Genomic DNA, 57,671 nt, shown 5'->3' on the forward strand with positions numbered 1-57,671 from the left:
AGCGCAAAGGTCAAATATGATTTTCCACAGCCAAAATCCACAATCGTCAACGGTCGGCCTGTTGGCAGATCGGCAAGCACGTCCTCTACCATCTCCAGAAAACGATTGATCTGCCGAAACTTATCATATCTTTTGGCCAGCACTTTACCTTCTTTATTCATGATTCCAAGCTCCACCAGAAATGGCACAGGCTCTCCATCCTCCAGCACATAACGTTTGCGACGGTTGTGAGCTAGATCCGGCTCTTCCTTTTTACTTGGAGACTTGGTTAGGATTGATACTTTGAATTTCTTACTAATAAGCACCTGATAATCGGCTTCTACTGTACACAACAAACCTTGCCGATACGTTTCTCTAAATAAAAGAGATATTTCTTCCGCCGCTAACTCAGCGGGTACGTTGCGATGTTCTACCTTTGTACCAATATAGGACGCAAACTGATAATGCAGCTTCCCCTTTAGTTCAACAGGTTTAACCTGCACTTTGGTACAATTTTCGCCTTTATAACGCACTTGACTTAGGGTAGCCGTAATCAAAGTACGGTCATTAATTAGTTGTTCAATTAGAGCTGTTAAAGATTCCACAACGCACATCTCACTTTCGGGATTAAAAATGGAGAATCTATGTCTCCTAACCAACATCGTTCATTATATCACGTGTTAACAAGGGGCGTTCCTTGTTCTAGCAGGGCTTAACATGCAGCTCTCCACTAACTATAGTTAATGCTCGCCCAGACATCTTAATCTCGTCTTTACTTACCTCTAACTGAAGCAAACCTCCACGTTTCGAAGCTTGATAAGCGGTCAACTGCGTACGATTGAGTCTATCCGCCCAAAAAGGTGCCAATGCAGTATGCGCTGAGCCTGTTACCGGATCCTCATTCACTCCTACCTTCGGCGCAAAAAAACGTGATATACAATCAATACCTTCGATAGAGCTTTCTGCGGTAACCGCGAAACCTCTCCCTTCAAGCCCGGATAAAGCTCCGAAGTCAGGGCTGAGTTCGCGAACCCGGGCTTCCTGATCCAGTCGTACAAGTACATTGTCAGCATATCGCATAGTTTCCACCACATTGGCTTCTGCAATACCAAGCGCTGCTGCGAGACCTGAAATTACCGGAGAGGGTTGAAGCTGATAAGGCGGGAAGTACAGTGAGATCAAATCTCCTGAACGAGAAGCTCTGAGCAACCCACTGCGTGTATAGAACCTTGCTTCCATGTCAGGCGCTAGCAATCCGCTCTCCCATAGTACATGCGCACTTGCTAGAGTCCCATGACCACATAGCTTGACCTCAACTTTAGGTGTAAACCATCGCAGGCGATATCCATCTTCCTCTGGCCAGAGAAAAGCTGTCTCTGACAAGTTCATTTCCGCTGCTGTCTTCTGCATATAACCTTCATCGACGGGATGCTCCAGTAAACATACCGCCGCAGGATTGCCTGAATAAGCCTGTTCTGCAAAAGCATCGATAATATATAAAGGGATATTCATCGTATTCATCAGGTTCCTGCTTCCTTTTGTATCGCTGTTATCCTGCCCCACTCTTTTAACCCCTGCTCTACTTCCTCCAGAGGAAGGGCACCTTGTTCCAATTCTGCAGATGATCTGAGCAGCAGCCGATTGTATAGCTTATCCCCTTCTATTACAACATCTTCTCCTTGCTCCCACAGCCGGTAGAGGCTGTCCTCCGCTTTACTATATCGTCCTACCGACTCCATATACTCTAACAGTAGCCGCTCCGTTTTAGACGGGAGACGATAGGCCTGCACATCCTGCAAGAGTTCATCAATTTCCTGAGTCATATGCAGCAGCTCCCGGTCTGCTCCGTGAAGATCCGCGTACAAATATAAATGTAAAGCTCTCATACTTCTAAATAATGCTGCATCCTTATCGCCATTTGCCGCATAAATGCTGCCTTCTTCCTTCAGCAGTTTGGCCAGACCTTGAAGCTTATCGGACTCAACCACACCGCCAAAACGAAACATATCTATGATATCTTCTACAGAGAGTGAATTTAAAAGACGTGAATTCAGCGGAAAATGCCGGTTCAACAGCTCATCGATTTCCCATAAAGCTTCTGTCGTCTTCCGTTCCTGCTTCAGAGAAAATACCTTGGCAACCATCGCCGTCATATCTTCGATCATCCGGACAATATAGTCTCTTCGAAACATGCAATTCCTCCTTTTCCGTACTGTGGTAGCAAAAAATTCAGGACTCAGACCACTTAAGTTATTCTATTGATTTATCTTAAACCATTGCCGAATTCTATGCCAGTTAAGGAGAATACCAGATCATTAGATAGTCCTTAAAAAAAGAGGCAGCACACGCCATAATGGCGCCGTGCTGCCTCTTTGTAGATGATTTTTTATACGCGGCTATTGTCTAAAACGGAAGCCTGAACAAAATCCTTTATGATCTCGGCTAATCGTTCAGGAGCTTCAAAAAGACTCATGTGGCCTGCACCCGATATCGTTGCTTGCGTTATATTCGGTTTATCCGCAGTAAAGGTTCGTTCAGCAGGAATCAATCCATCCTGCTCGCCAGCAACAAGCAATACCGGCAACGTAGTGGCCGTAATTACATCCCGTCGATCTGGACGCTCACGCATCGCCAGTGCAGCTCCTGCCGCTCCTTGTGGAGGCGTTTTGTAGCCGATTTCTTTAGCGCGCTCCAGCAGCTGTGGAGATGCAGAAGGGGTTGCTTCAGCAAACAATCCTGGTACGAAGCTGTCTACGAAAGGAGTAATCCCTTCATTTTGAATCGCGCTGACACTCTTCAGTCGTTTTTCCTTAGCTTCTTCACTATCTGGATAAGCAGTAGAATGAATTAATCCAAAGCCTTTCAATCGAGAAGCATAACGCTGAGCAAACGATAGCGTAATATATCCGCCAAGCGAATGACCAAGCATGATGCATTCAGCAATCTCCAGCGAATCTAACAGACCCAAAACATCATCTGCCATTTGTTCAATACTATAAGGTCCTAATGGAGCTTCCGAAGCTCCGTGACCACGTAAATCGGGAGCAATCACTCGGTAGCCGCTGCTTAAGACAGGAATGACTTGTTCCCAATATTCAGCGCTTCCACAAAAGCCATGCAGCAATACAATAACTTCGCCTTTCCCCTGATCACTGTAGCATATATTGCTTCCGTCACAACGAACTCTTTCCATGGCTGCTTCCCTCTTTCTAGAATACTAAGATAATGTGTCTAATATCTATTATTAAGCAAAACAGCCCGCCTTGAAACGGACAACTTATTTTTAAGTGCCCAATGGGTACTACTGGAGTCCGAATCCTTTTGCTGCCGCTATAGCGATATGTTCTGCCATAACCATCACTCTATGCAGTGGAGTGGTCTGCAACGTTCTATAGGGTTTCGGGCCATTCATATCTACAACGGCCGCCAAACTATAGTGACCTACGGCCGGAAGATTTGCCCCCACCGACTGTGCAGGCTGCAGTGGCTCACTCGAAACGAAGTAATATCCAAGCGCGATCGGAGGACCCAGACAAGCATCTACCGCAACTACAATATGCCCGGAGGGAATCTCAGCCACTCTGGCCACCAAATTATCTGCATCGCAAGGAAACGGCAACGTACCGATTACATGTCGGAAGCCATGTTCCACAAGTTTGCTGCCCGTCAACGGACCGAGTGCATCTCCTGTAGACCGATCTGTTCCAATGCACAGGAACGTGACTTCCTCGGCGGAATGCAGAGCAGCTATTTCCATGAAAAAGGACACTAATCCAGCATCGTCCATTTTAATGCGTTTTCCGCTTCCCTGTTCTCTGATTGCCAATACATTTCCTCCCTTCGATGATATTTTTGATCTCATGCCTTTAATTTAACATGATTTCAGGGAACCCGACAAAAAAATGGTGGTCAAGCTGCCAAACATGGTAAAATACATGAATCAGTATACAGAGAGGATGTTTTAACCTAATGGATTTAACAAAGCCTAGTCAGGAAAATGTTGAGTATATGATCGAGGCTATCAAAAACAAATTAAAAATGGCCAGTGCCGCGGCGATGCAAGCCTCCGCTTTTTCAGTAGATCATTATGAAGATATCTATGATGTATATGAGGTAGCCATGGGCAGCGACAGACTGAGTATTTCTCAGGTGGAAGCACTCGTCTCCGAACTCGGCCGTCTACGTCATAAATAATAGTTCTCCTTATTACAAGAAGAACCAATGTTGCCGTCCTTTAAAGATGACCACCGCTTCTCGTAGAAAAAAGCCCTTCGCTGCGTATCCAGAAGATGGATTCGTAGTCGAAGGGCTCTTTTTATATGATCCTACTTTATGAAATTAAGCTTGAACTCAGTATCCGCATGGCCTACTCGTGTACCCCCGTCATTGTAAATCACGCCTGAAAATGCATTGCGCAGCTTTTCCAAGGTATTTTTCTGACTATAACCAATTTGATTTAAAATTCCCTGTACAATAAGTCCCCACTCTTCTTCCGACCCATCCAGAATCTTGAAGGCAATCCCCAGTCGCTCACGGCGTAAGCCGAAGCAATACACACCCTTAAATCCACCCTTAGCAATAATATTATCATCTTCCAAAAGAATAGAATCAAGGCGACCAGATCCAGAAACCATCTCCGGATAAGCATTCATTGCCGTTGTAATAGTAGTAACCGCTTTGCGAGTAGCTTCATCTGCAATCAAATCCGGATTGGCTAATTTCAAATAGGCCGTCGCCAAGGCGGTCAGAGGCAGAGCAAATACCGGCAGCCCGCATCCGTCCGTACCTAAACCGATACTGTCTGGGGCCACACCAGCCATATAAGCAATGGTGTCGATAATCTCACGCTGCACCGTTTGCTCCGGCTGTGAGTATTCTTCAAGCGGCAAACCTTTGAGCTTACTGTAAGATAAGATACCCATGTGCTTGCCCGCACAGTTATGATAGAACTTTCTTTTGCCCGCACCACGAATGGCGTTCTCCCTACTGGAATAATCCAGCGGGTAACTCGTTGCACAGATCATTTGTTGCTCATCGATGCCAATCTTGGAGGATATGCTCTCTAGCGCAGCTACATGGTAGCTCTCTCCCCGATGAGAGGCGGTCATCAGGGCAACCTCTGCGGGTGTAAAGCCGTAATGCTCCACAATCCCCCCACGTACGCCTGGAATAGCCTGAAGGGGTTTAGCAGCTGAACGGGTGAACGATACAAATTCCGGATCACCTGCATACCCCTTTAAATTTCCGTTCTCTCCTGCGATGGCAATATGCCCACTATGGACACATTCCAGCAAATCCGCCCGATACTCTCGTACTAATACGGTTTCCATGATTTCTCTCCTCTTTTAACTAGATGCTCTATAACTCACAAGGACTTATTAGTATTCACATTTAATAATGCTAGAAAATAACCCCGTGCTCCGGGATTTTTGAGTACTCTACAAACTCCCTTAAGTGTTGGTTCCATGAGGAATTCTACTCCTATTTTCATTATTCTTCAATCCTGTCCCCACCAAGAAGATTTTAGAAACCGGATAAAATATAAAAAACCGCTTCCTTCTCAGAACCTTGATCTCTGAGTAGAAAGCGGTTTTTATGGAATTCAGCGTAGCCTCACAAGGGTAGCGCAGTTCGTCTTATCCTTTGCTTGCACCTGCGGTCAGGCCATCCACCAAGAAACGCTGTAGGAAAATGAACAGCAGCGTGACTGGGAGAGCGACCAATACCGCTCCGGCAGCGAACAACGTAAACTCGGTTGAGTTACTTTGGTTCACCATCCGGTAAAGCCCAACGGCGAGCGTTCTTGTATCCTCCGTGCGCAATACAAGGTCGGCGAATATAAAATCCACAAAGCAGCCGTTGAAAATCATAAGGCTGGCATAGGTGAGCATCGGCTTAGATAACGGGATCATGATAGAAAGAAATACTTTCATATGACTCGCCCCATCCATTCGCGCAGCATCTTCCAAGCTTTTAGGAATCGTATCAAAAAAACCTTTAGCCACAAAAACGTTCGTGATAATAGCACCGCTGCTGTACACGAGCACAAGTGCCCAATGAGAATTCAGTAGCCCAAGTGTGTTCAGCAGCACGTAAACTGCAATCATAGCCATAAATCCCGGAAACATCTGCAGAACTAGGAGCGTGGTTAGTGTAGTTTTTCTGCCCGTAAATCGATAACGAGAAATGGCGTACGAAGTCAGCAGCAGCAAAAAGGTGCCGAGCAGCGTAGACAACGCCGCAATCTTTAGCGTATTCATGAACCATAACAAATATTTAGTTTGCTCAAACAGTTCCTTGTAATGAACAAAGGTGAAATTCTTAGGAATCAATGAGTCACTGAACAAACTGTTTCCTGTTTTGAAAGAAGACATAATAATCCAGAAAGCTGGGAAAAGACTAATAAAACTGAGCACAATCAGCAATAAATGGCTTCCAAACGTTTTTAACGCTTCCGTCAGTCTTAGCTTCATGCAATCATATCCTCCTCTTTAAAGGATCGCGTCCGCCGGTAGCTCCAGATGGAGAATGTCGCGACCATCAGGAAGATGACAATCCCGATGACAGAAGCAAAGCTGTACTGTGACTGGTTCAGCGCCAGTTTATAAAGCCAAGTCACCAGCAGGTCAGTGTGGCCCGCGTACTGGTAGTTAGGATTAACCGGTTCTCCGTTAGTCATTAGATAAATGACATTAAAGCTGTTAATGTTGCCGGCAAACTGCATAATCAGGATAGGTGCGGTTGCGAACAATACCATGGGCAGCGTAATCATGCGGAATTTATAAAATGACCCAGCACCGTCTACTTCTGCCGCTTCATACATATCCTTCGGAATTGTTGTCAGCACCCCAAAGGCCAGAATCATGGTCACCGGAATGCCGATCCACATATTAGCCAGAATTACAGTGACCTTAGCCCAGAAAGGATTGGTTAGCCAGGCCACACCCTCCAGTCCCAAGGCTCTTAAATAACTATTGATCGGTCCGAATTGATTATTGAACATATTGCGCATGACGAGCAGAGAAATCATATTGGGAATAGCGAAAGGAACGATCAGAAGTGTGCGCCAAAGCTTTTTGCAGCGGACACGGGGCTGGTGAATAAGTACTGCAATAAGCACACCTCCAATGTAAGTCGTCGCAGTAGCAATAACCGCCCAGATCAAGGTCCAAGTCAGCACTCCACCAAAGGTGGAACTCCAGACATCCAGACTAAGCATTTTATTAAAATTACCGAAGCCCACCCAGTCTACCAGATGTGCTGGCGGTAAAATCGGGTCGGCATAGTTCGTAAACGCCAGTAGCACCGAAAAAACAAGTGGTAATATCGTCAGAAAAACCACGGCCACAAAGGGAATCGCGAGGACAAGATAGGCAAAATTCCTCCGCCCCATAGCTCTGAGCGATTCAGCGAATGAATGAATGGGCTCTTTCCGGTCCCGTGCAGCTCCAACTAGGAATGCATCTCTGATGTTCAGTAAATGAAAAGCTGTATAAAAGAGCAGAGCCAGCAATGCCATTAGACCATTGATCATCATAAAAATGGAGTGGTCGCCTTCCACCATCCGGGTTAATTTGCCTACCTTGACCATACGGCTTGGAAATTCACCAAGCGTAATTAAGCCATGCAAATGTCCCATCAGATCATGAGCAATATAGTAGATTCCAGCAGACCCCACCAGCAGGAATACCAATCCTTTCAGCCACTGCCGGTTGTAGAACTGGCCCAGTCCCGGAATAATAGCCGAGAGTAGCGCTGCGCCTGTTTTTTTCCTCATGGTTAAATCACCTGCCCTTTACTTCGACTCCAGATCGGCCTGAATCGTGGTTACAGTCTGATCCAGCGTCTGTTTAACATCAAGATTTGAGTCGTTCCACAGGGACACAAACGCTGCTTTTAGGGGTTCCCAGACCGATTTAATTTCTGAAACGGAAGGCATTGGAACGGAATTTTGGAATTGCTCGAAGAATCCGCCAATAATAGGGTCATCTTTGATTTCCGGCGCTTCTCCAGCCTCTATACTCGCAGGAATCGCTCCCGTCATCTCAAAGTTCTTAAGCTGATTCTCCTTGTTGCTTGCAAAATGTGCGAACAAACGGCCTGCGACCGGATAATCCGTATATGAGTTGACATAATACGATTTGACACCGGAGAAAGAAAGACTGTCTTGACCGTCAGGTCCCTTTGGAAGAGGCGCCACACCCAGGTTAACATTTTCCTTAAACGCCGCTATGGACCACGGCCCGTCGATATTCATCGCCAGCTTACCTTCTTGGAACAACTGTGTTTTCACGTCATAAGTGATATCTCCTGCATTCAAAGGCAGAATTTTTTTGAGGCTCTGCAGAAACGTAAATCCTTTGATAGTGCCTTCATTGTTCAATCCAATATCCTTGAAATTCGTATTGTTGTCTCCGTAAATATATCCGCCGAAGCTGCCAATAAACGGATAGCTGTAATATCCGACGAATTCCCACATGATTGCAAATTTGTTTTCCTTCGGATTGTTATACGTATCTGCAAAAGCAATCACATCATCCCACGTTTTAGGAGCGTCAGGAATCAGGTCCTTGTTGTAGAACAGCGCATAGGTTTCTACCGATTTAGGATAACCGTAAAGAATGCCATCATAAGACGATGCCTGAACGGCTGTTGCCACCATCGTTGATTTGGTTTCTTCCTCAAAAACATCATTTGGCAAAAGCAGCCCTGCTTTTACGGCTTGCCCGATCTGGTCATGGGGCAGAGTCAACACATCTGCAGCAAGTTTAGACGGACCATCCGTCGCCAGTCTTGCGCCTTGATCACCACCTGCCATTTCCTCAACTGTGACGGGAACATCATATTCTTTTTCGAAATCAGCAGCAATCTGCTTCATGTACTCAAGCTGCTCCTTGGCTTCCCAGACCATCAGTTTGGCCCCTGCTTCTGGTTTCATTTCCTCATCGGTGGTATTCTCTCCGGAAGTATTTGTCTCATTTGTGGTTCCCCCCGGCTCGTTCACTGCGGAATTCGGACTCGAATTCGGCTTTGATGCGGAGTTCCCATTGCCTGAACCGCATGCGGTGACCGTCAAAGTTAACAGCAGGCATAGGACTAAACTAAATGTTACCGCTTGCATTTTGGAACGTTTACTCTTCTTCATTTGCTCATCTCCCCTTCGTTCATGAGTGATTAAACCTAACCCGCATTGAAAAAAAGCATATAAAAAAGGTACAACCTCATTTGCACAAAGTGCCGAGGTTGTACCTTTCCAGGTAACAGTGCCTTTAATTTGAATGCGTGTTATGAAAAATCAAGTTCGTTCGCCCTCATTCTATAATATCCATAATTTTGATTGCAATCAGAGTATAAGTCCAAAAAAGACGGTTTAACAAAGTTTATCTTTTCTTTTCTTTTATTTTCTCTTTATCCCTACCACATACTAAAAATTCCATATTGTAAATTCTTGTGAAATAACCTCTTGCTTTGCTCTTGAGGGTTATGGTAAGATGCAGACAAATTTAAAGGCAATGAAACCGCCAAGGGTTCAACCTCTGAAAATCATGAGGTTGGCCCTTTTTTGCGTTTACATGCCCGAAGGGATGGAAAATGAGTATGATTCAACCGGAAGCCGTTTATCACCGTATGGGACAAAATTGGTCATATGCCTACGATGAGTCTACACTTCATATTCGCATAAGAACTAAGCGGGACAACGTATCACAGATCGATCTTTTCTGTGGAGATAAATTTGGCTGGGACAAAACGCATGAGGTCATTCCAATGCAGCGCCTCGCTTCTGACGGCTTGTTCGATTACTGGCAAGCCTCCGTCCGTCCTGTTTACCGCAGACTCGCGTATTACTTTGCGCTTTATGACAAAGACGAAGTTCTTTATTTTTTGGAAAAAGGTTTTTATCCAGAGCCACCTGCTGTTGTATATGAAGGCTTGTTCGACTTTCCATTTTTGAATCGTGAAGATGTCCACTCCCCTCCATCGTGGGTGAAAGATGCAGTATTTTATCAAATATTCCCGGAGCGTTTCGCGAATGGGGATGCCACCAACGATCCGACAGATGTATTGGAATGGGGCGGCACGCCGAGTCCTCGGAATTTCTTCGGAGGGGACTTACAGGGTGTACTAGATCATTTGGATTATCTCTGTGAATTGGGCATCAATGCTATATATTTTAATCCTTTATTTGCGGCAACCACCAATCATAAATACGATACAAAAGATTATTACTTGGTCGATCCTAATTTTGGCACTAATACATTGCTGAAAGAGCTTGTGGACTCCTGTCATTCCAAAGGCATCCGTGTCATCCTGGACGGTGTCTTTAATCATTGCGGTCATACCTTCCCGCCATTTGTTGATCTGCTCGCGAACGGGCAATCTTCACGTTATGCGGATTGGTTCCATGTACGCGAGTGGCCGCCACAGGTCATCGACGGAATTCCCACCTATGACACCTTTGCATTTGAGCCTATCATGCCTAAGTTCAACACTGAGAATCCTGAAGTCATAGAATATCTACTGAATGCAGGCCGCTATTGGATCGAGGAAATCGGTATAGACGGCTGGCGGCTTGATGTCGCAAATGAAGTCTCCCATTCGTTCTGGCGGCAATTCTGCAGTACGATCAAAAGCATTAATCCAGAAGCCTATCTCGTAGGAGAAATCATGCATGATTCCTTGCCGTGGCTGCTTGGCGATCAATTTGACGCCGTTATGAATTACCCGCTAACGAATATTCAAATTAATTTTTTCGCTCACGGACAGATCAATGCTGCACAATTCTCTCAGTCGGTTGCTACTATGCTAGCGAATTATCCGCAGCAAATTACGGAAGCCGCCTTTAATCTGCTAGACAGCCATGATACAGTTCGTTTCCTGACACTTTGTGGCGGTGACATCAGGAAGTTAAAGCTGGCCGTTTTGTTCCAGATGACCTTTCAAGGAGCACCCTGTGTTTATTATGGCGATGAAATCGGCATGGATGGCGGATACGATCCGGACAACCGAAAATGTATGGAGTGGGACTCCCAGAAACAGAATCAAGAATTGTTCGAATACTATCGCTGGACGATCAGCCTTCGTAAATCTCATCCCGCATTCCGGAGCAGTGGATTTAAAGCGCTGGAGATTCCGGGTTATCCAAAGTTGCTTGTATATGAGCGGTGGGACAAACAAAGCCGGTTCATAATCGCATTGAACAATGAAGATGTTATGGCCGAAGTCATCATTCCTGTAACCGGAGCAGACACGATATGGGTAAACCTAAAGACGCAGAAGCGGACTGAAACCTCCACATCCCAGCTGCATCTGAATCTGCCTGAATTCGGCTATGCGGTACTCCAAGCCGTTAATGATTAATCCGTAACATTATAAATTCAATCGTGGAAGGATGGAGACATATGCTGCATATCACAGCCTGTCTTCGCCTTCTTTTTGCGCATAAACAAATGTTGATAAAGCCTTAAAAACGCGGTTTATATGACCTAAAGCCCTCTAGGTTACCGTATCCTCCCTTAAACTCCCGTAATCTCTCCCTTGCTCTTCAACTGTTTCAGCCCATACGCCAAAGTTTATATACGAAGTAAGATAAATTATAAGGAGTGATTGGTGATGAGTAACGTAGAACATGAAGTAGAGAACGGAAGCAGCTTATTAAAAGGTATCTTTATTGGTAGCTTAATTGGTGCCGCAGCAGCCCTGCTATTTGCACCAAAGCCTGGTCGTGAAATGCGCAGTGATCTGTCAGATAAACTTTCTCAAGCTACAGACAAGACCAAAGAAGTTGCTGGTGCCGTAACTGACAAAACCAAAGCTATTGCGACAACCGTTGGCGAAAAAGCAACCGATTTGGCTAGTACGGTGTCAGATAAAGCTTCTGATATCTATACCACTGTCAGTGACAGCAAACAACAAATTGCCGCCACTCTTCAAGAGGCTGGAAGTAAAATTGGTGACACTGTAAGTGAAGCCTCAAGCAATGTAAGCTCGGATGTTAAAGACGCCTCTAAAGACGTAGCTGATGAAGCTAAAGCATCCTCTAAAGAGGTTGCCAATCAGGCTAAGGATGCGAAAGAGGATGTAAAATCCTCCTATAAATCCAATTACTAATCTGCGGCATCATACAGCTATCACTTTAACAAACAACAGCCAGCTGACCGCAGCTGGCTGTTGTTTAGTTACACCTTTATTCACATCAGCAGATACAACTAGACATTTAATTAATGCCCGTTCGGGCTATAGAAAGCAGGGATGGCGCATGGCAGATTCAAATAACCAAACAAAACCTTATGAAATTGATGAACATCCTTTCGAGTTGCGACATGAAGTAAAACGCTTAAACAGTCGTCTTGATAAGATCGCTCACTCACTGGAAAAATCAGAATTCAAAGACATTCTCGACAACTATTCAGATCCGAAAAAAAGAATCATCACAAACCTGATGGCCGGTATATCTCGGGGACTTGGACTATCTCTCGGAACATTTGTAGTCCTTGGTTTATTAGGCTACATTCTTAGTCTTTTTCTTAATGTTCCAGTAATCGGAGAGTATCTTGGCGAAATTAAAAAATACATTGATGCTAATAGCTAACCGCAAGACTATCAATCTATTCCCCAACTATCGACCGCTTCCCCCGCTTGTCCGTCTAATCCTCTAGGTTGGACGGACAAGCGGGGGAATAAGTCTACAACAGTATACAAATAAAGGACATGCGGGTCTCCAGTCAGCGGAGAGAGGCATGTCCTTATCGTCGAAAATGTATATTACCCATACAGGAACTCAATAGGAAGAGTTGGCCATAATCTGCTTTAACTTCTCAGTGGCCCGCTTCTGTATGCGTGAAACGCTCATCTGTGATACCCCCAGCTTCTGGGCGATCGCCCGCTGGGATTGTCCATCTTGGAACGCTAACAGCAGCACCTGCTGCTCCTGTTCCTTCAATTGACCTAGTGCTTGTTGCAAATCCATACGTTTCTCTACGGTCTCGTAATCATTTGCGTCAGAGCTGATCAGCTCGCCTAGTGTGGCTCCTGTCTCCTCTTGAGAAAGGGGCGAGTCTAGGGAGACGTAATGATAACATTCTCTGCCCGCCAGTACTTCTACAGTTTCTTCAACAGACAAATCAAGATAATGAGCAATCTCATCCACCGCAGGCGAACGTTCCAGCTTCACTGTTAGTTCGTCAATCGCGTGTTGAACAAGTGCTCCCTTTTCTTTAATCCGTCTAGGTACCTGTATGTACCAAGATTTATCACGTAGGAAATTCTTCATATGTCCAATCATGCTTTTCATCGCATAGGGCTCAAAAGGGATTCCAAGGCTAATATCATATTGCTGTAATAACCGGATGAGCGCCATTTGCCCGACCTGATATAAATCCTCATACAAGTCGGGGCGGTTGCGAGAAATTTTTCCAGCAGCCATTTTTACCATAGGCTCATATTTCTTAATCAGCACTGTTGCGCGTTCATTATCCTTAGTCTGCTGATATTCCCAAATTTGGGTGACTGCTTCATTCATGGACTCGGGGGGAGTCACCTTATCACTCATACCTTTTCCTCGCTAAAGTTAAGGTGCTTCTTCAAAGTTACTACCGTCCCTCTTCCGGCCTCACTTACGACGCTCACGTCATCCATCAACGCTTGCATTAAGTAGAACCCTAAACCGCCGACCTGAACGTCACTTAACTCTTTATCATGCAGTGTCATACGCTCACTGGACGAGTCTTCCAAACCGTCAAAGCTCTCCCCCTCGTCTTTGACTGTAATGGATAGGGCACTTTCACCCACCTCAAAGATTACATCAACCATTCCGTCTTGTTGTCCATAGGCGTACAATACTGAGTTGTTACACGCCTCTGATACAGCTACCTTCATATCTTCAATATCTTCGTAGGTGAAGCCCATTTTTGAAGCAATACCATATAAATTCAACCTAACAATATCCACATACTCTGCGCTAGCCGGCAGCTGAAGAATTACTTTTTGCACATCATCACTCATTCTTTGTTCTATCCTTTCCTAGTGGGAATTCTCTTGGGAGGCAAAAAACTTGGTAATACCAGTCATGTCAAACAGCTTCTGAATTTGGGGAGGAACATCCTCAACCATAAACTTAACGTCCATACCTTGTCTTGATTTCAGGATCGAAAGTAGAATACCAATACCCGTGCTATCGATGTATTTTAATTCTTTAAGATTTATTACTAAATCATGCTTCGTATCACCTACAAGCGGCTCCATTACCAAACGGAAATCGGAAGCCACGGATAGATCAAGTTCACCATTCAGGAAAACCGTACATACACTTTCTTTTGTCTCTGTCTTAGCGTGAAACTTATTACTTTTATGCGTGTTCATAGACGATCTCTCCTGATAAATATTTTCTATATTAATAACCTCATAGTCCTACCTTTGAAACAAATAACATTAAAATATAAACTAGTAAATCTTGGGTTACGCCTGAAAAATAGATGTATCTGTTTCAACCATCCGATTATCGCTGCTAGAATACCGAGAGATAATCTGCTTAATACTACTCATCTTAAGTGGCTTGCTGATATAGTCATCCATTCCTGAGGCTTTACAGCGATTCTGGATGCCATCCATGACATTCGCAGTCATTGCAATAATAATAGTCTTCTCAGCCGCCGGACCGCCTTCTCGACGGATTTGAGCGGTTGCCTCCAGGCCATCCATTACTGGCATTTGGAGATCCATAAAGATAAAATCATAGGGCTGCTTAAGCGCCATTTGCACAGCCTGTTTCCCGTCCTCAGCCATATCAGCTTCATAGCCGAGCTTATCTAGCATGCTAACCATCAGACGCTGATTGATAGGATGGTCATCTACAACAAGGATTCGGCTTCTGCTCTCCTGATTAAGAAGAAGATGAGGCGATTCCTCTTCTTGATAACCTCCTGTCAAATCTTCTCCAGGTACGGATGCTTGTATCGTAAAAATAAAGGTAGCTCCTTTTTGCTCCATGGATTCTACCCGTATTTCTCCGCCCATCATGCCTACAAGGGATTTACATATGGCTAAACCAAGCCCTGTCCCCCCGTATTTGCGTGTCATTGAAGAATCCAGCTGTGAGAACGGTTGGAACAATCGGTCGCATTTCTCTGGAGAAATACCAATCCCTGTATCCATGATCGTGAACTCGACTTCTACCTTGTTCCCAGATGTTTCTTTGATGGAAGCGACTAAATAGACACCGCCTTGATTCGTAAATTTAACTGCGTTAGCAATCAGATTAATTAATACTTGGCGTAAACGGGCCATATCTCCATATAAAAGTCTAGGCAACTTCTGATCGATAAAATAAGCGAGCTCCAGGTTCTTTTTTCCCGCTTCCACCGAAAAGAGGCTGAACACCTCTTGAATACATGTGCGAAGTTCGAACAGCTGCTCTTCGATTTCCATTTTACCGGATTCCATTTTGGTGAAATCAAGAATATCGTTTATCACCGTAATCAACGTGTCTGCACTTTTCCGAATGATCTCAGAATACTCCTTCTGCTCAGGAGCAAGGTCAGTCTCCATTAATAAATCAATCATACCCACTACGCCATTCATTGGTGTACGAATCTCATGACTCATCATAGCCAGAAATTCCGACTTCGCTTTGGAGGCGATCTCCGCCTCTTCCTTAGCCTTTACGAGTTCACTATTTATGATTTCCAGTTCTTTCGTCTTTTGCTGCAGCAGCATGGTCTGAGTCTGATGCTTCTTGCTCGTAATATACATCTCGACAAAACCTTGTATCTTAGACTTCAGAATTTGTGGAATGAAGGGCTTGACCATATAATCAATAGCCCCTGCAGAATAGCCCGCGAATAAATGCTCCGCTTCCTTACTATTCGCAGAGATAAAGATAATCGGAATTTCCTTTGTTTTTTCTCTGGCTTTAATCAACTTTGCGGTCTCGATCCCATCCATACCTGGCATCTGCACGTCCAGTACGATGACAGCAAAATCATACCTTAACAAACACCGCAGCGCTTCTTCGCCGGAGGTGGCTTTGACTAGCTCATAATGCTGGCTTTCAAGTACCGCCTCCAGCGCCAGCAGATTTTCAGGACGGTCATCTACTAGTAGTATATGAATTGGTTCTTGAAACCCCATAGGACCACCCTCCTTCATGCGTTATTTTATGTTACGGTATATTTTTTCTACTCTGTCCAAAGACTCATAACAATCGCTGTACTTCGTAAAGTGAATGGATTCTTTAGAGCCTAGAACAAGTATTCCAAAACGACTTAAACTTTCATGAAACAAGCCGTGAACATGATCCCGCAGCTCATCATTGAAATAGATCATCACATTGCGGCAGAAAATAACATTAAACTCATTAAAAGAAGTATCTGTAGCCAAGTTATGCTCAGCGAATATAATGTTTTTGCGTAAATATGGCTGTAAAATAACCGAGTTATACTTCGCTGTATAGTATTCAGAGAATGCCCGGGTACCTCCCGCCTCCAAATAATTCTTAGTGTATTGCTTCATTCTGCTAATATCATAGACGCCTTCCTTAGCCTGCTGTAAAGAACGCTCATTCATATCTGTGGCATAAATCCGAGCCTTATCGTAAAGCCCTTCTTCATGAAGCAGGATGGCCATAGAGTATACTTCTTCACCAGTGGAGCATCCAGCATGCCAGATACGAATATAGGGATAAGTCCTCAACAACGGAACTACCTTCTGGCGAAACGTTAAAAATAACCCCGGGTCCCTAAACATTTCGGTAACCGGAATGGAGAGACTATAGACAAATCGTTCAAAACAGGCACGATCATGCAGCACCTTTTCTTGCAGCGCGGATATGCTGTGTACATTCTCCGCATGCACATGATGCCAGATACGTCGCTTCAAAGAAGGCAACGCATAATTCCGGAAATCATATCCATATAAACGGTGTACTCCATCAAGGAGCAGCTCGATCTCAATTTGCTCCAACTCGTCACTTCCTACCATAACGGGCTGCTCCTCATATCCGTGTTCTATCGCTTTCATTGTTATCCCGACTCCCTTATTAACACACCCTAATTCTAGTCATGTTAGTTCTTAAAAAGGTATTACCCCAAATATGAGTTTACGAATACAACCAGACACGCATTAACGAAAGAAGTTGACCTGTTGCGATCGGTTTCTTCATATAATCAGAAGCTCCCGCTTCAATACATTTGGCGCGATCCTCTTTCATTGCTTTGGCGGTAAGCGCAATAATAGGCAGTTTCTGATATTGCGGCATTTCACGGATTCGGCGCATAGCTTCATATCCGTCCATTTCCGGCATCATCATATCCATAAGCACGAGATCAAAATCTTCTTGCTCTACCAGCATTTCCAGCGCTTCACGTCCATTCTCCGCAAACTTCACTTCCATGTGGTATTCTTCCAGTACACTAGAGAGTGCAAAAACATTACGAATATCATCATCGACGAGCAGTATTTTCTTCCCTTCGAATAACTCTTCTTTGTTATGCAGCTTCTGCAAAATTTTACGTTTATCTTCCGGAAGATTGGCTTCTACCCGGTGCAAGAACAACGTTGTCTCATCCAGTAGTCGTTCCGGAGAACGAACATCCTTAATAATTATGGATTCAGCATACTTGCGGAGCTGTGTCTCCTCTTTGCCATCTAAATCCTTACCTGTATAAATAATAATAGGAAGATCATTTAATTCTTCATCATCACGAATCTGATCCAGCAATTCAAAGCCGTTCATATCCCCAAGCATAAGATCCAGAACCATACAATCATATCTCTGCTTGCGCAGCTCCATCAGTGCCTCATTGCCGGTTGATACCGCGGTGATAGCTACATCATCGTGACCGATCAATTCCATAATGGAACGACGTTGAATCTCATCATCTTCAACAATCAGAAGGTACTTCACTGTGCTGGACGTATAGTTCTCAATTTGTGAGAAAGCCCGCTCCAATGCTTCTCTTGAAGATGGTTTTCTAAGATACGCCATAGCTCCCATCATTAATCCTTGCTTCACTTCATCGTTCACTGAGATAACATGAACAGGAATGTGACGGGTCTGAGATGCACTTTTCAGCTCTCTAAGAATGGTCCAGCCGTCCATTACAGGCAGCTGTATATCGAGAATGATCGCATCTGGCAAATAAGTTTTTGCCATCTGCAGTCCTATATCGCCTTGAAGCGCTACTAAACCTTTAAATCTGCGCCCACGAGCCATGTCTAACAAGATTTTCGCAAAGCTTTCATCATCTTCAATAATAAGCAGGACTTTGTCATTCGCCGTCAAATTGTCACGGTCATCCTCAATTGTCAGTTGTGGAAGGGGTACGTTAACTGCTGCTGGCACTAAGGTTGGAAGCATGTCTCCAATATATTCATCATATGTGGAATCCTCTTTGGACACCGCAGCTTCTATTTCTGCACGTTGTTTACTGTAATTTGCCTTCACCGGCAAATATAAAGTGAAGGTACTGCCTTGTCCCTCACGGGATTCGAGCACGATAGCGCCACCCATTATACGAACCAATTCACGGCTGATCGACAATCCCAACCCCGTGCCTCCATATTTACGGCTGGTTGTTCCGTCTACCTGCTGGAAGGCTTCGAATACAATATCTGTTTTGTCAGCCGGAATACCAATGCCACTGTCCTTCACAGCAATAGCAATATATTCATTATCACTCGGCAGATTTAGTGGCAAGAGATTATTATCTGCCGGGCTAACTGAAAACTCGATAAAACCTTCGGTTGTAAATTTAAAGGCATTGGAAAGCAGGTTTCTTAAAACCTGCTTCAACCGGTGACTATCGGCAATTACGCTATCTGGCAGCGGCTCGTTAAAGGCTATCCGTAAGGAGAGTCCTTTTTTGATCGCCTGCGGAGCAAAATTCTGCTTCACAAAGCTTTTCAGCTCAGTCAGTTTAATTTCTTCATGATTCAGTTCCATTTTTCCTGCATCAACCTTGGATAGATCGAGAATTTCATCAATCATTTTAAGCAGGTCAGCACCTGACATATAAATCGTATGGGCAAATTCAACCTGCTTCTCCGTTAAATTACCATCTTTGTTCTCGGTAAGCAGCTGGGACAAGATCAGCAGACTGTTGAGCGGCGTCCGCAATTCATGGGACATGTTCGCCATAAATTCCGATTTATACTTACTAGTCACGGATAATTGCATAGCCTGTTTCTCTAGCTGAACCTTAGCATGCTCAATTTCATCTTTTTTCTCCTCGACCTCCTGCACTTGTTCCTCTAGTGCACGAGTCTTGGCGACGAGTTCCGTATTGTAATGCTCCAGTTCCTCCTGCTGGCGTTGCAGCAGTTCTTCTGAACGCTTAAGCGCGTCCGTCTGCTCTTCCAAGTTCTCATTAGAACGACGCAGTTCTTCTTGCTGAGTCTGCAGCTCCTCTGACTGACATTGCAGTTCTTCCGTAAGTGCTTGTGACTCACGCAGTAATTTCTCTACAATCAGACGACGACTAATATTATTGAAAATAATGCTTAAATTATTCGCAAGTTGTTGCAGCAAATCATTTTTCAGACTGCTAAATGGCTGGAATGAAGCGAATTCTACTACACCGAGCAGCTCGTCTTCAAAAATAAGCGGATGAATGGAAATATATCCTGGCTGTGAATCCACAAAGCCGGATTTCACGGAGATATAATCTTCAGGAGCCCGCTCCAATCTGATTGGGTGCATATCAAGCGCACTTTGTCCTACAAGCCCTTCTCCAATCAAAAAACCTTCCTTTGGTTTCTTATCGTTATCTACTGCATAATAACCACTGCTTCGTAAAAAATCGGGACGATTAGCATCCTTCAAATACACAGCTCCAAACTGGGCTCCGAGCACAGGGGTGAACTCGTTGATAAAGGTCTGTGAGACCTGATCCAATGAGCTAACCCCCCGGAGAAGTTCTGTCACCTGAGCAACATTTGCATTCAGCCAGGATTGATCATTCTGTGCCTGTGCATAAGCCTGTTCCATTTGCTGTTTCTCTTCAAGATCTAACGCCATTTTCTTAAAGACAAGGGCAACCTCACCAATCTCATCTTTCGAAGTAACCTTTATGCGCCTTATGGCCCGAATTCTGCCGTTGCCAAAGCTGGTAATCATCATCGAAACGACATTAAGCCCCCGCGTAATGCTTGGAATGATCCATAGAACAACTCCAAGTCCAAGTAGCAGGCCCACAATCATCATCAAGATGACCATCTGAGTAGAGCTTTGATAGGCATCTTTAGCTTTTGCGCTCTCTTCATTCATAATAAAGGCATTATAATCAGAGAGACTGTTCAGAGCATTTAACACGGCATTCTGAATCGCTTGTCCCTCTGTGTTAGAATACGTGCTGGCATTCTGGAAATAACCAGCTGATAGCAGCTTCAATATTTTTTCCTGATAATTTAGATAGATCGTATAAGAATCATCAATTTGATTAACGATCTGCATCTCTTCAGCGCTAGTCATTGATTCTTTTATTTTGTCGTAGTGCTCATTCGCCTTAGCTATTTTTTTATCAATCTCTTTTTTTTGTGATTCTACCGTTGATGTATCCGCGCTTAACATGGTCGTCGTTAATATGCGCGCCATATCATTCACTTCTCCACGCATACCTGAAGAAGAGCGACCCTTCATATATCTATCCTGGTAACCCTCAAGCTGACCATTCATATAATCCAAACGATCGTATCCAATCATAGTAAGTGCCAGCATAATCGCCAACATCGCACTAAAACCAATTAAGAGTTTAGCCTTTATTTTCATCCTCATTCTGTTCCCTTCTTCAGTGAGATCCACACTATACATTTGTCATCGTCACGCTCTTTAGGAACATCAGCATTGAAAAAAGCAGCCCGTATAGTTTCTTCCTTCCATTCATGCTCAACATTTAAATGCTTAATCATAAACTTCAGCTGCTCTTCCTGTTCACCCTCAACCAGCTCCAGCAGACCATCTGTATAGAGAACCAAATGCCCTTCATCTTCGTAGGTCAAGCTCTGAGGCTGAATATCAATCCGTTCAAACAGGCCTACAGGGTGACAATTACTTTCCAGCAAGACCGGAGTCTTAGCTGCGCCCTCAAAAAATAGCGCAGGTGGATGCCCGGCGTTAACGTAGTCAATACGCTTTATACGAGTGTCGATCACAAGATAAATCGTCGTAAAATAATATTGAATCAGCTTTTTCTCAATATAAAGTTGGTTAAACCTTCGATTGAGTTCCTGAATTACCTTTTCCGGCTCTACATAGGTAGTTACCGTATCCTTTAATACTGACGCAAGGAACATGCAAAAAAGAGAGGACGATATACCGTGTCCCATAATGTCCAGGAGGATTACGCCATATCGGCCATCTCCAAGGGGATACCAGGCATATAAATCACCCGCCAATTCAGAGGAAGGCTGATAGATAGCATGCACCTCGAAATTCTCTTCCTGCAGGGGTAGGCTGAGTACAGCATTCTGCACGAGTGCAGCCAGTCTCAATTCCTCCTGAATCCGCTGATCCCGTTCCTTATGCCAATCTTTCTCACGTTTCAACCGCAGAGCAAGCCGAATCCGGGCCATTAGCTCCACTTTATTAATAGGTTTCGTAACATAATCTACTGCACCTGCATCCAGCGCTTCGGCCAATTTCTTAGAATCGCCTACAGCTGTAACCATTATTATTGGAATATCCTTAAGATGTTCGTATTGCTGCACAACACGACATGCTTCGATCCCATCCATTTCTGGCATCATCATATCCAGTAAAATCAGATCAATATCTGACATCCGGGGACGTCCATCTTCACTCCCCGAACCGATTCCAAGCCGTTCCAGCATCTCTTTGGCAGAGGATGCGGTTACGAAATTTCGGTAATCTTCTTTTTTCAGGATTTCACGGATAATGATAACATTAGTCGGATTGTCATCCACGATTAAGATTCTCATCATCTTCACCTCACACGATTAGTATTACGACCGTAAAATTCTGCAAACCTACTAACTATATCATACGCTATTTCACAGTGTTATTTCTATTTTCATAATATGTAAATATAGTCATAGGATCAATTTACGTATTCAGCAAAGTAACCTCCAGCCCCACTATACCTAGTGGGGCTGGAGGTTACTCTATTCTAAAGACAGCCTATGTTTATTAACCAATTTGCTCAAATATGAAACAGATTAGGAAGAAATACTATCAAATAAATCAATTCCTTCAAATTCACCCGCCAAATTTCGATATATTTTGAGTGCGTTATTCCCTCTCAGGTATACATCCCCATCTTCGGCTATAAAATACGGTTTGCCCAGAGTATCTTGCAGATTATCTGTTAAAGGATCGATTTCTACGCCATCTACATGTAAACCGAACTGCTGTGCTTGCGGAGGTGCAACATGTACATAAAGTACAACACCCTCGCCCACACCCACTGTCACATCTGCGTAATGGTACTCCACTGTCTCTAGCAATGGATCATTTGTCACCGCAAGCGGATTGCCTTTGGTCAGAAGCAGTTCTTCCTTTGTGTTGTATAAAGCGACACCTTGCAGAGAATCAAAGCGATTTATATATGGGCTGGATTCTGAAGCATGTTCAAATGCGAGAACCGACTTAGGTTGTTCAATAAAAGTAGAGATAGGCACCAACTGTGGAGACGCATCAAAGTATGGGAAAAGAAGACCAAATAAAAGGATCATCATGTTCATGTTGTGTCCCACCTTTCTTATCTGCAGCCACCGATTACAGAAGCCTTACTATCTTATGCTTAATGACGAAATTTCTTCCAAAGAGTTGCAGCTACGTCTACACCTTTTAGCACTGTAGCTATTTTTCCCGGTGACTTCTCAGCATAAATGGCATCATAGGAGTTAACAGTACGTTCTTCAGCAGGAGTTAGCGGAGCTTCTTTTATAGAGACTTCCTTACTTTTCTCCTTCAGCTCACGCGATTTACGATATTTCTCGATCACTGTGACTGACACTTGTTTGACTGTTAAGGTTAGCTCATTCATAACATCACCCAGATTCTTGACAGAATCGATGACTGGGTCAATCTTCTGAATCTTATGCTGTACATCGGCAGTGATTTCATTTGCGTGTCTGACCGTCGTTTTCACTTCATAAGTAAGCTCATCCATCGTCTTCTGTACTTCCACCAAGGTTTGGCTGACTTTGTCGAGTGAATCCTTTGCCGACTTTAAGGTTTTAATTAAAAAGAAAACAAGTACTGCGAATGCAATTGCGACGAGTGCTACACTAAGTTCAATGATCATATTCATAACCCCTTCCATATCTCATAAATATCGGCTAATCAGCCTTGTATACTGCATAGTTACCCCTGGTCCCATAAGCCGAAACATCTTGTCGAGCGTTGTCAAGAGTCCCTCTTCCCTTTTGTTTCAAAATCAAAGTCCCCGTTTATACAATGACTACATTAATCAAAAAAGGATAGGTGATATGTAATGTTAAAATGGTCCGCAATACTACTTGTAGTCGCAGTAATCGCCGGAATCTTTGGTTTCTTCAACCTAGTAGCTGCCGCTGCTGGTCTTGCTAAGATCCTGTTCTTCGTCTTCCTGGTTCTGTTTGTAATTTCTCTCTTCACGGGACGCAGAGGTAGATCAATGTAGCCCCTCATTTCAATGGTGTGACTTTCGTATCCCTCCCATATCTATCCATATATCTTATTCATCATGCAGAAAGTATAGGTCATTCCTGCACAGATGTCACTTGAGAAAATAAGAAATGTTGAATGGGTGGTTCATCACGCATCAATTACGTTTACTAGCTTATTAACAAACAGCGCTTTTGGAAAAAAATACATCCAACCCCCACAGGAGGAACCAAACATGAAAAAAATCGCCAGCCTTACAGTAGCCTTAGGACTTATGGCTTCCATTGCAGCTACAGCTTCAGCAGCTGAAGTAACAGGAACTACTACGGCTCCTGCCACCGTAACTGGAAGCACTTACAGCAATTCTTTTGAAACCATTATTACTCCAGCGGATATGAGTCCAGCTACACCGCAAATAGTGCTGACTGAGAAAACACCTTTCTACTTTTCAGTCGGAGGTATAATTCCAGCAGGCTGGCTTGGCGTTCAGACTCTTGATACAACAGGTGAAGTCATTTCGGATACTTGGGGTAATGAATGGAGAGAAATTTACACTTGGCTAGGAAAAGCATGGGTTAAGGTTCCTGTATCAGCCAATGTGATTTTGCCATAATTAATCAATAAGCGAAGAAGGGGTGTCCCAAGAGCCAAGAAAATGGCCGATGGTACTGCCCTTTTTTTATGTGGAGAGTACATATTCTGAACAGATAAACAGGAAGAGCTACCCCTTCAGTAGAGAATTCTACTAAAAGGATAGCCCTCTTGCGCGTACGCCCGCCATCGTTCACCCGTCACAAACATGCGATGCTGTCGCTTCCTGCATTTTCATATATTTAGCGAATGACCGAACCTCCGTAGAGAAAACGATTCATCCAAGAAGCGCTTAATTTATCTACCCTTACCCCGCCTGAAGCTACGGAATAAGTTTGTAGAACTTGTCCATCTCCTAGATACATTGCAACATGCGATATTCTAGCTGTAGATTTGTCGATTCCCTCATAAGCAGAAGCAGAATTCCCCTTATAATCCATAAAGAACATTAAGTCGCCGCGCTTCAAATTGGAAATAGACGTAACCACCGTACTATTCGACTTCACCCAATCTCCCTGTTGACGGGAATCCGCCGGCAGTTTGAGATTGGCTGCATCCATAAAAATTTGCCGGATGAAGTCCGAGCAATCAAAGGTGCTTGTATCATTTCTGCTGGAGCCATACTCATAAGGCGTTCCTAGATATCCCATACCTGCAGCAATCACCCGTTCGATTTGGGCTGAAGCCCCCGGTGTTGTTACAGGTGGATTGGGTGTAGGCGTTGGTGTAGGCGTTGGTGTTGGTGTTACCGTTCCAGATCCCCCACCGTTTCCTGAAAGTGTACTATATTGTTCACTTGAACTTATATATCCGATGCTACCATCCGCCGCTTTAACTTGATACCAGTAACTGTTAGGCTGCGCCAGAACTTCTACTTTTTCTCCCTTATTCAAAAGCTTCATTATTTTCCCGCTTGTTGAAGGTGAAACTCGAAGATTCACACCATACTTAATGGTGCCAGTTTGTGCCGATGGTGTCGTTACTGAAGCAGAGGATACACTGATATATTTATCTCCTGCACTTGTATAACCCACTGAACCATCAGCCGTTTTTACTTGATACCAATAGCTGTTAGGCTGCGAAAGGATCTGCACTTGATCTCCCTTTTGCAAGTACTTCACTATTTCTCCGTCAGTAGAAGGGGTGCTGCGAAGGCGAACACTAGCCTCGATCACACCTGTTTGAACGGCTGAAGCTGCTGTAACTGAATTAGATGAACTTGAGGCTGCCGCTGCTTGTCCAGGAGCAGATACTCCTAAACCTGCAACAATTGCAGCAGATACTAACAAAGATGCTGTAATTTGCTTATGTGATTTGATCATACGTTCCCCCAAATTCCATGATGAGATTTCAATAAAGGATTGTACTACATTATTCCTTTATGCCCTCATTATAGGCTTGCCCGGGATTTGGAACATGCTCCAAATTTCACATATAATCATGCCACTTTATGGTAACACACAGGTCTAAAGTCTCGATTTCTCCTTGAATATGTGTTATTTTTCCTTAATATAGCATTTCGTGATTTATTTTTTAGGTTCCACGTGCACCTGCACATTCATAATATTATGCATTTTGCTCATTCTTTCTTCGATGGAATCACTTATTTCATGACCTTCCGTCACAGAAATATTCGCATCCACTTCCACTACAACATCCACATGCACATGATTACCATGAACCCGTGCCTTCACATCTTTAATCTCTTCTACTCCCGGCGTTCGAGCAATCGTACTGCGTAGATCCATCAATTTATCTTGATCAAAGCCATCGGTAAGCCGATAGGTCGAATCACGAAAAATATCCCAAGCGGTCTTGGAGATAATGAGTCCGACAAGAACAGCTGCTGCGGAATCAATCCATGGCAAACCAAACTGTGCACCCACAATCCCAACTGCGGCTCCAACACTGACCATTGCATCAGAAAAATTATCCTTAGCCGCTGCCATAAGTGCCCCACTGTTAATTTGTTTGGCCAGTCTTTTGTTATATATGTATACCCCCATCATAGCTACTGCACATACAATAGCCACCCCTGCCGACCAGAGCTGCGGCGTTTCTTTTGTACGATCGAAAAAGGAACGCACCGCCTCCACAATCACTTGAAGGCCCACTACCGCCATGATAAAAGAAGCCAACAACGCCGCTACGGTCTCTGCCCGGAAGTGCCCATAAGCGTGGTCAGAGTCAGGTGGCTTCCGCGAAATCCGTAACCCCACCAGTACAGCTATGGATGCTACGATATCTGTTAAATTGTTGACCCCGTCCGCTACGAGTGCGCTAGATGCAAATAAATAACCACAAACCAGCTTGAATGATGATAGGATGAGGTAAGCCGCTATGCTCACCCAAGCTCCTCGTTCACCTTTACGTATATCTTCGTAAATATCAGTCATTCTTGGCTCCCCCTCTTTTCCCCGATTATTTAAAATACGGAAAAGAATTCTTTCAATTATTCTTGCCCTTGTGGCAGCATTTAAAAACAATTAGAATAAAGTGTAAGGACTTGCTTCGAAGGAGGTTATCATAATGAGCGAAAGCAACGATAAAGGAAAAATCAACTTAGCGGAAGCTATCCGTAAAAAACTGGAACAGAAGAAGCAACAATCTTCCTCCAAGCCTGGATCCACATTTCAGGCCGGTTCCGCCAAACCGCTAAAAAGCCAAAATAACAAAAAGCCTAACAACCAACGCCGTCGTACTGGCGGATCTTAGTATTTACTTATACTTAAACATAAACGGCTGCGAATCCCTCGGGGAAACGCAGCCGTTTATACGTTCGTCCTGCCTGATAGGATGGATTAGAACTCTTCAAATTCATAATTGCTTCTCTTTTATGTACGATTAGCCAGCTGAAAACATGCGCTTTGGGAAACCTCAAGGGCTAAAGACTCCTGTCTTGGAAACCCCGCATACACCCCGTAGCATTCTACTTGTTAATAACTTTTCAAAATTGAAATTATAAAGACAGCTACCCTGATCCTAAAAGGATTAGTGTAGCTGCTTCATGGATTCCTTCCGCATAGCGGAAATTAAATATTATACTTCTACAGGATACATGCGCTGGCGCATTTCCTTAATTTCTGGATTCTCCAAATATTCATCGTAGCTCATGGAGCGATCAATTACACCTGTAGGTGTAATCTCGATGATGCGGTTAGCAATGGTTTGGATGAACTGATGGTCATGGGAAGTGAATAGAATCGTGCCATCGAAATCGATCAGCCCGTTATTCAGTGCCGTGATGGATTCCAGATCCAAGTGATTGGTTGGTTCATCGAACACAAGCACGTTCGCGCCGTTGAGCATCATTTTGGCCAGCATACAGCGAACCTTCTCGCCCCCGGACAGCACACTTGCTTTCTTCAGTGCTTCTTCTCCGGCGAACAACATACGGCCCAAGAATCCACGCAGGAAAGTTTCGTCCTGATCTTTAGAATACTGGCGTAGCCATTCTACAAGATTCATTTCCACACCATCGAAATAGCTGGAGTTGTCTTTCGGGAAATACGCTTGAGTTGTAGTTACTCCCCATGTATATTCGCCCGCATCCGCTTCTTGCTCACCCATGATCACATCAAACAGCAGTGATTTAGGCTGGGAGTAAGGGCCTACAAACGCAATCTTATCCCCTTTATTTACTACAAAGCTAATTTCATCAAGAAGCTTTTCACCTTCAACCGCTTTGGACAATCCGCTGACTGTCAGCAATTGTTTACCCGCTTCACGTTCTGGTTTGAAGTTAAGGAACGGATATTTACGGTTGGACGGACGAATGTCGTCCAGTGTAATTTTCTCAAGTTGCTTCTTACGTGATGTCGCTTGTTTAGACTTGGAAGCATTGGCCGAGAAACGCTGGATAAATGCCTGCAATTCCTTGATTTTATCTTCCTTTTTCTTGTTCGAATCACGCTGCAAAGCTTGCGCAAGCTGACTGGACTCATACCAGAAGTCGTAGTTGCCGACGTACATCTGGATTTTGCCAAAATCAATATCCGCAATATGCGTACATACTTTATTCAGGAAGTGACGGTCATGGGATACGACGATAACAGTACCTTCATAGTCCATGAGGAAGTTCTCTAACCAGCCAATAGATTCGAGATCCAAGTGGTTGGTAGGCTCATCTAGCAGCAGGTTATTTGGACGGCCAAACAAGGCTTGCGCCAAGAGTACCCGTACCTTTTCATTGCCGCTCAGTTCGGCCATTTTTTTGTCATGCAGTTCACGCATAATTCCGAGACCAATCAGCATGGCAGCTGCATCTGGCTCAGCATCCCAGCCGTTAAGCTCAGCGAACTCACCTTCAAGCTCCCCTGCACGCAGGCCATCCGCTTCTGTGAAATCGGACTTCGCATAAAGCGCATCCTTTTCTTTCATAATTTCATAAAGACGTGTATGACCCATAATTACGGTCTCAAGTACTGGGAATTCATCATACTCAAAATGGTTCTGTTTGAGTACTGCGAGACGTTCGCCCGGTGTAACATGTACCTCACCGGTATTTGCTTCGATCTCACCAGACAGAATTTTCAGAAAGGTTGATTTACCGGCACCATTGGCACCAATCAAACCGTAGCAGTTACCAGGGGTGAATTTTATGTTTACATCTTCAAAGAGAGCGCGTTTTCCGTAGCGGAGTGTTACGCCGCTTGTGCTAATCATTACGCATTACCATCCTTTTCACTTAGGGTTTCGGCTCATTATAGCATAAATAGAGAGCAAAAAGCCCGTAAAATAGCCTTTTCAGCTGTTCTCTCCAATACTAAAGTTATTCCAGCTGCTGTACAGAGGTCGCCAGTTAGGAGGAATTTTTTCAATTATTGTCCAGTTATGCGATTCTTGGGTTGTATAATAAGCGTTTCGCCATAGCTGAGCGTACGGATTCGTTCTTCAGAAATACCCTGTTTAAGCCGGGCACTTTCCATCCGATCCAGCGCTTCCCGGGCCGTATCATCAGCAAGTCTATAGGTGCCGTAATGCATCGGAATCATGGTCTCCGCTCCAACATCTACAAATGCTTGTATAGCCTCTTCAGGGGTTACATGCTGCGAGGTCATGAACCACTCCGGTTCATAAGCTCCAATCGGCATGAGTGCAACATGAAGCTTATAGCGGCTCCCAATCTCCTTAAAACCCGGAAAATAACCGCTATCTCCTGCGAAATACAGGTTAGGAGGCAGCTTGTCGCTATCCGATTCGATCGGCTGCAGAATGTATCCTCCCCAATGAGAAGTATTCGTGTCCCAAGGCGTTCTCCGCGTCCAGTGCTGAGTCGGCACGAAGGTAAGCTTAATTTTACCTAGCGTATTTTCCTGCCACCATTCCATTTCTATGCAGTTATGAAATCCTTTGCGGAGCATCTTTCGTTTCAAGCCTATAGGAACAACAAGGGTTGTCCCTGCTCTATATAATTTACGGATAGAAGCCATATGCAAGTGGTCATAATGAGAGTGCGAGATCAGAATCAGGTCAATGGGAGGCACTTCGCTGAGCGGAATCCCGGGTTGCCCTAATCTTTTCTCAAAGCCTAGTCTTCTCGCCCAGATTGGATCAGTAATGATATTCATCCCTTCATATTGAAGGAAAAACGTTGAATGCCCAATCCACGTAATGGTGGTCTCCAGGCGATTCTCCGCCAGATAAGCTAACCTCGGCGGCGTACTTGGCACTACATATGAATAATCTTTTTTCTTCCGTCGACGTTCCTCCCGCCACTTACGAAACTCTTTAAGTGTTTTATCGGTACTCACATTGTCGAGGTTATTGTAGCGAAATTTAGCCATAGAGCACCTCATCTTTAGAAGTTTGCAGAGCATGCTTTACTTTAGCGAATATAATACAACTATATTGAACGGCAGAGTATTTTGCAAAATATACAAGTTACTTGGTAATGGTGCGCCCTTTTTCCGCAAAATATCTAAGTACCCTTTTGTGTTTCACGCCAGAAATGAGATAATATGTGTATAAAGTATGGCGGTGCATATACCGTTCAAGGGGGAGCTACGTATGAAGATTACTTTTATTGAACCGACTCCAAGTCCAAATACGATGAAGCTTCATTTGGACGAAAGTCTGGAACCTGGAATTCGCAGAACCTATACACCAGAAAGTGAACGTTCCGCACCGGCCTGGGCACGCGAAATGTTAACGATACCGGGCGTTATTAGCATCTATCACGCTGCTGACTTTGCAGCGCTCGAACGCAAGGGCAATGCGGATTGGGCAGCGATTCTAAGAGAAGTCCAGAACCGCTTCGGCAACAGCGAAGGCTTAAATGACGATTGGAATCTTGCCGATGAGAACGCTGGCGCTCATTTCGGCGAAGCTCAAGTCTTCGTCCAGATGTTCCGCGGAATTCCGCTGCAAATCCGCGTTAAGACCGGCGCGAATGAAGAGCGCATCTCCTTAGCAAACCGCTTCACGAAGGCGGTTATGGATGTGGCTAGCGCCGTGATGATTAAAGAGCGTAAGCTCACTGATTACGGCGTGCGTTATGGCGAGCCCGCGGAGATTGCACGCGAGGTGGAGCAAGAGGTCGAAGCGGCGTATCCGCAGGAACGCCTCGACTCTCTCGTGCAGCAAGCCATTGCGCACGGCGCCGAAGGCGAGTTCGTCGAGCAGAGACGAACCCGCAGTCAGGATGAGCTGCTGCGAGACCTGAAGCATGAGGATTGGCGCGTGCGCTACGCCGCGCTGGAGGATCTTACGCCGACGGCGGAGCTCCTGCCGGAGCTTAAGGCGGCGCTGCACGATCCCAAGCTGCATATTCGCAGGCTTGCGGTCGTGTATCTAGGCGACCTTCGCACGCCTGAAGCGATGGAGCTGCTCTATGAGGCGATGGCAGACAGCGCGCCAGCCGTGAGACGTACGGCAGGCGATACGCTGTCCGACATCGGCGATCCTGCCGCCACGCCAGTGATGACGGCGGCACTGACAGATAAGAGCAAGCTTGTCCGCTGGCGCGCAGCTCGTTTCCTCTATGAGGTGGGCACATCAGATGCCCAAGAAGCGCTGTCAGTTGCGGCGGAAGATCCGGAATTCGAGGTTGGACTTCAGGCCAAAATGGCTTTGGAACGTATCGCTTCCGGTGAAGCAGCGGCGGGTACCGTTTGGCAGCAAATGTCAGAGCGTCGTCGCAGCTAACATTCCCTACCGGATTTTGTCATTGCTTGACTTGCGAACTTGCTTTATACTAATTCCTGTTGTTTATAAATGAATGAAGTAAAGATAGCCTCGTCATACTAAGATGAGGTAGAGGTCGCGGATATAAAGAGTACGCGCGTGGAGACGTTAGAGCCGTCTATGAATCGCGTCGAAAGGAATATCTGCCGAAGTCTGCACTGTCGCTCTTACAGCGGTGCAGGCTGGGGCCGTTGCCGAAAGGCACGGAACTGTCACATTGTATAACCTGCATAGCAGCAGGTCATAATGTGTTGCGCTATCTTCACAGGGAGTATGATGCGGAGCTGTATAGATGGAAACCGCAGATATAGTCTGCGGTTTCTTTGCGTTTACAGAATTTGTATATTTAGTGTTTGTCCATAACCTTATGGAGATCACCAAATACACTCTCCCGCTCTGCGGGAGGAAGCAGCTCAGCACTCCCCGTTCATGAATTGAAAGATTAGATCATAAGGAGTGTCAAATCATGCAGGGCAAGCAGCAAAATCTAGCACAAGGCAACGTAAGTAACCCGCCTGAGCTAAAAAAATCATTTAAAGCAAGGCATTTGACCATGATTGCGCTTGGAGGATCTATTGGTACTGGACTCTTCCTGGCCAGTGGTGGCGCTATCGCTTCAGCCGGACCCGGTGGAGCACTTCTAGCCTATACGGCTGTTGGTGTTATGGTTTATTTCCTCATGACCAGTCTGGGAGAGCTCGCTACCTATTTGCCGGATTCGGGCTCATTCAGCACTTACGGCACGCGTTTCGTCAGCCCCGCTTTTGGGTTCGCCATCGGCTGGAACTTCTGGTATAACTGGGCGGTTACGATTGCAGCAGAATTGTCTGCCGCCACCGTCATTATTAAATATTGGTTCCCGGACAGTCCCTCCTTTCTCTGGAGTCTCGTGTTCCTGCTGCTGATGTTCGGTCTTAATTTCCTATCTGCTCGTGGATACGGAGAATCAGAATATTGGTTTGCCATTATCAAAATTATTACTGTTATCGCCTTCCTTATTGTCGGAGTTTTGATGATTTTCGGAATCATGGGCGGAAAAGCCGTAGGCTTCAGCAATTTCCAGATCGGGGGCAGCTCGTTCCACGGTGGCTTCTTCGCTTTCGTCGGTGTCTTTATGGCTGCGGGATTCTCCTTCCAAGGCACCGAGCTAATCGGTGTTGCAGCAGGTGAGAGTGAGAACCCTCGCCGTAACGTACCTATTGCTATTCGCCAAGTCTTCTGGCGTATATTAATCTTTTATATCCTCGCTATACTAGTAATCGGAATGCTGATTCCTTACACGAATCCAGATCTGCTGCGCGGTGGTATTGATGATATCGGAGTCAGTCCGTTTACGATCGTATTTAATAAAGCAGGACTTGCTATTGCCGCATCCGTCATGAATGCTGTCATTCTCAGCTCCGTATTGTCAGCCGGGAACTCGGGAATGTACGCCTCCACCCGCGTCCTGTACGCTATGGCTAAGGATGGAATGGCTCCACGTGCTCTAGGCAAGCTTAATCGCCGCGGTGTTCCTGTTGGCGCTTTGCTCGTGACCACAGCCGTTGGTATGTTAGCCTTTTTAGCATCATTCTTTGGTGATGGTGCTGTATACAACTGGTTGCTTAATGCTTCCGGTATGTGTGGATTTATTAACTGGCTCGGCATCGCTGTCTGCCATTATCGTTTCAGACGCGCCTTTATAGCTCAAGGTCATTCCCTTGATGAGCTGCCTTACCGGGCTAGATGGTTCCCGTTTGGGCCTATATTTGCCTTAGTACTTTGTACGGTAGCCATCCTTGGCCAGAATATGGGTGCCTTCTCAGGTGGAAACATCGACTGGTACGGTATTGCCGTTTCCTATATCAGCCTGCCATTATTCGTCTTGATTTGGGCCGGCTATCGCTTCTTCCGCAAGAGTAATATTATTCCTTTGGAAAAATGCGATCTTAGTACTCACCCAGAATAAATAGACTCCGCAAAAAAGGGATATCCAGAAGCCTGAAAGGCTGCGGGATATCCCTTTTTATATAAATCAATCTAGTATATTCAACTCCTCATTTTACTTAGCCCTTTGCCTATTCCCAAGTCACATACACTTTTAGATCACCCGTATTATCAAAAGAAGTGCTAGAATAAGACACTTCCTCTAGTCCAAGTTTATATAACTCCTGTAGATCATTCTTCAGCTGGGTTCCACTACCGTGATAGCGGAATAATAAAGATCCCTCTCCTGAAGCGACAGCCTTATTCGCCAGCTGAATTAAATCTGCTGCTGAACGTACAATCCGTTCCTCGGCATACAGCTCATAATTAAGGTCCTTCTGAAGCTGCTTATACACCCCGGCGCTCTGTCCTCCACGCTCTACAAGTGCTGACAAGGTCTTATAATAGGCAACCGAGGCTGCCGGATAAGACTTCGTCCAGCTATGGTCCTGACGCATTTGGGCATCCGTCTTCAAGTAATACGCGGTGCTTACCACGCCGGCTTTATCAGGTGTCGGGTCATCCCAAGTTGTGTCGAGATGATACCATCTCCCTTCGAGCAGCACTAGATTCCAAGCATGAGACTGGCTGCGTCCTCCCGGCTGTTTTGCAGTGCCCTCGACGATTTTATTACTGAATCCCGCTTCCTTGAGCAACTTATAGGTCAACAGCGAATACCCTTGGCAAACGGCACTGCCACTCTTCAGGCCTTCATAAGCCGTATATTTACGATAAGAGGTATCATACTTCAGACGCAGCACCACCCAGTCGTGGATAGCCTTAACCTTCTGATGATTATTCATACCCGGTGTAATGATCTTCTTGAGCGTTGCCTTTACTTCTTTGTTCACAAAAGCGGTCTGCTCCAGCGTTTCCAAGTATTTCACTTCTACCGTAACCTTTACAGAACTTTTGCTCCCTCGATAAGTGTATCCGTAGCTGTCTATGATGTAATACAAATAGGGATCGCTATTCATCGCTTGATCTAGACCCGTTTGTATCTGTGTTTTTAAATTCGAGGTTTTCCCCTCATAAGTAAAAGTGATAGTCTCTCTACGATTATTCATCGCACCGGTTAGCTTCTGGGCAATTTCACTCACAGAACGAACGGTCGGTGAAGTCGTGGCCGCATAAGCATGCCCCCAGGTCCAATACAATGTCGGGGGAATGGCTGCGCAAATAATCACTCCTCCAAGAATGACTTTTGCCAACGTGAAGCGTTTTTTCCACATAATTATTCTGATCCTCCGGCTCCTACAGACTTATTCAAAACCCTCCATTTAATAGATAATGAAGACTTGGGCAAAAAAAGACTGTTCTCTGTAGAATAATTCTACTCTGAGAACAGCCTCTAAGCCAGATCAATATGAATTATTTCTTTAGGGGTGTAATGATATAGGTATCTCCTATTACTGTTTCAAATTCCAGCCCCGCTCCTTCAATCTGTGTACCATCCGGTTTTTGAATGAGCAAAGGCTGGTGTTGAACAATTCTGCAGGATCGGCCATGAGTCGAGGTAACCTCTGCCCTAGTTAAACAGCCCCCGCTCCATTCTATAGTCATGACAAAGCCACCACGTGCCACCAACCCTTTCACGCTGCCTTCAGACCATTCCTCTGGAAGAGCAGGTAATAGTTCCAGACCCTCCTGATGACTCTGCAAAAGCATTTCTGCTATTCCGGCTGTAGTGCCGAAGTTTCCATCAATCTGAAACGGAGGATGATTTCCGAACAGGTTCGGCAAACTGGAATCTTGCAAAATGCGACGTAGACAGCTAACCGCACTCTCGCCATCCTTCAGACGCGCATAAAGATTAAGCAACCATGCTGCGCTCCAGCCTGTATGGCCACCTCCATGTTCTATACGTTTCTTCAGTGTTAAGGCTGCCGCCTCCGCTAGCTCTGTTGTGGAGGAAGGGCTAATTACGTTCCCAGGGTACAGGTCATACAAATGAGAAACATGACGATGCCCAGGCTCTTGTTCAGCAAAATCCTCATTCCATTCGCGGACAGTTCCGTCCGGTGCGATCCCTTGGTGGGCAAGCTGTTTCTGTTTCTGCATAAGCTCCTGACGCAGCTCTACATCGGTATTTAAAATATCAGCAGCCTGAATGCAGTGCTTGAACAACTCAGCGATAAGCGATAAATCCATAGCTGAGCCAGCCGAGACACTGCATGGTGTGCCGTCAGCAGTCAGAAATACATTCTCTGGCGAGGTAGACAGACCTGTGGTCCATCTTCCATCAGGCAGCTCTACTAGCCAATCCAGACAAAACAATGCGGCTCCCTTTAATATGGGATAAGCTGTGCGCAAATAGTCCTCATCTGGACGAAAAGCGTAACGCTCCCATAGATGGCGAGAGAGCCATACCCCGCCCATCGGCCAAAAAGCCCACATCGCCTTACCGTCTGATGGAGAAGTCATCCGCCACAAATCGGTATTATGGTGTACTGTCCAGCCACGTGCGGCATAATGAATACTCGCTGTACGGCTGCCAGCCACGCTAAGCTCCGTGATAAAATCTATCAAAGGTTCATGGCATTCGCCCAATCCGCATAACTCGGCTGGCCAATAATTCATTTCGGTGTTGATATTTGTCGTATAATTGCTGTTCCATGGTGGCTGAATATAGGGATTCCAAATGCCCTGCAGATTCAGGGCTTGCGTCCCCGGCCGTGAGCCAGCAATCATCAGGTAGCGGCCATACTGGAACAGCAACGCTTCCAGTTCAGGATCTGCCTGTCCTTCGCGGTATTGTACCAGGCGCTCATCAGTCGGAAGCTCTCCTCGGGAAGCAGCAGATGCAAGCGTCAACTCCACACGGTGGAACAAGGATTGATGATCCTCTAAGTGGCGCTGCTTAAGCTCTGCGTATCCTTTAGAGGCTGAAGCTAACTGCACTAGGCACAACTCCGCTGGCAGCTTGCCACCGCTTCCCGGCATCCGGTCATACCCGGCATAATCGGTTGCCGCAGCCAGACGAAGGGTAATGGAGTGCGCGCCAGAAATCAACAGCGAGCCGTTCTCCGCTACACAAGTCCCACCTTCCGTCTGGATCTCCATAACCGCAGCAAAACTTATGCCAAGCCCCTCTTCATATAATACGGCACGCGGGTGATCCCCTACGTAGTTATCAGCCACATGCGACGGGGCACGGCCAGTCATAATCAGCATGCCATCCGGAGTAATCTCCGAGTTGAAAGGATGTGGTGATGCCAGATCCGCCCAGAAATCTGGCAGAGTAGCTTGGCCCTCCCCCCCCTCAGCACGGATATGAAGAGCTATAATGTCATCCGGTCTGCTGGCCAATACTTCACGTACGATCCTTACACCACCAGCAGTATAGGTTACCGTAGCCAACGCCTGATCCAGATCAAGCTCTCTTCGGTAATCCTCTACAGGACCTGCAAAATTAAACTTCAATCGCAAATCTCCAAGCGGTTGATAGGATTCCGTCCGGCTGCCTAACATTTTGGCGTCCACCAGTGCTTCTGCTTCCTTGTATTTCCCCTCTACAACTAGCTGTTTAGCTGGAGCCAAATGCCGCAGTGCCTCATAGTTGGCTTTATCCCGCGGGAAACCTGACCATAGAGTGTCTTCATTTAATTGAATCCGTTCTTCTTCGATTCCACCAAAGACCATGCCGCCCAGCCTGCCGTTACCTACGGGCAGCGCCTCTTCCCATACAGCCGCCGGCTGCTTGTACCATAACTCATGCCGTCCGGAGTTCTTGCTCTCTCCCATGTATATTCCTCCTGTCCTGTTATTACCGGTGAAAAGCAATCAGCGGGAGGCCCGGACTTTCGTTCGGACTTCCCGCCATCTTCATGCTTTTATTGGATTAGACGAAATTTAATAATTAATCATTCCAAAGTTTCACGCGTTGTTTAACCAGCTCTTCACGCAAATCTTCAGCTTTCGTTACACCAGCTTTATCAAGCTCAGCCATGTAAGCATCCCAAACTTTATCGAAATCAGCTGGTTTAGACAAGATTGCTTCTGGGATCCGTTTCCAACTGATATCCTTCAGCTTGTTGTCAAGAACGACAATTTCGCTATCCCCAGGAATCGTGATATTCCATGCCGCGCCCCAAGGTTTAACTTTGAACTCATCTTCACTTGGGAAGAGGTCTTTCCAAGTTGTTGCTTTGTAAGCAGCAAGTGTTTCTTTTTCAACCGCATTGTAACCTACAGTTACTTGCTCAGGGAAACGAGTTGTGTAGTAGTTACCAGATGGATCCAATACACCGTCGCCATAGTGAGCGCTCAGCAATGCATAGTTTGATCCGACATTACCCAAACCAGTTTCTTTTTGGAAGTTGGTAGTGTCATTATATTTACGGTCGTTCACATCTTCAGGAATGACACGTTTGCCATCAACAACATTGTAGTGTTTGCCTTCAATACCCCAGTTAACCAATACTTGACCTTCGTCGGAAGCTAGGTAGTCCAGGAATTTAATCGCACGAACTGGATCTTTAGCATCTACGCTGATCCCAATTCCGTTACCACCCATGAAGCCTGTAGGCCAGAAGGAGGTTTCTTTGTACTCCTCAGACAAGGTTACAGGATAGTGTCCATAGCCTTGATCCAGCTTGCCTTCAGCTTTCAATGCTCTTTCTCCATCGCCATAACCCCAGTCTTGGTCAATCAAACCAATAACGCGGCCGGTAGCGATTTTAGCTTTGTACTGATCATACTTTTGAACGAAACTTTCTGGATCAAGCAATCCGATATCGTTCATGTGGTTGAGCCAGCGGAAATATTCTTTTTCAGCCGGACGACGGAAGTGATAAGTTACTTCTTGGGTGTCGATATCAATCGCATATTCACCATCGTCAGGAGAACCAGTAGTAATAAATGCTGGGTTAGTTACTGTAATGTACATGTACCAATCATCTGCATTCAAAGTCAGGCCGATGTTTTTGTTACCATTTTCATCGGTAGGATGTTTTTCCAGGTAAGCCTTGATTACGTTCTCATAATCTTGAACAGTTTTGATTGCAGGATATCCAGCTTCTTTAACAGCACGGTGCTGTAGTTCAAATCCGCCACCAGCATCAAAATATTTGTTGTCCACACCTGCATAGGTAGGGATGGCATAAATCGCATGATCATCGTCACTGTAACGTGAACGTTTCATGCCTTCTTCGCCCAATACTTTTTTGATATTCGGAGCATATTTTTCAATCAGGTCTGTTAGATCAAGCATTGCGCCTGCATCCACCAGCTTACTGACATCAGTCTTAGCACTGATCAAATCCGGATATTCGCCGCTCGCTGCGATCAAGGCTACTTTTTGTTGAGGATCACCAACTGCATATTCAGCATTTAGGGTTACTCCCGTTTTTTCCGTAATCACTTTACCAACTTCATCTTGCATACCTGTCCAGTTCGGGTTAGGGTCTGCACTGAAGAAGGTCATCGTGAGCGGGGAAATATCCTCAGCCGCATTGGTCGCATTTCCAGCATTAGTTGCATTGCCGCCTGTATTTCCAGCTGCAGCATTACCATTGTTGCCATTGTTACCGCCGCAGCCTGCAAGCACACCGAGCAGCATAATAGAAGTGAGCGTTAATGCCGTAGCTTTGGCTTTTATCTTTCTATTACTTCCCATTAAATAAACCCTCCTTAAAATTGTTTATCTATCGTATCACAGGTGAAGACCTGTTAATACTTTACCCAGCTTGCCAAAAGAAAACGGATACACAATAGGTTTTAAGCATAGGGGAGACTATGCTCCCCCGTTAAACTGTGATTAGCTCTTCACAGCACCAAGTGTCATACCTTTAACAAAATACTTCTGAATGAACGGATAAACCAACAGGATCGGTACGGTTACGACAATCGTAATCGCCATTTTGAGCGACTCCGGCGAGACCTGATTGGAAGCCAGCGAAGCAATGTTGGAGCGGTAGTCGCCTCCGTTACCACTGGTTGTGGTCTGTAGAACCTTCATCAATTCATATTGCAATGTGGTCAAGTTAGGGCTTGAACCATTGTACAGATAAGTATCAAACCAAGCATTCCATTGACCTACTGCTAGGAACAGCGCGATCGTTGCTAGCGCTGGCTTCATCAATGGCAGAATAACGCGGAAGTAGATAGTAAAGTCATTGGCTCCATCCAGCTTCGCCGATTCCTGCAGCGCATACGGCAGGCCGTCGATGAAGGAGCGGATAACGAAGACGTTAAATGCACTAACCAGTCCAGGCAATACATAGACTGCAAAGCTGTTCATCATATGCAGATCCTTGATCAGCATATAGATTGGAATCATTCCTCCTGAGATATACATGGTCATTGCCAAGAATGTGGAGACAAACTTGCGACCTGCAAAGTCAGGGCGGCTGATCGTAAACGCCAGCATCGAGGCACTGATCAGTCCGAACAAAGTACCGATAATTGTCCGCAAAGCGGATATTTTAAACCCGGTGATTAATCCGGAGAAAGTGAAGATCTTTAGGTAATTGTCCCAGGTAAAATCCCGGGGATAGATGGTCACTCCACCGCGCACACTGTCCACTGAATCATTCAGTGAGATGGCAAGCACGTTCAAAAACGGATAAATCGTGATTACAACCACGAACAGTACTACAAAATATACAAAGAAATCAAAGATCCGGTCTGACCATGACTTTCCGGTGATAGCTGAATTTCCCACTGTAACGCTCTCCTTTCATGAAAAGGGCAATTTACTGCCACGATTGGGTAGAAGGGCCTTCTGTGCTACAGAAGGCTCTCTTTTGTTGTACGTTTGAAGATTCCATTAATCGTAAACAGTAGAATTACACTGATCACTGAGTTGAATATATTGATCGCAGTACCGTAGGAATATCTCGCCATGCCCAGTCCGTATTTCAGTGAATACAAGTCTAGCACTTGAGAATAGTCGGTAACGAGGTTGTTTCCGAGCAAGAATTGCTTCTCAAAGCCGATATTGAGCAAATTACCCACCGACATAATGAGTAGTACAGTAATTGTTGGGCGAATACCCGGAAGTGTAATATGCCATACCTGACGAAGCCTGCTGGCACCGTCTACCCGGGCCGCTTCGTACAATTCAGGCCCAATACCTGCGATAGCTGCAAGGTAGATGATGGCATTCCATCCGGTCTCTTTCCAGACATCCGATAAGGTAACGATTCCCCAGAAGAGATGGCCCTGGGCCATAAACTGGATAGGTGCGTCTATGAATCCTATTCCTAACAAGATATCGTTTACAAGACCATTTTCACCAGATAACATTTTAGTTACAATCCCCGCTGCAACCACCCATGATACAAAGTGGGGCAAATACGAGACTGTTTGAGCAAATCTTTTAAAGAAGCCAAGACGCACTTCATTGAGCAATATTGCAAACGTTATTGGAAAGATAAATCCTGCGACTAAGCCCATTCCACTCATCGCCAGCGTATTACGCAGCGCCAGAAGGAATTGCGAGTCACTGAACAGTGTCTTAAAGTGTTCAAAACCTACCCATTCTTGTTCAAAAAAGCCACGTGCGGGCTTGTACTTTTGAAAAGCCATCGTCCAGCCCCATAACGGGAGATAACTGAAGACGAATGCCCAGATCACAAAAGGTATCGACATCATCCATAAGTACTTTTGATTCTTAAAGCTTCTCCAAAACCGTCCTCCTGAAGCAGGCTTTTTGTTGCGTGTTCGGGTATCCGGCGGGATTTGAGAAGTTACTGTGTCCGCTTTCATAAAGCCCCTCCTCTCTATGTCTATATTCTAAATCTCTGTAAGCGATTGCAGTACCCTATAAATTCGACCTAAAATCAGGTGAAAATTAGAGATTTAGAGCCCAAATAAAGCGGATACATCGTTGAAAACACTGAAAACAAACATGAATTTACTGAAAATATAATCAAGTGAAATTATTTGATTTCATAAATCGATACGATACTTAATCCCCTGTCTATTTCACACAATTAATACTTCATCCCATAATTAAAAAACGCCCCGAGCTAACGTTCTATAAGTGAACGTGGCCGGAAGCGAAGGCGCGGACTGAAATGACCCTATTTAAGCAAATTGCACATCTTATTGGGTTAGGCGGACTATAAAGACCTTATTCACTTAAAAAACCACCTTTTGGAGAACATTTGCAGCTAATAACGTACATGGAGTCCGATAAATCGAAATTGGACTCGAAATAGCCCAAATAACGACTCTGGAGTCCGTCATACCCGCGAATGAAAACTATAATGTGCTCTCAGATGAGGCGTAACAAGTATACCCGTAACCCCTGCCCTGCTCCTCAACGAAAACCTCCGTATGGTTCAATTAAAATTAATTACTTTAATATCATCTTAGCTAGAAAATATTACCTGATACATCAGTACTTCAACTATTTCAGATACATATTCCTTATACGCACATGCCGAGTCGACATTATCTGTTGTACCTGCAATTTCTTTTCCTAAAGGTGGGTAATAGGAGAGCAATGAAAAACAAAAACATCAAGACATTATTATTGATTATCGCCGCAGTATTATTGACACTAAATTTATTTCAATTCAATAACAACGTAAGCCATAACAGATTAATGAATAGGCTGGACCTGAATCTGACATCAGAACTCGACGGTCTAAGAGTGGAATTAGAACGATCCTCAACACCAAGCATTCTTGCTGTAGAGCAAGCGAGTAAAGTTGCCGCCCTTTCGACGTATTCAACATTAGGGTTCGATTATGGATATACCTTGGAAACCAGAATACAGGACAAATATGTACAAAATGAACCTTTTAAAGAGATGGATCAAATTCAAGCGTTACTTCTGGCCCTTCTAGAGGACCCTGCAAATCTAGAATTGCAGCAACGGTTAGATTTATTATTAGTGAAGTAGCTTTAATGTAAGAAAAAAAGCCACAGCTAAAGCTCAGGTTATACCTGAACTGCAACTGTGGCTTTTTGGGCTTCTATTTTAGATGTTTTTGCGAAAAGAACTTGGGGAGAGTCCTACATATTTACGGAACTTGGCGTTGAAGTAATCGGGGTTCATGTACCCAACTTTCTCGGCCACCTCATATACTTTCATGCCTTGCGCTAGGAATTGCTTCGCCTTCTCAATCCGCACTTTGTCCACATACGTATTGAAGTATTCCCCGGTAGTATTCTTGAACATTTTACCTAGATATGCGCTGTTGTAATTAAATAACTCGGATAAGGTCTCAAGCTTAAGGTTCTCATTGTAACGGCGGTTGATTAGCTCCGTAATTTTTTTGATCTCATTCCCTTTGCTGCCACTGGACATTTGATCGGCGATCTCCGCCATGAAATTGACGGCCTGCTCTTGCAGGTCTGCCAGATAATGACTATGGTAGAGCTCACCGATCGGCGGGGAATGCTTAGCGGCATTGCTGCGAATCTCTGGATAGACCGGTTCGAGACGGGCCAACACCGTACTGAGAATCCGCACAAATGTATCTTTGATCTGCTGCTCCTCACTGCCCGCAGCCAGTAGCTCTGCACAGATCGTATCCACCAGCGGTTCAATGGCCGCGCGGCTTCCAGTTTCAACAGCAAGCATTAGGCGGCTCTCCGCATCCTGCCCTTCTTCGGTGTACGCCTCCGCCACTCCAGGAAACAACATACCGGAGAGATCGGCGCTGATCAGAATCCCTTTGCGGTAAAAGAATGCCCGGCGCAGCAGTTCACGCGCCACTTGAAAAGACTGTGCCGCCTCTTCTGGTCCAGCTACAGGGCCTCCCGTTGCTGCGCTGAAGTTGTACCCCTCGCGGCAAATTAAGGAAGCAAGCTCTTCCATCAGCCGCTCCTGTTCCTGCTTTCCTGGCAGCGGCTCTTGCAGCAGGAATCCAATATATGGCGGCATCGTGAAAAACATCCGCTCTTCACTGCTGCCAAAATACTGTTCTACCGCGGCCTTAACGGCCCGCTCCCCTTCCTCACTGCCGCCCGCAGGCGCGAGTAATTCGAGTAGGATCACTTCGACACGGTCTGATTTAAGACCCAGTGCTGCCGCCTGCTTAGCAGGATCATTCTCCCCCTCCTCCGCAGTTGAAGGCTGCAGCAATGTACGCAGCAGGCTTTCGCGATTACGGGCAGGCTCCTCTTCATTCCAGCGGCTAAAGCGATCTTCCTGAGCGATCGTGACTCTGAGTTCCTCCAAATAGTTGATTAGCTCTTCCTCATCCACAGGCTTCAGTAAATAGCCGTCAATGCGGTAAGAAATGGCACGTTTGGCATACTCAAAATCCGCATGACCACTTAAAATTAGCACATGGCTGGTCGAGCCTTCCTCGCGCAGCTCACCGATTAACTCCAGCCCGTCCATACCAGGCATGCGGATATCCACCACAATCAGTTCCGGATAAAAAATATGATATTTCTCCTGAGCTTGCAAGCCGTTGGCGGCCGTAGCCACCACCGTATACCCTAGCTCTTCCCAAGGGATTAGAGCCCGAAGGCCTTCCCGCAGCTTTGGCTCATCATCAACAATCAATACTTTGATCATAGATTTATGTCCTCCATTGGAATACGAAACGTAATAGATGTTCCTTCATTCATCCGGCTTTCGATATTCAGTCCATATTCAACACCGTAGGATAACTTCAAACGGTCGTGTACATTGCGCAGCCCGATCCGTGCCTCTTCCTGCTCATCACGAACCTCAAGGGTATAACGGATCTGCTCCAGCTTGTCCGGAGTGATCCCGGCTCCATTATCGGTAATGGTAAAGACCGCATGATTCTGCTCACGCTTGATATTCACCGTAACCATTGCTCCATCCATCGTGTTGTCTAACCCATGAATCACCGCATTTTCCACAAGCGGCTGCACAATCAGCGGCGGGATGTAGAGTGATTCGACGGCAGGGTCTACAATAAATTGATATTTCAAACGATCCTCATAACGGAATTGCTGAATATCCAAATAACAACGAACCACTTCAAGCTCCTGGCTAAGCAAAATTTTACTTCGGCCTACCTCCAGATTACTGCGCATCATTTTGCCAAGAAGACGCACTACCCGTGCAATCTCCACTTGCCCTTTCATATGGGCCTCCATACGAATAGATTCCAGCGCATTGAACAAGAAATGAGGATTGATCTGGCTTGCCAGCATTTTAAAACGGATATCATTCTGTTTCTGTTCCAGCAGACTGTTCTGGTCATTAGATTCCTGTACCTCGTACATCAAATCGTTAATACTCCGTACCATAGAATTGAACTGACGAGCTAACAGGGCAATTTCATCTTTGCCATCAATTTTTAATGAAGTGTCAAAATCACCCGTACTAACGCGGTTAATATGTCTGCTTAACTGCAATAATCGACGTGAAAATAATGAAGAGAAACTATATATGATTAAAAAGGCCAATAAAACGCTTACGGCAATCACGGTAATCGAAAGCTTAATCACCCGATTAGGTTCTTTGACTATACTATCAATAGAAAAAACAGAAATAATTCGCAGGGCGTTACGGCTGGCTTGTGGTTTAAGTTCTTCTATCACTATTTTGGAGGCTTCACCATCTACTTCTGCCTCATAGCTCCCGCTTCCTTGCCCCAAAAGCTTTGTATCAAAAGAAACATCTGCCAGTTTCTTTCCTGTCCGATCGCTCCGGTTCGCAGCAATGATATTATCCTGATCATCCACGATCATGGTATCAAATGATTCCTGGCTCAGAATTGAGGTTAGCTGGTGACTGTTTACATTAATAACGAGCACGCCAATTTTACTGGAGCCCTCCAGCTCGATTTTGCGGACAAGACTTAAATAATTCCGCTGATCACGCTCATCCTCTATATATTCCCAACCGACGAGGCTATCGTACCGCTGTGCTCTCTGATACCACTGGCTCTCCTTAATGGCAGACGAAGGATTGATCAGCTCCCAGTTGTTAAGCAGCGTAGCATTATCAGTGTATAAACGTATGTTGGATATGTCTTTATATAATCTTAGGTATTCACGCATATCAGTGTAATCCCGATAAGCCTCAACCACATCATAAGTGCTTACATACTGGCGTATGGCGAGTTTTTTCAGCCGGGCATCATTGGACAATCGATACGCTATATCTTGCGATACACCGATGACTTCTTCTGTTCTTTTTTTTACCCGATCTACGTTAATTGAAGCTTGCTCCAGTGCGTTCTCAAACGCCATGGTCCTCATCTCAATCGTAAGATAACCACCTACCAGTAATACCGGTAAAAGTGTAGTCAGTAAAAAAGCAAGCAACAGCTTATTGCGGATTTTGATGTCATTCAGCACCTTAACAAACCATTGAAACATGGCCTTTCGCCCCCCGAAACCTTCACTATCTCATGTACAGGCTGCCACTACCTTGGAGATATTCCATACTTTACAGAAGAAAAATGAAAACGGCAACATTTTTGAATATTGCCGTTCATCACCTCTATAAAGAAGATGGTCTTTAAAAAGGCCTTCCGCCAGATGCGAAAGACCTTTTTTATATCAGACAGATTGATAAATGGCGTTTTATTGGCGATATGCAGCCAGCTTGTTATTCAATTCGCGGGTCTGGCCGTAAACTTCCTGATAGAGGTTGAATAGACCATCATAGATTGCCGTTTGTTTCGGATCTGGTTTATAAACATCAGCAGGACGGATAAACGCTTCTGCACATTCCGCAAGGGATGTGAACCATCCGCTTCCATAAGCCGCCAGCATAGCTGCTCCCATTGCCGGACCCTGTTCACTTTCCAGCTTCACGATGGATGCATTGAAAATATCAGCCTGCATTTGCAGCCAAGCCTCATTTTTAGCTCCACCACCAATTGCAATGATCTCTGTAATCTCTTTGCCTGACTCACGTACAATCTCAATGGATTCACGCAGTGAGAAGGTAATGCCTTCTAATACTGCACGTGTAAAATGCGTCAACGTATGCCCTGAATCCATACCAATAAAGCTTCCGCGAATATTCGCATCTGGATGTGGTGTACGTTCTCCTACAATATAAGGTGTGAATAACAGGCCGCCGCTGCCAGCTGGAATAGAGGAAACTCCGCTTAACAGCTCATCAAAGCTTTTGTCCGCCGCAAAGGTTTCTTTGAACCACGTAAGGCTATGACCAGCAGCTAGTGTAACCCCCATAATATAGTAGGCATCTTTTTCACCATGGTTAAAGAAATGGACTTTGCCTTCGAGATTCAAATCTTTATTGCTCTCATAAGAAAGAACTACACCAGATGTACCAATACTGCACATGGTCCGGCCTTCTCCCAATACACCCGCTCCGAGCGCGCCACAAGCATTATCTGCACCACCAGCAAATACCTTTGTTGAAGATAAAAGACCTGACGCTTCAGCAATGTCCGGCAATAAAGTTCCAGTCTGTTCAAAGGATTCTACCAATCTAGGACAAAGAGAAAGCGGAAGTTCAAAAGCCTCTGCGATTTCTGCACTCCATTCTTTAGAACCTACATCCAATAGCAACGTTCCGGCAGCATCGGAGTAATCCATTGCATAATCACCCGTCAACCGATAACGAACATAATCTTTTGGCAGCAGGAACTGATGCGCCTGTGATAATACTTCTGGTTCATTCTCTTGAACCCACAGAATCTTAGGCAGTGTAAAACCTTCCAATGCTTTGTTTCTGGCGATATCGATCAACTTCGTTCCAAGCGTCTTCTCAATCTTACGACATTGTGCAGTAGTACGGGTATCATTCCAAAGAATAGCTGGACGCAGCACTTGCCCTTCTTTATCTACCAGTACCAATCCGTGCATTTGTCCGGAGAAACTTAGACCGTCTACTTGAGACGGGTCTATGCCTGATACTTCAATCAGACGGCGCAGGCTGACCAGCGTGCCCTTTACCCAATCTTCAGGATTTTGCTCACTCCAGTTCGGTTGGGGTCTGCTTAGCGGGTAGGACTCGGAATGCTCAAAAGCCACCTTCCCCTGCGGGTCCACTAGAACAGTCTTCACTGCACTAGTCCCCAAATCAACACCTATAACGTATTTCATTTTTGACCTCCTAAAAGTTTTGTTAGCATAGACTTCATTGAATTACTTCGAGCAAAACTTACTTCGTAAGCATCTTGCTTAGTTTTTACTACAAAAAGGGGGCTGCCGAAGAATGCTCTCTTCAGCAACCCCCGTTGCATTTGTTCAAACTCGACTCAAAGCCTAAGCTTCAAGCTCCCTATAAGGACTACTCAGCCAAGATGTATTGGTTAAGGGTAGCTCTCAGGTATTCTTGACGTCCGGATTGGTTAGGACGTGGGTTCTCATTGTTCAAAGCATATTCAGCCAAAGAAGCCAATGTTGCTTTACCGGAAACGATGTCTGCACCAACGCCTTCTGTGAAGCTGCTGTAGCGTTTGTCAATGAAATCTTCGAATACGCGATCTTCGATCAATTTAGCAGCAACTTTCAAGCCTTTTGCGTAAGTATCCATGCCAGCGATGTGTGCCAAGAACAGATCTTGTGGCTCGAAGGAAGGACGACGTACTTTAGCGTCGAAGTTAATTCCGCCTTTGCCAAGACCGTCATTCTTCAATACTTCATAAAGAGTAAGTGTTGCATCGTAGATGTTTACTGGGAATTCATCAGTATCCCAACCAAGCAGTGTATCCCCTTGGTTAGCGTCAAGTGATCCAAGCATGCCATTAATACGAGCTACACGAAGTTCATGTTCAAAAGTATGACCTGCAAGCGTAGCGTGGTTAGCTTCAAGGTTCAGCTTGAAGTGCTTGTCGAGGTTGTATTTTTGCAAGAACGAAATTGTTGTTGCTGCATCGAAATCATATTGATGTTTAGTAGGCTCTTTTGGTTTAGGTTCGATCAGGAATTGACCATCAAAGCCAATTTCCTTAGCGTAATCTACGGCCATGCTGAACAGACGTGCAATGTTATCTTGTTCAAGACCCATATCTGTATTCAGCAATTCTTCGTAACCTTCACGGCCGCCCCAGAATACATAGTTGCTTGCGCCCAGACGTTTACCAACTTCCAGACCTTTCTTCACTTGTGCTGCTGCATGTGCGAAAACATCAGCGTTAGGTGTAGAACCTGCACCGTGCATATAACGCGGGTTAGTGAACATATTAGCTGTATTCCACAGCAATTTCTTGCCGGAAGTCTTCATGCCTTGTTCAAGGATATCAACAATAGTGTCGATGTTGCTGTAGAACTCACGCAAAGATGCGCCTTCTGGTGCGATATCTACATCATGGAAGCAGAAGTAAGGCAGATCCATCTTGTCCATAAATTCGAATGCTGCTTCAGCGCGAGCTTTAGCTTTATCAAGACCACTCAATTTGTCCCAGCTGCGAATTGCAGTTTCAGCGCCAAACGGATCAGAACCGCCAGCAGTTAATGTATGCCAATAAGCCATTGCAAATTTCAGATGTTCCTCCATAGTTTTGCCGGCTACGACTTCTTTAGGATTGTAGAATTTAAATGCATAAGGGTTGGTGGAACGGCTTCCCTCGTAAGAGATTTTGTTCACTGTCTCAAAATAAGCCATTGTGTAATCCTCCTCATATTGTGCTACGCTAGCAAGCGTTTACAGCATCATCTTAACACATCTTTTTGACTTTGTATATTGGTTAAACAAAGTTTTTTTATAAAATTTCCGCCTCTTTAAGTCTCCCTTGCCTATCCGTTTAATATTCAAAAAATCCAACAAACATAGATTTCCTCTTTTCTGCCGATGTATTGCAATTTCCAGCACATCACTCTAGACTAAGTGGCATACAACAAAAGGGAACTATGCTAAAAAGGATGTGTGATTCGTGAAGGTTACCGGAGATCAGGCGCTGGTCAAAAAAATCAATAAATCGATCGTACTACATACTATTCGAAGGAACTCTCCGCTCTCGCGCGCCAAGGTTTCAGAGATGACCGGACTGAATAAAGCTACCGTATCCAATCTGGTGGCAGAGCTATGCGCTCAAGAATTAGTGACTGAAGTTGGACCAGGTCAATCCAGTGGCGGTCGTAAACCGCTAATGCTGCATTTTAACAGCATGGCTGGCAGCGTAATCGGCATAGAGCTGCGAGTGAAGCAGTTGACAGCCGTCTTATGTGATTTAAGTGGTGGCATTCTTTTCGAAAGCGATTTCTCCCTGGACAATCATGCTCTGCCTTATGTACTGGAACGGATGAAAAAAACAATTTCAGACTTGATTGATAAAGCACCTGAATCCCCATACGGTATCGTCGGCATCGGAGTAGGTGTCCCCGGGATGGTGGATGAGAACGGGGTTGTTCTTTTTGCTCCCAACCTTGGCTGGGAAATGGTCGACCTGCGGGGTATTTTGGAGGCGGAATTCGCGGTTCCAGTCACTATTGATAACGAAGCTAACGCAGGTGCACAAGGTGAACTGAACTTTGGGGCGGCAAAAGATGTTAGACATCTGCTCTATATCAGTGCGGGTTCAGGGATCGGATCCGGTATTATTATTGGCGGAGAGCTGTACAAAGGTGCAAGAGGATATGCCGGCGAGACCGGACATATGACGATTGAAGCACAAGGCAAGCCGTGCAGTTGTGGGAGCCGTGGCTGTTGGGAGCTATATGCCTCGGAAAAAACCTATGACCATTCCGAGTTCTCCCTCCCTGCTCATACCACACAAGAACTGGTCCGTTATGCAGCCGCTGGACAAGAAGACGCCTTGCACCACTTCTCATCTATAGGTGAATATCTCGGCATCGGAGTAACGAATCTAATCAATAGCTTTAATCCAGAGCTGATTGTCATCGGTGGAGCCTTATCCGAAGCAGAAGCCTGGTTAGGGGAGCCCCTTCGCCGGGTTGTAGCCGAGCGTACACTTCCTTATCATAAGCAGCAGCTCGAGATTACCTTCTCCAAGCTGGGCAGCCGAGGCACGATGATAGGCGCGGGGTTCTCTGCAGTTATGCATTTTCTAGGCGATATTCGGGTGACCGTTTAATGTAGTCTAATGGACAACGTTTTGCGGGACAGTTTCACGGGTGAAATTCAAGAGCGGATAGAATTGACGTAAAATTGCCGCATTTAGGTGGATCAAAAGTGCAGTAAAAGCAACTTAAATCCTATATAATAAAGGATAAGTTAGTGTGACATTTATCACTACAACCCCTTTTTTGAAATGGAGAGCGAGTCCATGACCTATGTTGATACGTCTGATATCTCGGCACAGATGTTCATCACTGTGTTGCTTTTTCTGCTCATTATTGCCCCTTTGATCAGTCTCGGTGTGCTCCGTTTTTTTCAAGCCAAAAAGAAATCAGGATTCATTCTGATCGGCAGCGGTGTTGCTGTATACGTCCTATTTCAGATCATTACCTCTTTCACTCAAGCTTAAATTGAACTTTGCGATTTACATCATAAAAAATAGCCTGCGCATATTAGCGTCAGGCTATTTTTGTATACTTAGACCACAAAAAGATCACCTCCAAAATGGAAGCGACCTTTTGCAATTTCCTCACAGAAATATATTTAATTAAACAGTCGCCAATGCTTTGTCGAACTGAGTTTTATTCATCCCCACGATTTTGTGCTCACCAATTACAGTTACAGGAACAGCTCTCATTCCCATATCCCAAACCTGCTGCGCGTAATCATCATTCTGCTCAATATTACGCTCTTCATAGGCTACGCCTTTTTCACTCAAAAAGCTCTTCACCTGACGGCAATGTGGACAATTTGTTGATGTATATACAATTACATTTTCCATCATTAGACCTCCTATGGAAGATTACAGTTATGTTACAGAATAACCGCGCTATGTTCCAGACTTTCAATGTATTTCTCAGCATCCATAGCTGCCATACATCCACTGCCTGCTGCTGTAATTGCTTGTCTATAACGGGTATCCTGCACATCACCACAAGCGAATACGCCTGGGATATTAGTTTCAGAAGTACCTGGGTTAGTCATGATATAACCTTCAGTATTAGTTGTGATTTGTCCACCCAAAAATGCAGTGTTAGGATGGTGGCCAATCGCCACAAACACTCCGCTTGCTTCAATGATTTCTTCTTGTCCGGTCTCATTGTTCAGCACTTTTAGTCCACTCACGCCTTTGTCTCCAGAAGTTACTTCCAGAGGAGTACGATTCAGGCTCCAAGCTACTTTAACATTATCGCGAACGCGATCCTGCATGATCTTGGAAGCACGTAGCTCTTCACGACGGTGTACCAGCGTTACTTTGGAGGCAAAACGAGTCAAGAAACCCGCTTCCTCAAGCGCAGAATCTCCACCGCCAACAACCACGATCTCTTTATTACGGAAGAAGAATCCATCACAGGTAGCACAGGTGCTCACACCGCGTCCCACATTATCCTGCTCGCCTGGGATACCGAGGTATTTTGCCGTAGCGCCAGTCGAAATGATCAGGGTATCCGTCGTAAGAACACCCAATCCTTCAACATTAAGCTTAAAAGGACGCTCTCCAAGTTCTACACTGTTCACCCAACCCGTACGGAATTCCGCACCAAAACGTTCAGCTTGTTTACGCATATTATCCATTAAGTCTGGACCCATAATTCCATCAGGAAATCCCGGGAAATTCTCCACTTCTGTAGTGGTGGTCAATTGTCCGCCAGGCTGAGGTCCTTCGATTACTAGTGGGTTCAAATTGGCACGAGCCAAGTAGATAGCAGCAGTCAACCCCGCCGGTCCGGTTCCAACAATTATTGATTTATACATATCTATATCCTCCTTGAGTTAGACGGCAGTGACGTCGCTTCTTATTTAAAATAATTATAATGTAGTCTTAATTATGCTAACTGAAAGCAAAAATGTCAATAAGCCAGACTCCCTCAGGGAAAAATCATTTGTGAACAATTTAATTTTTGGCAATAAATAATACACAGTAACATCACTGACCTCTTACCGCAACAATCGCAGCCCATTAAGAATAACCAATATCGTACTGCCTTCATGACCGATCACGCCAAAAGGAAGGGCGATGCCCTGCACAAAGTTACTGATCATCAGAACCGCGATTACTGTTACAGCAAAAATCATATTTTGCTTCACAATACGCTGTGAGCGCCGTGCCAATGAAATGGTCGAGGCGATCTCTTCAATATTATCATTCATAAGCACTACATCGGCGATCTCAAGCGCTGCACCACTGCCTTTCATGCCCATTCCCATACCAACAGTCGCTGTAGCCAGAGCAGGCGCATCATTCACACCGTCACCCACCATCACAACATTACCGTGCTCTTCACGAAGCGCCTTAATATGCTTTACTTTATCCTCTGGTAAAAGGTCGGCAAATACTAAATCTACTCCGGTTGAAGCCGCAATAACCTTTGCTGTAGCTTCCCGGTCACCCGTAAGCATAGCCACTTTAATCCCCAGCTCCTGCAGCTTCCGCACTGCGGCTTCTGCTTGTGGGCGAACTGTATCCTGCAATGCAATCATACCTGCAATATGCTCACCGTCCAAAATAATGGAGACAGTCTTCCCCTCTTCCGCCAACTGCTGCCGTTTAGTTCTCCAGAATGCAAGCTCAGAGTTCATCGCAGATGAAATCAGCTCATCCAGTAAATTGGACTTTCCAATTTTCCAGAGATGCCCGTCAACTTGACCTTCAATTCCCCAGCCAGTGATGGTTTTACTTTCCTGCACTCCCCGCAGCTCCAGATATTCTTCCTCAGCTTTACGCACAATGGCTTCCGCCAATGGATGGCGTGACATATGCTCAATGGATGCGCTAATCGCCAGTAATTCTTCCCGGTTGTAGCCTTCAGCTGCAATAAAGTCTGTCACCTGCGGAGTTCCCTCTGTAAGGGTCCCTGTCTTATCAAAAGCTACAACAGAGGTCCGAGCCATATTTTCGAGGTGGACCCCGCCTTTAAATAAAATCCCTTTTCGCGCACTTTTGGAAATGGCCGACAGCATCGCAGGCATAATCGATGAGACCAACGCACAAGGCGAGGCTACTACAAGAAAAACCATCGCTTTATAAAAGGTTGCGCTCCAGCTCCAGTCCAGCAAAAAGGGTGGAAGGAAAATAAGAGCCACAGTCGAGGCAACGACTACCCGTGCATAGATGGCTTCCAGTCTTTTAATGAATCGCTGTGAGTTTGGAACATCCGACTCTGCTTCTTCTACCATCTTAATGATCTTGGAAAAAAGTGTGTTCTCTGCTGATTTCGTTACTTCAATATAAAGTGGACCTTCTCCATTGACCGTACCTGCGAATACTTCGCTACCGGCACATTTTTCAACAGGCACTGACTCTCCTGTAATGGAAGCCTGATCTACTGCCGATTCTCCTCTGTACACCTTGCCATCTGCAGGAATAAGGTCCCCTGGACGTACAAGCAACAGATCTCCAATTACTAACTGATCAATAGCTACCTCGTTCATGCTTCCTTTTTCAATCCGCATGGCTGTGGCAGGTTTCAAGGCCATAAGTGAGGAAATATCCTTCTTACTCCGTTCCATCGTATAGCTCTCTAAAGCTCCACTAAGCGCAAAAATAAAGATGAGCATAGCACCTTCATTCCAGTACCCAATGGTAGCTGCGCCTAGTGCGGCCGCAATCATCAGCAGGTTCACATCGAGATCACGTTCTTTGGCGAGCGTCTCAATGCCTTCTTTGGCTTTGTTCCAGCCACCAATGGTATACGAAATAACATAAAGTACTATAGAGAAAACTTCTGACCAGCTGCCCATAGCCCAAGCAAAAAGCATAAGTACTCCGCTGCCAAGCGCAGCCTGCATCTCGGAGTTGCTGAGCATGGCTCTCAGATCGAACCGGCGTTTTGGAGCGCCTGGTTTCTTCATGCTGCCGGAGATTGAGGTTTGCTGGGGTAAATGTTTTGATGTTGCTTGCATAATAATCACCATCCTGAAAGTTTTGTGTAGGATTACTTCATTGACTTCTCTTCGCAACAAAACTTGCTTCGGGAGCATACGTTTTGTTTTGTCTAAATGATAATGAGAGCCATTCTTAAGACCCCTAAAATGACACATGCTGCCCCGGCTTAGCCGGGACAGCATGAATGATAACTATGAGTAGTGAGAATGATAATCATTGTTGCAATAGTACAACTATATTTCCTTAGTGCAACTTATATTTTAATAATACCACCTTGAACGAAAAAGTAAACCCTACCTTCCGGGTTATTCGTCATAAATTTAAATTAGCGTTTTCCTCTCTTAGCTGCGTATTTTATTTAAAAGCTCGGATAGGACTTGCTCTTCGACTGGCGTCGAATAAGCTCCACCTTCAAAAGACTTCATCGCTCCAATTCCAGCTTGGAACACAAACCGTATACGCCCTTTGCGAACCTTTTTATCCGTATACATCTTATCAATCAGCATTCTATTTGTAATGGTTGCTGGTATTTCAGTCGGAAGTCCCGCCTTCTTCAACAAAGCAATCACACGCTGAGTTTGGTCAGGTGTTACATACTTTAACTGCTCTGCCAGCTGCACCTGAACCGCGAGTCCAATCGCAATAGCTTCACCATGTAATAATTCATAACCACTTAAAGCCTCTAACGCCCGGCCAGCAGTATGCCCCAGATTTAAAATTTGGCGCAGGTTGCTCTCCAGTTCATCCTTTTCCACCACGCTGTACTTGATCTCACAATTATGAAAAGCAATCCGTTCACAAACCTCTCGATCTAATACAAGTTCGCCTTCTGAGGAGACCACTCGCTCCATATTCTGTTCAAGAAACTCAAAAAAGTCAGCATCCGCGATGCAGGCATGTTTGATTGTTTCAGCCAACCCACTACGAAGCTCACGTACCGGAAGCGTTCTCCAAGTGGCTAGGTCAATGTAGACCTTTTTAGGCTGATGAAAAACACCAATTAGATTGGTTGCAACCGGTGTATTCACGCCCGTTTTACCACCAATAGAAGCATCCGCTGCTGCTAAAAGGGTAGTTGCATAGTTCAAACTTGGCACTCCCCGACCAAATGTTCCAGCCAAAAAGCCTGCCAAATCCGTTACCGCTCCACCTCCTATGGCAAGGATACAGCAATCTCGTCCGTAAGAACGGCTTAATAGCCGGTCCTCCAGCTGTGCCTTCGTTTCTCGGGTTTTAGACTTCTCTCCAGCAGGGAAAGAAAATAACTCCGCTTGAAAATCATTCTGATGCAGTTGTTCCAGCAAGGCTTGTCCATACAGGGCTTCAACTTTTGAATCTGTAATAATCGCGAATTTGCTTACATTCTCGACAATTCCATGTTTCAAATCCTCGATCAGAGCGCCAAAAAGACCTTCCCCAATCTCAATATCGTAAGAATGATCAACGACCTTTTGCAGGCCAACTCTAAAATTTGTAGACATCTACAGCACCCCTATTCAGCAAGATGCTAATAAAATTCGAGCCTCCACTCTCATTATCCTGTTTATGTAAAATGTAAGGAGAAGCTGGAAACAAATGCGGAGGTTCCAAAACTAATGTTGTCTGTAGCTATTGGTGATAGTAGAAAGGATTATGTACCTCTTCCTAACGAATAGCGTCTCTGGTGTCCGAAACTACGCTTAAAAAGCTAAAATCAGGCAAATAGCGTCATCTGGGTCCTTAAGCATCGGGGGTTGAGGAGTGCAGAGGTTAAGTGCAGAGTTTAAATGCAAAGCATGAGTGCAAATTAGTTTAAGTGCGGTGGTTGGGCACAGGGTAGGAGTACAGGAGGTTGAGTACGGAGGTTGAGCGCAAAGTATGAGTACGACACGATTGATGAACGTATGATGCAAGTTGCTCGCGTATGTAGCTACTATAGGACTCAGCTGACCTTAATCGCTGGTTTTAAACACATTTGGTATTCTAACGGACCTCATTGCAGCTATTGACCTGAAAAGCACCAAATATGTACCTCTTCCTAACGAATAGCGTCTCTCGTGTCCGAAACCATGCTTAAAAAGCTAAAATCAGGCAAATAGCGTCATCTGGGTCCTTAAGCATCGGGGGGGCGGAGGTTAAGTGCAGACTTTGAGTGCTGATTAGTTTAAGTGCAGAGGTGCACGATTAGTTTAAAGTGCGGAGGTTGAGTGCGGTGGTTGGGCACAGGGTGGGAGTACGGAGGTTGAGCGCAAAGTATGAGTACGACACGAGTGATGAACGTATGATGCAAGTTGCTCGCGTATGTAGCTATTATCGGACTCAGCTGACCCTAATCGCTGATTTTAAACACATTTTGTATTCTAACGGACCCCATTGCAGCTATTGACCTGAAAAGCACCAAATATGCACCTCTTCCTAACGAATAGTGTCTCTGGTGTCCGAAACCATGCTTAAAAAGCTAAAATCAGGCAAATAGCATCATCTGGGTCCTTAAGCATCGGGGGGGTGAGGAGTGCGGAGGTTAGTGCCTAGTTTGAGTGCTGATTAGTTTAAGTGCAGAGGTGCACGATTAGTTTAAAGTGCGGTGATTGAGTAAAGGGATATATGTACGCTGTTGAAGCAGGCCGCTAACGACCAAAAAAACAAAGCAACGATTCTCCGATAACCGGATAATCGCTGCTCTGAAGTCTTTTTTCGATTCTTATATAAACTGCACCGTATCGTTCATCAGAAAAAGCTTACTGCCTTCCCCCGGCGGCAGTATCCAGCGTTTCTCGCTGCCTGGCGATCCAGATCAGGCAGGCCGCTCTCAGCAGCGCTTCGGTCCGCTGACCGGCGCTGCAAAAGATCCCGCTGAGCCCGATCTGATACAGATCGGCCAAAGCCGACGCCGCCGGTGTCCCCGCGGCGAGCACCACCGCCGCCGGCTTCACGCTCGTCACGGCGGCAAAAATCTTCCCCGCCGCCAGGGCGAATTCCTCCGCGGCGGTCTCTTCCGGCGCGTGTTCGCCCGCCGCGCCGTCCAGCACTAGGAAATCGGCGATACGCGCGATTTCCGCAGCGGCGGCAGGCTCCACATCGGGCGCGATCAGCGCCCCGATGCGGCATGCCGCCGCATAAGCGTGGCCGAGTGTCTGATCGGCCACGTCTTCGATGAATTCGCGCTTTGCAGCGAATTCGGCTGCGCTTGCGGTGTAGGCGACCAGCAGGTCAAGGCGGCAATCGCCGCCTTGCCGCTGGCTCTCCGCCACCGCAGCGAACAGCGCTTCGAGCTGCGCGTCCTGAAGCGCGGCAAGCTTGGCGGGCTGCGCCACCGCAAGCGACTCTGGATGCAGCAGGGTGACCGCTGCCCATTCGCCATCCGGCGATTCGAGCAGCTCGGCAACAGCTGCACGCAGACGATAAGAGATTCGCTGCAGAATACGCGCTGTTTGGAGTTCATCCTCGCTGGATAACCAGTTCTCATAAAGACAGAACAGCTCTGGTTCCAGCAGCCATTCCTCACTCCGTATCAAACACGGGCCCGCTTGAACAGTCCTTGTTCCTTCCCGTCCAGCAAGACGTTCTTCTCTTCCTTCACGCAGCACTAGGAATGTCGA

The 57,671-nt window shown here is 45.4% G+C and carries 48 protein-coding genes and 1 riboswitch (2 of these 49 running past the window's edge); of the genes, 12 read left to right on the plus strand and 36 right to left on the minus strand.

Annotated features, from left to right (window positions below):
• The 5 genes from MHI32_RS26605 to yyaC form a co-directional block, all read right to left on the minus strand.
• Positions 1-593 carry the 5' end (the start) of an SAM-dependent methyltransferase gene (locus MHI32_RS26605; RefSeq protein ID WP_076303094.1) on the minus strand. It extends 598 nt beyond the left edge of the window, so the window shows 593 of its 1,191 coding nt (coding positions 1-593); the start codon lies at positions 591-593; the stop codon falls past the left edge of the window.
• 88 nt (positions 594-681) lie between these two features.
• Positions 682-1,500 (minus strand): PhzF family phenazine biosynthesis protein, encoded by an 819-nt coding sequence (locus MHI32_RS26610; RefSeq protein ID WP_254849012.1) that lies wholly within the window; start codon positions 1,498-1,500, stop codon positions 682-684.
• A complete protein-coding gene (locus MHI32_RS26615; RefSeq protein ID WP_340011362.1) occupies positions 1,500-2,171 on the minus strand; it encodes a DUF6483 family protein in 672 nt (223 codons plus the stop codon). Before MHI32_RS26615 ends, MHI32_RS26610 begins: the two co-directional genes overlap by 1 nt.
• Positions 2,172-2,365: 194 nt before the next feature.
• The gene (locus tag MHI32_RS26620; protein WP_340011363.1) at positions 2,366-3,172 is read right to left on the minus strand and encodes an alpha/beta hydrolase; all 807 of its coding nucleotides are present in this window, start codon (positions 3,170-3,172) and stop codon (positions 2,366-2,368) included.
• Positions 3,173-3,280: 108 nt separating this feature from the next.
• Complete coding sequence (gene yyaC / locus MHI32_RS26625; RefSeq protein WP_256717065.1) at positions 3,281-3,805, minus strand: spore protease YyaC; 525 nt, start codon at positions 3,803-3,805, stop codon at positions 3,281-3,283.
• Positions 3,806-3,948: 143 nt separating this feature from the next.
• Between yyaC and MHI32_RS26630 the strand changes: the two genes are divergently transcribed.
• The gene (locus MHI32_RS26630) at positions 3,949-4,173 is read left to right on the plus strand and encodes a DUF1128 domain-containing protein (protein ID WP_036680203.1); all 225 of its coding nucleotides are present in this window, start codon (positions 3,949-3,951) and stop codon (positions 4,171-4,173) included.
• Positions 4,174-4,304: 131 nt separating this feature from the next.
• On the opposite strand, the gene MHI32_RS26635 is transcribed toward MHI32_RS26630, so the two are convergent.
• The 4 genes from MHI32_RS26635 to MHI32_RS26650 form a co-directional block, all read right to left on the minus strand.
• Positions 4,305-5,309: an asparaginase gene (locus tag MHI32_RS26635; protein ID WP_340011364.1), complete on the minus strand. Its 1,005-nt coding sequence runs from the start codon at positions 5,307-5,309 to the stop codon at positions 4,305-4,307.
• A 306-nt stretch (positions 5,310-5,615) separates the two neighbouring features.
• Entirely contained in the window at positions 5,616-6,452 is an 837-nt protein-coding gene (locus tag MHI32_RS26640; protein WP_076128667.1) for a sugar ABC transporter permease, read from the minus strand.
• Positions 6,449-7,756, minus strand: coding sequence for a sugar ABC transporter permease (locus MHI32_RS26645; protein ID WP_076128669.1), 1,308 nt, complete (start codon positions 7,754-7,756; stop codon positions 6,449-6,451). Before MHI32_RS26645 ends, MHI32_RS26640 begins: the two co-directional genes overlap by 4 nt.
• An 18-nt stretch (positions 7,757-7,774) precedes the next feature.
• Positions 7,775-9,124, minus strand: a complete 1,350-nt coding sequence (locus MHI32_RS26650; RefSeq protein WP_340011365.1) for a maltose ABC transporter substrate-binding protein — start codon at positions 9,122-9,124, stop codon at positions 7,775-7,777.
• A 452-nt stretch (positions 9,125-9,576) separates the two neighbouring features.
• Here MHI32_RS26650 and MHI32_RS26655 point away from each other — a divergent pair, with 452 nt between their 5' ends.
• From MHI32_RS26655 to MHI32_RS26665, 3 genes are all read left to right on the plus strand, one after another.
• Complete coding sequence (locus MHI32_RS26655; RefSeq protein WP_340012773.1) at positions 9,577-11,337, plus strand: glycoside hydrolase family 13 protein; 1,761 nt, start codon at positions 9,577-9,579, stop codon at positions 11,335-11,337.
• A 252-nt stretch (positions 11,338-11,589) separates the two neighbouring features.
• Complete coding sequence (locus tag MHI32_RS26660; protein ID WP_076128671.1) at positions 11,590-12,087, plus strand: YtxH domain-containing protein; 498 nt, start codon at positions 11,590-11,592, stop codon at positions 12,085-12,087.
• Positions 12,088-12,235: 148 nt separating this feature from the next.
• Complete coding sequence (locus MHI32_RS26665) at positions 12,236-12,568, plus strand: DUF5665 domain-containing protein (protein WP_036680215.1); 333 nt, start codon at positions 12,236-12,238, stop codon at positions 12,566-12,568.
• Between the two features lie 189 nt (positions 12,569-12,757).
• On the opposite strand, the gene MHI32_RS26670 is transcribed toward MHI32_RS26665, so the two are convergent.
• The 9 genes from MHI32_RS26670 to MHI32_RS26710 all read right to left on the minus strand — a co-directional run bounded on the left by MHI32_RS26670 (position 12,758) and on the right by MHI32_RS26710 (position 23,237).
• On the minus strand, positions 12,758-13,528 hold the full coding sequence (locus tag MHI32_RS26670) for a sigma-70 family RNA polymerase sigma factor (RefSeq protein ID WP_076128673.1): 771 nt from the start codon (positions 13,526-13,528) through the stop codon (positions 12,758-12,760).
• Entirely contained in the window at positions 13,525-13,980 is a 456-nt protein-coding gene (rsbW, locus tag MHI32_RS26675) for an anti-sigma B factor RsbW (protein ID WP_036680217.1), read from the minus strand. Before rsbW ends, MHI32_RS26670 begins: the two co-directional genes overlap by 4 nt.
• Before the next feature lie 18 nt (positions 13,981-13,998).
• Positions 13,999-14,337 (minus strand): STAS domain-containing protein, encoded by a 339-nt coding sequence (locus MHI32_RS26680; RefSeq protein WP_076128675.1) that lies wholly within the window; start codon positions 14,335-14,337, stop codon positions 13,999-14,001.
• A gap of 96 nt (positions 14,338-14,433) precedes the next feature.
• Positions 14,434-16,104, minus strand: a complete 1,671-nt coding sequence (locus MHI32_RS26685; protein WP_076128677.1) for a response regulator — start codon at positions 16,102-16,104, stop codon at positions 14,434-14,436.
• Between the two features lie 21 nt (positions 16,105-16,125).
• The gene (locus tag MHI32_RS26690; protein ID WP_051491113.1) at positions 16,126-16,992 is read right to left on the minus strand and encodes a protein-glutamate O-methyltransferase CheR; all 867 of its coding nucleotides are present in this window, start codon (positions 16,990-16,992) and stop codon (positions 16,126-16,128) included.
• A gap of 79 nt (positions 16,993-17,071) precedes the next feature.
• The gene (locus MHI32_RS26695; protein WP_340012774.1) at positions 17,072-20,740 is read right to left on the minus strand and encodes a response regulator; all 3,669 of its coding nucleotides are present in this window, start codon (positions 20,738-20,740) and stop codon (positions 17,072-17,074) included.
• Positions 20,741-20,742: 2 nt separating this feature from the next.
• Positions 20,743-21,909 carry a fused response regulator/phosphatase gene (locus MHI32_RS26700; RefSeq protein ID WP_076128679.1) on the minus strand — a complete coding sequence of 389 codons (1,167 nt, stop codon included), beginning with the start codon at positions 21,907-21,909 and terminating at the stop codon, positions 20,743-20,745.
• A 237-nt stretch (positions 21,910-22,146) separates the two neighbouring features.
• Entirely contained in the window at positions 22,147-22,671 is a 525-nt protein-coding gene (locus MHI32_RS26705) for a hypothetical protein (RefSeq protein ID WP_340011369.1), read from the minus strand.
• Positions 22,672-22,730: 59 nt separating this feature from the next.
• On the minus strand, positions 22,731-23,237 hold the full coding sequence (locus MHI32_RS26710; RefSeq protein WP_036680224.1) for a DUF948 domain-containing protein: 507 nt from the start codon (positions 23,235-23,237) through the stop codon (positions 22,731-22,733).
• 189 nt (positions 23,238-23,426) lie between these two features.
• On the opposite strand from MHI32_RS26710, the gene MHI32_RS26715 reads away from it, so the two are divergent.
• Positions 23,427-23,594 carry a DUF1328 domain-containing protein gene (locus MHI32_RS26715; RefSeq protein WP_036680225.1) on the plus strand — a complete coding sequence of 56 codons (168 nt, stop codon included), beginning with the start codon at positions 23,427-23,429 and terminating at the stop codon, positions 23,592-23,594.
• 219 nt (positions 23,595-23,813) lie between these two features.
• Complete coding sequence (locus tag MHI32_RS26720) at positions 23,814-24,191, plus strand: hypothetical protein (RefSeq protein ID WP_076128684.1); 378 nt, start codon at positions 23,814-23,816, stop codon at positions 24,189-24,191.
• Positions 24,192-24,411: 220 nt separating this feature from the next.
• Here MHI32_RS26720 and MHI32_RS26725 read toward each other — a convergent pair whose 3' ends face one another.
• Together MHI32_RS26725 and MHI32_RS26730 are read right to left on the minus strand one after the other, a co-directional pair.
• Positions 24,412-25,491: an SH3 domain-containing C40 family peptidase gene (locus MHI32_RS26725; RefSeq protein ID WP_076185433.1), complete on the minus strand. Its 1,080-nt coding sequence runs from the start codon at positions 25,489-25,491 to the stop codon at positions 24,412-24,414.
• A 204-nt stretch (positions 25,492-25,695) separates the two neighbouring features.
• On the minus strand, positions 25,696-26,565 hold the full coding sequence (locus tag MHI32_RS26730) for a cation diffusion facilitator family transporter (protein WP_076128688.1): 870 nt from the start codon (positions 26,563-26,565) through the stop codon (positions 25,696-25,698).
• A 133-nt stretch (positions 26,566-26,698) separates the two neighbouring features.
• Here MHI32_RS26730 and MHI32_RS26735 point away from each other — a divergent pair, with 133 nt between their 5' ends.
• Positions 26,699-26,884, plus strand: coding sequence for a hypothetical protein (locus MHI32_RS26735; RefSeq protein ID WP_036680230.1), 186 nt, complete (start codon positions 26,699-26,701; stop codon positions 26,882-26,884).
• A gap of 324 nt (positions 26,885-27,208) precedes the next feature.
• On the opposite strand, the gene MHI32_RS26740 is transcribed toward MHI32_RS26735, so the two are convergent.
• Together MHI32_RS26740 and MHI32_RS26745 are read right to left on the minus strand one after the other, a co-directional pair.
• On the minus strand, positions 27,209-28,834 hold the full coding sequence (locus tag MHI32_RS26740) for an ATP-binding cassette domain-containing protein (protein WP_036680232.1): 1,626 nt from the start codon (positions 28,832-28,834) through the stop codon (positions 27,209-27,211).
• 155 nt (positions 28,835-28,989) lie between these two features.
• The gene (locus MHI32_RS26745) at positions 28,990-29,955 is read right to left on the minus strand and encodes an MBL fold metallo-hydrolase (protein ID WP_076128690.1); all 966 of its coding nucleotides are present in this window, start codon (positions 29,953-29,955) and stop codon (positions 28,990-28,992) included.
• A 223-nt stretch (positions 29,956-30,178) separates the two neighbouring features.
• Here MHI32_RS26745 and MHI32_RS26750 point away from each other — a divergent pair, with 223 nt between their 5' ends.
• Together MHI32_RS26750 and MHI32_RS26755 are read left to right on the plus strand one after the other, a co-directional pair.
• Positions 30,179-31,315, plus strand: a complete 1,137-nt coding sequence (locus tag MHI32_RS26750; protein ID WP_076128692.1) for a virulence factor — start codon at positions 30,179-30,181, stop codon at positions 31,313-31,315.
• Between the two features lie 101 nt (positions 31,316-31,416).
• A riboswitch (Lysine riboswitch) is annotated at positions 31,417-31,621 on the plus strand.
• 199 nt (positions 31,622-31,820) lie between these two features.
• Positions 31,821-33,302 (plus strand): amino acid permease, encoded by a 1,482-nt coding sequence (locus tag MHI32_RS26755; protein ID WP_076219968.1) that lies wholly within the window; start codon positions 31,821-31,823, stop codon positions 33,300-33,302.
• A gap of 109 nt (positions 33,303-33,411) precedes the next feature.
• On the opposite strand, the gene MHI32_RS26760 is transcribed toward MHI32_RS26755, so the two are convergent.
• The 5 genes from MHI32_RS26760 to MHI32_RS26780 form a co-directional block, all read right to left on the minus strand.
• A complete protein-coding gene (locus MHI32_RS26760) occupies positions 33,412-34,551 on the minus strand; it encodes a transglutaminase domain-containing protein (RefSeq protein ID WP_076273155.1) in 1,140 nt (379 codons plus the stop codon).
• A gap of 139 nt (positions 34,552-34,690) precedes the next feature.
• On the minus strand, positions 34,691-37,063 hold the full coding sequence (locus tag MHI32_RS26765) for a glycoside hydrolase family 95 protein (protein WP_340011374.1): 2,373 nt from the start codon (positions 37,061-37,063) through the stop codon (positions 34,691-34,693).
• Positions 37,064-37,178: 115 nt separating this feature from the next.
• Positions 37,179-38,936, minus strand: coding sequence for an ABC transporter substrate-binding protein (locus MHI32_RS26770; RefSeq protein WP_080742630.1), 1,758 nt, complete (start codon positions 38,934-38,936; stop codon positions 37,179-37,181).
• 141 nt (positions 38,937-39,077) lie between these two features.
• A complete protein-coding gene (locus MHI32_RS26775) occupies positions 39,078-39,983 on the minus strand; it encodes a carbohydrate ABC transporter permease (RefSeq protein WP_076128700.1) in 906 nt (301 codons plus the stop codon).
• A 65-nt stretch (positions 39,984-40,048) separates the two neighbouring features.
• Complete coding sequence (locus MHI32_RS26780) at positions 40,049-41,029, minus strand: ABC transporter permease subunit (protein ID WP_076100584.1); 981 nt, start codon at positions 41,027-41,029, stop codon at positions 40,049-40,051.
• 742 nt (positions 41,030-41,771) lie between these two features.
• On the opposite strand from MHI32_RS26780, the gene MHI32_RS26785 reads away from it, so the two are divergent.
• Entirely contained in the window at positions 41,772-42,173 is a 402-nt protein-coding gene (locus MHI32_RS26785) for a hypothetical protein (RefSeq protein WP_340011377.1), read from the plus strand.
• A gap of 78 nt (positions 42,174-42,251) precedes the next feature.
• Here the strand turns inward: MHI32_RS26785 and MHI32_RS26790 are convergent, their stop codons facing one another.
• From MHI32_RS26790 to xylA, 4 genes are all read right to left on the minus strand, one after another.
• Positions 42,252-43,802 carry a response regulator transcription factor gene (locus tag MHI32_RS26790; protein ID WP_076185438.1) on the minus strand — a complete coding sequence of 517 codons (1,551 nt, stop codon included), beginning with the start codon at positions 43,800-43,802 and terminating at the stop codon, positions 42,252-42,254.
• Entirely contained in the window at positions 43,799-45,586 is a 1,788-nt protein-coding gene (locus MHI32_RS26795; RefSeq protein WP_076128708.1) for a sensor histidine kinase, read from the minus strand. The genes MHI32_RS26790 and MHI32_RS26795 overlap by 4 nt, the downstream gene beginning before the upstream one ends.
• Before the next feature lie 207 nt (positions 45,587-45,793).
• Positions 45,794-47,290: a xylulokinase gene (gene xylB / locus MHI32_RS26800; RefSeq protein ID WP_076128710.1), complete on the minus strand. Its 1,497-nt coding sequence runs from the start codon at positions 47,288-47,290 to the stop codon at positions 45,794-45,796.
• A 187-nt stretch (positions 47,291-47,477) separates the two neighbouring features.
• Positions 47,478-48,794 carry a xylose isomerase gene (gene xylA, locus MHI32_RS26805; RefSeq protein ID WP_076128712.1) on the minus strand — a complete coding sequence of 439 codons (1,317 nt, stop codon included), beginning with the start codon at positions 48,792-48,794 and terminating at the stop codon, positions 47,478-47,480.
• Positions 48,795-49,062: 268 nt separating this feature from the next.
• On the opposite strand from xylA, the gene MHI32_RS26810 reads away from it, so the two are divergent.
• Both MHI32_RS26810 and MHI32_RS26815 read left to right on the plus strand, forming a co-directional pair.
• A complete protein-coding gene (locus tag MHI32_RS26810; protein ID WP_076128714.1) occupies positions 49,063-50,223 on the plus strand; it encodes an ROK family transcriptional regulator in 1,161 nt (386 codons plus the stop codon).
• 192 nt (positions 50,224-50,415) lie between these two features.
• The gene (locus tag MHI32_RS26815; RefSeq protein WP_036680251.1) at positions 50,416-50,616 is read left to right on the plus strand and encodes a hypothetical protein; all 201 of its coding nucleotides are present in this window, start codon (positions 50,416-50,418) and stop codon (positions 50,614-50,616) included.
• A gap of 138 nt (positions 50,617-50,754) precedes the next feature.
• On the opposite strand, the gene MHI32_RS26820 is transcribed toward MHI32_RS26815, so the two are convergent.
• From MHI32_RS26820 to MHI32_RS26840, 5 genes are all read right to left on the minus strand, one after another.
• Entirely contained in the window at positions 50,755-50,988 is a 234-nt protein-coding gene (locus tag MHI32_RS26820) for a glutaredoxin family protein (protein WP_076128716.1), read from the minus strand.
• Positions 50,989-51,020: 32 nt separating this feature from the next.
• On the minus strand, positions 51,021-51,962 hold the full coding sequence (gene trxB, locus MHI32_RS26825) for a thioredoxin-disulfide reductase (protein WP_076128718.1): 942 nt from the start codon (positions 51,960-51,962) through the stop codon (positions 51,021-51,023).
• Between the two features lie 183 nt (positions 51,963-52,145).
• Entirely contained in the window at positions 52,146-54,110 is a 1,965-nt protein-coding gene (locus tag MHI32_RS26830) for a heavy metal translocating P-type ATPase (protein ID WP_340011381.1), read from the minus strand.
• Positions 54,111-54,434: 324 nt separating this feature from the next.
• Complete coding sequence (gene aroB, locus MHI32_RS26835; protein ID WP_340011383.1) at positions 54,435-55,574, minus strand: 3-dehydroquinate synthase; 1,140 nt, start codon at positions 55,572-55,574, stop codon at positions 54,435-54,437.
• A 1,236-nt stretch (positions 55,575-56,810) separates the two neighbouring features.
• A protein-coding gene (locus MHI32_RS26840) for a hypothetical protein (protein ID WP_076128725.1) crosses the window boundary here: on the minus strand, positions 56,811-57,671 show its 3' portion. It continues 210 nt past the right edge of the window; the window shows 861 of its 1,071 coding nt (coding positions 211-1,071); its start codon lies off the right edge, out of view — the gene reads right to left on this strand; the stop codon is at positions 56,811-56,813.

The organism is Paenibacillus sp. FSL H7-0690, from assembly GCF_037980415.1.
Taxonomy (GTDB): domain Bacteria; phylum Bacillota; class Bacilli; order Paenibacillales; family Paenibacillaceae; genus Paenibacillus_AQ; species Paenibacillus_AQ odorifer.

What these genes read in the sequence shown, in the direction of transcription:
- MHI32_RS26610 (WP_254849012.1), bottom strand. Translation starts at nt 1,500, where the DNA reads ATGAATACGATGAATATCCCTTTATATATTATCGATGCTTTTGCAGAA.
- MHI32_RS26615 (WP_340011362.1), bottom strand. Translation starts at nt 2,171, where the DNA reads ATGTTTCGAAGAGACTATATTGTCCGGATGATCGAAGATATGACGGCG.
- MHI32_RS26620 (WP_340011363.1), bottom strand. Translation starts at nt 3,172, where the DNA reads ATGGAAAGAGTTCGTTGTGACGGAAGCAATATATGCTACAGTGATCAG.
- MHI32_RS26630 (WP_036680203.1), top strand. Translation starts at nt 3,949, where the DNA reads ATGGATTTAACAAAGCCTAGTCAGGAAAATGTTGAGTATATGATCGAG.
- MHI32_RS26635 (WP_340011364.1), bottom strand. Translation starts at nt 5,309, where the DNA reads ATGGAAACCGTATTAGTACGAGAGTATCGGGCGGATTTGCTGGAATGT.
- MHI32_RS26640 (WP_076128667.1), bottom strand. Translation starts at nt 6,452, where the DNA reads ATGAAGCTAAGACTGACGGAAGCGTTAAAAACGTTTGGAAGCCATTTA.
- MHI32_RS26645 (WP_076128669.1), bottom strand. Translation starts at nt 7,756, where the DNA reads ATGAGGAAAAAAACAGGCGCAGCGCTACTCTCGGCTATTATTCCGGGA.
- MHI32_RS26650 (WP_340011365.1), bottom strand. Translation starts at nt 9,124, where the DNA reads ATGAAGAAGAGTAAACGTTCCAAAATGCAAGCGGTAACATTTAGTTTA.
- MHI32_RS26655 (WP_340012773.1), top strand. Translation starts at nt 9,577, where the DNA reads ATGATTCAACCGGAAGCCGTTTATCACCGTATGGGACAAAATTGGTCA.
- MHI32_RS26660 (WP_076128671.1), top strand. Translation starts at nt 11,590, where the DNA reads ATGAGTAACGTAGAACATGAAGTAGAGAACGGAAGCAGCTTATTAAAA.
- MHI32_RS26665 (WP_036680215.1), top strand. Translation starts at nt 12,236, where the DNA reads ATGGCAGATTCAAATAACCAAACAAAACCTTATGAAATTGATGAACAT.
- MHI32_RS26670 (WP_076128673.1), bottom strand. Translation starts at nt 13,528, where the DNA reads ATGAGTGATAAGGTGACTCCCCCCGAGTCCATGAATGAAGCAGTCACC.
- rsbW (WP_036680217.1), bottom strand. Translation starts at nt 13,980, where the DNA reads ATGAGTGATGATGTGCAAAAAGTAATTCTTCAGCTGCCGGCTAGCGCA.
- MHI32_RS26680 (WP_076128675.1), bottom strand. Translation starts at nt 14,337, where the DNA reads ATGAACACGCATAAAAGTAATAAGTTTCACGCTAAGACAGAGACAAAA.
- MHI32_RS26685 (WP_076128677.1), bottom strand. Translation starts at nt 16,104, where the DNA reads ATGGGGTTTCAAGAACCAATTCATATACTACTAGTAGATGACCGTCCT.
- MHI32_RS26690 (WP_051491113.1), bottom strand. Translation starts at nt 16,992, where the DNA reads ATGAAAGCGATAGAACACGGATATGAGGAGCAGCCCGTTATGGTAGGA.
- MHI32_RS26695 (WP_340012774.1), bottom strand. Translation starts at nt 20,740, where the DNA reads ATGAAAATAAAGGCTAAACTCTTAATTGGTTTTAGTGCGATGTTGGCG.
- MHI32_RS26700 (WP_076128679.1), bottom strand. Translation starts at nt 21,909, where the DNA reads ATGAGAATCTTAATCGTGGATGACAATCCGACTAATGTTATCATTATC.
- MHI32_RS26705 (WP_340011369.1), bottom strand. Translation starts at nt 22,671, where the DNA reads ATGAACATGATGATCCTTTTATTTGGTCTTCTTTTCCCATACTTTGAT.
- MHI32_RS26710 (WP_036680224.1), bottom strand. Translation starts at nt 23,237, where the DNA reads ATGATCATTGAACTTAGTGTAGCACTCGTCGCAATTGCATTCGCAGTA.
- MHI32_RS26715 (WP_036680225.1), top strand. Translation starts at nt 23,427, where the DNA reads ATGTTAAAATGGTCCGCAATACTACTTGTAGTCGCAGTAATCGCCGGA.
- MHI32_RS26720 (WP_076128684.1), top strand. Translation starts at nt 23,814, where the DNA reads ATGAAAAAAATCGCCAGCCTTACAGTAGCCTTAGGACTTATGGCTTCC.
- MHI32_RS26725 (WP_076185433.1), bottom strand. Translation starts at nt 25,491, where the DNA reads ATGATCAAATCACATAAGCAAATTACAGCATCTTTGTTAGTATCTGCT.
- MHI32_RS26730 (WP_076128688.1), bottom strand. Translation starts at nt 26,565, where the DNA reads ATGACTGATATTTACGAAGATATACGTAAAGGTGAACGAGGAGCTTGG.
- MHI32_RS26735 (WP_036680230.1), top strand. Translation starts at nt 26,699, where the DNA reads ATGAGCGAAAGCAACGATAAAGGAAAAATCAACTTAGCGGAAGCTATC.
- MHI32_RS26740 (WP_036680232.1), bottom strand. Translation starts at nt 28,834, where the DNA reads ATGATTAGCACAAGCGGCGTAACACTCCGCTACGGAAAACGCGCTCTC.
- MHI32_RS26745 (WP_076128690.1), bottom strand. Translation starts at nt 29,955, where the DNA reads ATGGCTAAATTTCGCTACAATAACCTCGACAATGTGAGTACCGATAAA.
- MHI32_RS26750 (WP_076128692.1), top strand. Translation starts at nt 30,179, where the DNA reads ATGAAGATTACTTTTATTGAACCGACTCCAAGTCCAAATACGATGAAG.
- MHI32_RS26755 (WP_076219968.1), top strand. Translation starts at nt 31,821, where the DNA reads ATGCAGGGCAAGCAGCAAAATCTAGCACAAGGCAACGTAAGTAACCCG.
- MHI32_RS26760 (WP_076273155.1), bottom strand. Translation starts at nt 34,551, where the DNA reads ATGTGGAAAAAACGCTTCACGTTGGCAAAAGTCATTCTTGGAGGAGTG.
- MHI32_RS26765 (WP_340011374.1), bottom strand. Translation starts at nt 37,063, where the DNA reads ATGGGAGAGAGCAAGAACTCCGGACGGCATGAGTTATGGTACAAGCAG.
- MHI32_RS26770 (WP_080742630.1), bottom strand. Translation starts at nt 38,936, where the DNA reads ATGGGAAGTAATAGAAAGATAAAAGCCAAAGCTACGGCATTAACGCTC.
- MHI32_RS26780 (WP_076100584.1), bottom strand. Translation starts at nt 41,029, where the DNA reads ATGAAAGCGGACACAGTAACTTCTCAAATCCCGCCGGATACCCGAACA.
- MHI32_RS26785 (WP_340011377.1), top strand. Translation starts at nt 41,772, where the DNA reads ATGAAAAACAAAAACATCAAGACATTATTATTGATTATCGCCGCAGTA.
- MHI32_RS26790 (WP_076185438.1), bottom strand. Translation starts at nt 43,802, where the DNA reads ATGATCAAAGTATTGATTGTTGATGATGAGCCAAAGCTGCGGGAAGGC.
- MHI32_RS26795 (WP_076128708.1), bottom strand. Translation starts at nt 45,586, where the DNA reads ATGTTTCAATGGTTTGTTAAGGTGCTGAATGACATCAAAATCCGCAAT.
- xylB (WP_076128710.1), bottom strand. Translation starts at nt 47,290, where the DNA reads ATGAAATACGTTATAGGTGTTGATTTGGGGACTAGTGCAGTGAAGACT.
- xylA (WP_076128712.1), bottom strand. Translation starts at nt 48,794, where the DNA reads ATGGCTTATTTTGAGACAGTGAACAAAATCTCTTACGAGGGAAGCCGT.
- MHI32_RS26815 (WP_036680251.1), top strand. Translation starts at nt 50,416, where the DNA reads ATGACCTATGTTGATACGTCTGATATCTCGGCACAGATGTTCATCACT.
- MHI32_RS26820 (WP_076128716.1), bottom strand. Translation starts at nt 50,988, where the DNA reads ATGGAAAATGTAATTGTATATACATCAACAAATTGTCCACATTGCCGT.
- trxB (WP_076128718.1), bottom strand. Translation starts at nt 51,962, where the DNA reads ATGTATAAATCAATAATTGTTGGAACCGGACCGGCGGGGTTGACTGCT.
- MHI32_RS26830 (WP_340011381.1), bottom strand. Translation starts at nt 54,110, where the DNA reads ATGCAAGCAACATCAAAACATTTACCCCAGCAAACCTCAATCTCCGGC.
- aroB (WP_340011383.1), bottom strand. Translation starts at nt 55,574, where the DNA reads ATGTCTACAAATTTTAGAGTTGGCCTGCAAAAGGTCGTTGATCATTCT.